Below are 54,740 nucleotides of genomic sequence, written 5' to 3'. Positions count from 1 at the left end.
GGCGGCTTGGGCGGGTGGGGTGCGTGGGGGTGTGGGGTGCGTCGTCGGGTGCGGGTCCGGTGGGGCTTCTCGCGCAGTTCCCCGCGCCCCTGAAAAGCAGGGGCTGCGCCCCGTGCTTTTCCCCACCCGCCCGCCGTCTTCCAGGCCCGCGGGGGCCTGGTCTTTTAGGGGCGCGGGGAACTGCGCGAGAAGCCCCACCGGGCCGGCAGCCGAGAGACGAACCCTCCGCGTCAGCGGGCCGCGGCGCGGCGCGCTCGGGTGTCGAGGGCCGTACGCCAACGCCGTACGGCCTCGGCGTCGACGCCCCCGGACCACCCGCCCGGCCGCGCCGCACCCCCGATGTGGAACGCGTCCACCCCGGCGGCCCGCAGCCCGGGCACATGGTCCAGGCGCAACCCCCCGCCGATCAGCAGCCGCTGCGTATAGCCCGGCTCCCCCCGCAGCCCGGCCTCCGCGAGCAGGACGGGCAGACCGTCGTCGACCCCCTTCGCCGACCCCGCCGTCAGATACGTGTCCAGCCCCGGCAGCTCCGCCAACTGCTTGCGCAGCGCGTCCCGGTCGGCGGCCCGGTCGATCGCCCGGTGAAACGTCCACGACCGCCCGTCCAGCTCGGCCACCACCCGCTCCACCGCGTCCAGATCCAGCCCCCCGCCCTCCCCGAGGAACCCGAGCACGAACTCCTCCGCCCCCGCCGACCGCATGTCGCACGCCACCCGCACGAGCGCGTCCACATCACCCGCCGCGAAGCCGTCCGCGAGCCGCAGCATCACCCGTACCGGGATGTCGACGGCCGCCTGCACCTCCACGAACGTCGCGACGCTCGGCGTGAGCCCGTCCGCCGCCATGTCCGCCACCAGCTCCAGCCGGTCGGCACCTCCGGCCTGGGCGGCGACGGCGTCCCCGGCGTCGAGGGCGATCACCTCCAGAAGCGCGCGCGTGGTCATGGGGCCCCTTCCGTCGGGCTTCGTCGGGCTACACGTGACGACAACAGGTCTAGTCCAATTTAACAACAACCGGGACTGTTGGACGCGATCGTCACGTTCAGCACGCGGACGACCACCGTCCGCATCTACCCTCATTTGGGCGCCGTTCAACAAGACCGGCTGTGCGAGAGGGAGTTGTCCCATGCCTAAGCCGAGGACTCTCGACCCGTCCGAGTCGACCCGGGCGATGTACGGCGCGGAGCTGCGCCACCGGCGGGAACGGGCAGGCATGTCCCAGGAGGAACTGGGCGCGGCGATGTTCGTCAGCGGGTCGTTCGTCGGTCAGCTGGAGGCGGGCGTCCGACGGATGCGGCTGGAGTTCGCGAAGTCCGTGGACGAGATCCTCAAGACGGACGGGTTCTTCGTGCGGAACCTGGAGGCGGCACGGCAGTCTCCCTACCGGGCACACTTCGCGGATGTGGTGGAGTTGGAAGGCGTGGCCTGCACGATCAAGGACTGGGCGCCGTCCTCCGTACCGGGCCTCATCCAGACCCCGTCGTACAACCGAGCCGTGATCCGCGCGTACGACCCGCTCGTCCCGGAAGACGTCGTCGAGGAGCGGATCGCGTTCCGAAAGGCCCGAGCCCACATCTTCGGCAAGCCGACACCGCCCATGTACTGGGCGATCCTTGACGAGATCATCGTGCGGCGCCGGGCGGGCAGCCCAGCAGTGATGGCTGAGCAGCTCCAGCACATCATCAGCCTGATCCGAGGCAACCGAGCCATCGTCCAGGTGCTGCCCATCAGCGCGGGGGTGCACGCAGGAAACGCGGGCATCTTCAAGCTGATGACCTTCAGCGACGCCCCACCGATGGTGTACTGCCAAGGGTCCGAATCTGGACGCTTGTTGGACGATCCAGCCGTATTCGCCCGCTCTGCTCTGACCTACGATTTGCTAGGGGCCGCGGCGCTGTCGCCTGACGCGTCCCTCGCGCTGATCGAGCAGGCGGCCAAGGAGTACAAGGATGCGGACCGCGCCCGATCTGAGGACCGCGACCTGGCGTAAGAGCAGCTACAGCGACGGCGCCGGCGACGAATGCGTCGAAGTCTCCGACACCCTCCCCGGCCTCGTCCCCGTCCGAGACAGCAAGAACCCCACCGGCGGCATCCTCGTCTTCCGGGCCGCCGCCTGGTCCCGCTTCGTGGGTGATGTGAGCCGAACACCCACGCGCGGCTAGGTAGGGATACTCAGGCGCCCCGCCCTCCACGACGACATCGTTGACCTCAACAGCCCGTCGTCGTAACGGAGTTCATCCATGCCTGCCTCGTCTCGTTCCCTGTCCCGGACTCTCCGCCGTCACCTGGTGAACCCCGCCGCCCTGGGCTATCTGGCCCTCGTGGTCGCCGTGGGCGTCTGGGTCGGGGTGGACGCGCTGTTCGTCGAGCACGCGGACGCCAGTCTCGCGGGGGTCTGGCTCTTCCTCGTCACCGCGCCGACCTCGCTGTTCTTCGTCGCGCTGCCCGGCGGGCTGTCCTTCGCCGGGATCGTCCTCGGTGCCGTGATCCAGGCCTTCGTGCTCGGTGCCGCGTACCGCTGGGTCGTCGAACGGCCCGCGAAGAACGTCAACTTGGGCAACGCCTGACGCTCCGGGACCGTCTTTCCTCAGCGATTCGTCGATGTTTCCAGGGGTGGGAGAACTGTGCTGCGGTACGGAAGAAGTACGTACGGAAGAAGTACGTACAGAAGAGGTATGGGTGCGGCCATGGTCGCCGCGCTGGTCACGACCTGTCTCACGGTGGCGGGTGGCACGGCGGGGGCCGCGTCGCCCGATGAGGCGGGAGTGCTCGGCGGGTCCGTCGTCACCTTGATATCCGGCGACCGGGTGCATGTCGACGCCAAGGGCCGGGTGACCCGCGTCCAGCCCGGCGAGGGGCGCGAGGACATCCCGATGTCCGTCCAGCGGACGGGAGAGAAGACGTACGTCGTGCCGGCCGACGCGCTTCCCCTGATCGGGCAGGGCACGGTGGACCGTCGGCTGTTCGATGTGACGGGGCTGCTCAAGGCCGAGTACGACGACGCGCACCGGGCAACGGTGCCGCTGATCGTGTCGTACTCGAAGAACACGAAGAAGCGGGCCACCGCGCGGGCGGCCATCGCGGAGGCGGATGCCCGCGTCGGCCGGAAGCTGCCCGCTCTGCGGGGTGAGTCGCTGACCGCGCCCAAGAGCGGTGCCTCCGAGGTCTGGGACGCGCTCACCGCGGCCGACCGCGAGGGCGGGCAGGCCCTGACGACGGCTCCGGGAGTCGCCCGCGTATGGCTGGACGGCCGCCGCAAGGCCGCGCTCGACAAGAGCACGGCGCAGATCGGCGCCCCGACCGCCTGGCAGGCCGGGTACGACGGCAAGGACGTGAAGGTCGCCGTACTGGACACCGGTGTGGACGAGACGCATCCGGACCTCAAGGGCGTCGAGATCGCCCAGAAGGACTTCTCGGGTTCGGGCAACCTGATCGACCACGTCGGTCACGGCACGCACGTCGCGTCGACCGTGGCGGGCTCGGGGGCCAGGTCCGGCGGTACGCACAAGGGGGTCGCGCCCGGTGCGCGCATCCTGGACGCCAAGGTGCTCACCGACGACGGGTTCGGCTCGGACTCCGGCATCGTCGCGGGCATGCAGTGGGCCGCCGACCAGGGCGCCAGGATCGCCAACCTCTCCCTCGGCGGCGAGGACACGGTGGCGAACGACCCGCTGGAGGCCGCCGTCGACCGTATCTCCGCCGAGAGCGGCACCCTCTTCGTCGTCGCGGCCGGCAACAGCGGCCCGGAGGCGACGACCATCGGCTCCCCCGGCAGCGCGGCCTCCGCGCTCACCGTCGGCGCGGTCGACCGCAAGGACGGCATCGCCGAGTTCTCCAGCGTCGGCCCCACGGCGGACGGCTCGCTGAAGCCGGACCTCACCGCTCCCGGCGTCGGCATCGTCGCGGCGAAGGCCGCCAAGGGCGTCGAGGGCACCCCGGCGATCCCCGGCTATGTGTCGATGTCCGGTACGTCGATGGCGACCCCGCACGTGGCGGGCGCGGCGGCGATCCTCGCGCAGCGGCACCCGGAGTGGACCGCGCAGCGGATCAAGCAGGCGCTGACCTCCGCCACCGAGCCGGGCGCCGGTCTGTCGCCGTTCCAGCAGGGCACCGGGCGGGCCGACCTGACCCGGGCGCTCAGCCAGACCGTGTTCGGCGAGCAGGCGTCCGTGAACCTCGGCACCGCGCTGTGGCCGCACGCCGACGACGAGCCGACGACCCGGCGGATCACCTACCGCAACGACGGCACGGAACCCGTCACCCTCGACCTGTCGACGGAGACGGCCGGACCGAAGGGCAAGCCCGCACCGGCCGGATTCTTCACCGTCGGCGCCGACCGGATCACCGTCCCGGCGGGCGGCACCGCGGGCGTCGACCTCACGGCGCACACCCGGATCGGCAGCCAGGACGGCGTGTTCGCCGGGGTGCTCGTCGCCCGCGCGGCCGAGGGCGGCCAGCGGGTCCGTACCTCCTTCGCCGTGCGACGCGAGTCGGAGGCCTACGACCTCACCCTCAAGTACGTCGACACCGAGGGCAGGCCCTCCCAGTCGGGGACGACGGTCCTCGGCCAGAACGTCGACCTCCAGCTGACCCCGTACGACACCGACGGCGACGGCGTCGTCAAGATGCGGGCGCCGAAGGGGACCTACCTCCTGGAGACGCTGGTCCGGACCCCCAAGGGGACCGGGACCGACCCGGACCTCGCGCTGATGGCACAGCCGAAGCTCACCGTCACCAAGAACACCACGGTGACCTTCGACGCCCGCAAGGCCAAGCCGGTGGACATCACCGTGCCGGGGTCCGCCAAGAGTGTGCAGACGCTCGCGAAGTACTCCGTGGAGACCGATTCCTTCGTCCACACCTCGGCCTGGGAGTCGAACTCCTTCAAGGGGTTCCGTATCGGTCATGTGGGCCCCGCGCTGCCGGCGAAGGAGCTCGGCTCGCAGATCGCGGGTACCTGGCAGAAGGGCAGCACGACGTACAACCTGCTCTACGGCCGCGGCGGTTCGCTGCACAACGGTTTCACCCGCAAGGTCGCCACGAGTGAACTCGCCCTGGTGAAGCTGGGGATCGGCGCCTCCGTGAAGAACGCCAAGGGCGCGATCAGCCCGGGCTGGGAGACGGCCTCGGGGGACGGGTACGAGTCGGTCAGCAAGCCGTTCGCCCTGCCGGCCACCGCGAAGACCTATGTCAGCGCGGCCAAGGGGCTCAAGTGGAGCTTCGGCGCCGGACAGTACCGTCCCGGAGCCAGTGGCGACCTCGACGTCTTCGTGGGGGACCCCTCCGCCAAGGCCTACCAGGCGGGGAAGACATACACGCGGACGTACAACGTCGGTGTGTTCAGCCCGAAGATCGACCAGTACAACGCCGCCCGGCGCTGGGGCAATGAACTCAGCGTCTGTATCGGGGAGTTCCCGGACGGCTCCGGGAACTTCGTCGAGTCGGCGACCGCCCGGCAGCGCTCCGTCGTCACCGCCGACGGCAAGAAGCTCATGGACGCGGCGGGGCCGCTCTGCCAGGACATCGACGGGCTGCCGTCCCGGTCCGCCAAGTACCGGATCAGCACGGACGTGACCCGCTCCACGAAGGTCGCCGGTGTCACCACCCGGCTCGTCGCGGCCTGGACCTTCGCCTCGAAGAGGACCGCGGGTGACGAGTACCGGACGCTGCCGCTCTCCTCGGTCCGCTTCGCCCCGAAACTGGACCTGTCCAGCGGCGCCCCCGCCGGCCGGCGGTTCACGGTCCCGCTCACCCTCCAGGGCCCCGCGGCCAAGAGCCTCAAGTCCCTCGCCGTCCAGGTCTCCTACGACGGCGGCAAGAAGTGGTCCAAGGCCCCGGTCACCACGAAGAAGGGCGAGCGGAGCCTCACGCTGAACCACCCGAAGAAGGCCGGGTCGGTCTCCTTCAAGGCGAAGCTCACGGACAAGGGCGGCAACACGTACGAGGTGACCGTGGTGAAGGCGTACCTGCTCAGGTAGCCGTCCAGCCGTCAGCGTTCCTCAAGGGTGTCAAGGGCCACGGCCTGCGCGATGGCGAGACGGCGGTCGATGTCGGCGGAAGCGATGTCGAGCACGTACCGGTCGCGCAGGCCGAACTTCCTGTCGAACGACATCAACCGCTTCGCTCCTCCGGTCGCGGTGGAGTCGAAGAAGTCGAAGTGGTAGGGCCAGAGGAACGGCACGAACTCCACATACGGCAGAAACTCCCAGACCCGGCGCAGCAGGGCCACCGCCCAGCTGCGCTCGCGGCCGGTCAGCTCCGGTGTCCCCGGCTGCTCCATGGTCCAGGCCGAGCGCACCAGGGAGACGACGGGCCGCTCGCGGAACGAGCCGATGACGGCACCGGCGCTGTCCCGTACGTCGTGGACGGCGCCGAAGTCGTCGACCTGACGGGCCTCGGAGGTGCACAGCACGCTGGTCCTCGACTCGTCGGTGTAGATGGTCATCTCCTCCTTGAGCGACATGACCTTCCGCCGCGCGAAGGCGACGACCTCCCCCTCGGCATCGCCCTTCCCGGCCACGGTCACCACGTACTGGCCGACCGTACGGGCCGTCCGCTGCCGGACGGTGAACCGCGCGTGCCCCTGGAGTCGTTCGTCGTTCCTCACGTGGAGTCCCCCTGCTCTGCTCTACGGCTGTTTCCCGGCACGTCATCGTCGCCGTCGGGGCAGGGGCGGATCTGCTCTCTTTCGTCGTTCGCCGGTACGACTCACGGGGGACGCGGGCGCTCGCGGGCGCGGCCTATCGTCGGCCCGGGATCAGGAGGTGAACGAGGGCATGGACGAGGACGTGGACAAGAGCGTGGGCAAGGGCGTGGGCGTGAGCGAGGACGTGGGCGAGGCGAAGGCCGCACACGTCTCGCACTGGAGCGGTCGGCGCGTCGCCGGGGAGATCGTGCTCGGGGCCGTTCTCGCGGGGCTCGCGGGGCTGTCGGACGCCGTGGCCGCCGGGTTCGGCCTACGCACCTTCGCCGTCTGCGCGGGGGTCGCCGTGCTGGGGGCGGCCCGGCGCTCGCTTCCGGCGACGGTCCTGGTCGTCTCCGCCGCCACGGCCGGCGAACTGCTCGCCGCGGCACCGCTGTTGATGTGTGTGAGCTGGTCGGCGGGACACCGTGTCGTCGATCCCCGGCGCGCGGTCGCCGCGTTCGGCGCCGCGTTCGTGTTCCATGCCGCGCTGTCCGTCCGCGGCGAGATCACCGCCGCCGATTCCTTGTCGTTGCCCGTCGCGGGCGGGCTGGCCACGGGAGTGTTCCTCGTCCTGTCGGTCGGGCCGGCGCTGGTCGCGCGCTACCGGGCACAGCGCCGGGAGCTGCTGGCCGTGTTGCGGCGGCACAACGAGCAACTCGTGCGCGAGCAGGCGATGGTGGCCCGGCAGGCCCGTCTTCTGGAGCGCAATCGGGTGGCCCGGGACATGCACGACAGCCTGGGCCACCAGCTCGTCCTGATCAGCGTCCACGCGGGCGCCCTCCAGGTCGGCCCCGACCTCGACGAACGCCGACGGGAGTGCGTACGGATCCTGCGGGATGCCTCCGTCACCGCGATGGAGGAACTGCGCGAGGCGGTGGGCGTCCTCCACGAGGACCGGCCCGAGGACCGGCACGAAGACCGGCGCGTGGACCGGCGCGTGGACCGGCACGAGAACCCGAGCTCCCGGACGATCGCCTCCCTCGACGACCTGGTCCGGTCCTCCCGCGCGGCGGGCGCCACCGTGGAGGTCCACCGGTCCGGCACGGCCCGGCCGCTCGCGCCGGCCGCCGACCACACGGCGTACCGCATCGCGCAGGAGGGCCTGACCAACGCCCACAAGCACGCGCCGGGCGCCCCGATCACCGTCTCCCTGCGCTACGAGCCGGACGCCTTGGTCGTGGAGGTCGCCAACGGGCCCGTACCGGCCGGGGTTCCGGACGTCCCGGGCCCGGCGGCGATCGGCGGCGGCCGGGGGCTCGGCGGCCTGCGGGAGCGGGCCCGGCTCGTCGGTGGCATGGTGCACACGGGTCCCGGTGCCGACGGCGGCTTCCGCGTCGCGGGCATGCTGCCGTACGGCACCGCGACTTCCGTCGGTCCCGACGACGACTTTGTGGGGCAGCGGGGGGCGGGTGCGGTGGACGACGGTGGACCGGCCATCAACCGTGCTGATCCACAAGGGGAGTTCGCCGCCACCATGAGCAGACGGAAGAACATCGCCATCGGCTGTGCCGCCACCGCCGTCGTCCTGGTCGTGGGCGTGCTCGCCCTCGGCGCGTGGGGAATGAACGCGCTCATGGAGGAGGGGAGAAAGGTGTCGATCTCGCCGCGCCTGTACGAGTCGGCGCGGATCGGCGACAGCGAGGCCGCCCTGCGGGAGGAACTGCCGGAAGGGGACTCGGTGCTGACCGAGGGTCTGGAGGAGCAGGGGCCGCCGACGCCCGAGGGCGCGACCTGCCGCCACTTCATGTCCGACGATCCCGACGGTGTCATGAGCATCTACTTCCGGTTCTGCTTCCGTGACGGGAGACTGGTGGACAAGCAGACGTTCACGGACTGAGCACGACAGCACGGCGTGGGCGCACCGACACCGCGCAGGAGGCCGTGTGATCCGGGTCCTCGTCGCCGACGACGAGCCACTCATCCGGGCCGGCATCAGGATGATCCTCACGTCCGCCGCCGACATCGACGTGGTCGCGGAGGCGGGTGACGGTCGCGAGGCGGTGGAGATCGCCAGGAGCACCGCCGTCGACGTCGCCCTGCTGGACATCCGGATGCCGGTGCTGGACGGACTGACGGCCCTGGCCGAGCTGGGCCGGGTCGCGCCGGACGTACGGGCCCTGATCCTCACCACGTTCGGGGAGCGGGACAACGTACTGCGCGCGCTCGGCCACGGCGGCGCGGGCTTCCTGCTCAAGGACTCCGCGCCCGACGAACTGATCAACGCGGTACGGGCGGCGGCGGCCGGGAACGCGTATCTCTCCCCGGCCGCCACCCGGCATGTCGCGGACGCCCTCTCCGCCCCCGGGCGCACCACCCGCGCGGAGGCGGCCAGGCGCCGTGTCGACGGTCTGAGCGCGCGGGAGCGCGATGTGCTCGCCCTGCTCGGGGAGGGCCTGTCCAACGCGGACGCGGGCAGACGGCTGCACATGAGCGAGGCCACGGTGAAGACCTATGTCAGCCGCATCCTGAGCAAACTGGGCTGCGACAACCGGGTCCAGGCGGCGCTCCTCGCCCACGACGCCGGGCTACGCACGACGGAGATCTGACCTTCCCGAAGAAGTCCGCACCGCGCCGGAACCTCTCGCGCCGCCTCGCCCTCTCTTCCACCGGTCGGTTCCGTCACAACGGTGAAGAGGAAGAAAGAACATGCGCAGATTAACGTCGGCCGTCACCGCCGCCCTGATGACGTTCGCAGGGCTGGCCGCTGCGGGCGCCGCCCCGGCCCAGGCGGCGACGCCGACCGTGGAGTACGTCGCGCTCGGCGACTCGTACGCCTCCGGTGTCGGCGCCGGGTCGTACGACCCGGCGAGCGGTGACTGCAAGCGGAGCACGAAGAACTACCCGCACCTGTGGGCGGCGGCCAACCCCGAGTACGCGCTGGAGGACGCCACATGCAGCGGCGCGACCGTCGCGGACGTGCGGGCCGAGCAACTGTCGTCGCTGAGCGCGAACACGAACCTCGTCACCCTCACCGTGGGCGGGAACGACGCCCAGTTCTCGACGGTGGTGCAGACGTGCCTCACCGACACCGAGAACGCCTGCACGCTCGCCACCGGATGGATGTCGATCTACGCGAGGAACCAGCTGGTGGCTGAACTCACCGGCCTGTACAAGGACATCAAGGCCCGTTCACCGAAGGCCCTGGTGCTCGTCTTCGGTTATCCGCAGGCCCTGTCCACCACCGGGGTGTGCAGCCCGATCGAGCTGAGCGCCAAGAAGCGCGCCGGGATGAACGGGCTGGCCGACGCGCTCGCGGAGGGCGGCCGGAAGGCCGCGATCAACGCGGGCGTCCACTTCGTCGACATGCGTACGCAGTTCACCGGCCACGGCGCCTGCGGCACCGACCCGTGGGTGCACGGCCTCAACCTGGGCGAGTCCGCCGCGACCTTCCACCCGAACGCGGCGGGCCAGGAGAAGGGCTACGCGGCGAAGTTCCTCTCCCTCTGGGGCTGATCGTCCGACGGCCGTGCGGCGGCCGGGCTCAGCCGTAGAGGTTGAGGTCGGCCTCGGTCGCCCCGGCCAGCTCGTACGACGTCCCGGCCGGTGGGCGGCGCCCCGTGTAGAGGCGTACGAGGGTGGTGGCGTCGCCCAGATAGCGCGCGGGCGGCGCCTCCCCGCTCGGGGCGCCGAGCAGCAGGGGCGCGTCGGTGTCGTCGAGGTCGGCGTGCAGGGGGCGGGTGGCGCGGGCCCGGGTGATGTGGGCCAACAGCTCCACCGCCGGGCCGAGTTGCGCGCCGCCGTACGCTCCGGGCAGGCCCCACGCCTCGCGTACGTCACCGGCGTGCACCCACTCCCCGAGCGCGATGCCGTCCAGCCTCCCGCCGGCCTTCGCGATCACGGGCCCGGCCTCGGTCATCCCGCGCTCCAGCTCGTCCACGATCCGGGCGAGCGGCCACTCGCCCCGCTCGGCGATGTCCCGGTCGTTCGCCTCCGGAGTGAACACGCCCTCCTCGAAGCGGTCCTCCACCACCCGCGACAGCGCGGCCGAGCAGTGCGCCAGCACATCCCGCACACTCCACCCCGGACAACAGGTCCCCGCCCCGAAGTCCCCCTCCGGCCGCCCCCGCAACAGCGGCACCAGCACGTCCCGCTCACCGGCCAGCAGCCGGGCGGGGAGTTCGGGGTCACGGTCGTCGTGTGTGTCAGCCACAGTGGTCATGGGACCCACGCTAGGCCCTGTCGTCGAATTCCCGTCGTCGCCCGAAGGGCGGCCCCGCGGCGTCAGGTGCGTGCTCTCGGCGTGCCGGGCCCTGATCCGCGTACTGGACGTACTCGGGTCAGGGCCCGGTGCGGTGAGAGTGCGTGCATGGCGTCGCGGGGCAGGCGGGCATTCGACGACAGGGCCTAGGGGAGCGCACCGCCCTACGCACGGCCACGGCACAATGCGTACATGTCCGACGACCCTGACGCCCCCGGCAGCCCTGGCGCCCCCGGCCCGCTCCCGCTCGACGAGTCCCGCAGGCGGGCCCTGCACTACCGCTGGCTGCCCGCGCTGCTCTCCGCGCGGGACGGGGCCTGTGAGCCCGCGGCGGGGCCGTACGCCGACGCGCTGATCGCGCGGTGGGCCGAGCCGCAGCGGAAGTACCACACCCTCGACCACCTCACGGCGGTGCTGGACCGTATCGAGGTGCTGGAGGAGTACGCGGCGGACGCGGACCTCGTGCGGCTGGCGGCCTGGTTCCACGACGCGGTGTATCTGCCGGACCGGTCGGAGAACGAGGAGCGCTCGGCCCGGCTCGCCGAGCGGGCGCTGTCCGAGGCCGGGGTTCCGGCGGAGCGGACGGCGGAGGTGGCCCGGCTGGTGCGGCTCACCGTGACGCACGCCCCCGCCGACGACGACCCGAACGGGCAGGTGCTGTGCGACGCGGACCTCGCGATCCTCGCCTCGGCGCCGGACGCGTACGCCGCCTACGCCGCCGCCGTGCGGGAGGAGTACGGGTTCGTGCCCGACGACGCGTTCCGGGCGGGCCGCGCGGACGTGCTCCGCCGACTCCTCGCCCTGCCGAGGCTGTTCAGGACCGCCCACGGTGAGCGGGAGTGGGAGGCACGGGCCCGCGAGAACCTGCGGGCGGAGCTGGCGGAACTGACGGGACCGCCGGCGGGGAATGCGATCCCGTGACCGTCTGTTGCCCATGAATATGTCCTCATCCGCCGCCGCCGCGCCCGACGACGCCCGCTTCCGCATACCCCTCTCCGTCTACGTCCTCGGTCTCGCCGTCTTCGCGCTGGGGACCAGTGAGTTCATGCTCTCGGGGCTGCTGCCGCCGATCGCCGAGGACATGGACGTGTCCATTCCCCGGGCGGGGCTGCTGATCTCCGCGTTCGCGATCGGGATGGTCGTGGGCGCGCCCCTGCTGGCGGTGGCGACGCTGCGGCTGCCCCGGCGTACGACCCTCGTCACGCTCATCCTGGTCTTCGGGCTCGGACAGGTCGCCGGTGCCCTCGCACCCAACTACGCCGTGCTCTTCGCCTCCCGGATCGTGAGCGCGCTCGCCTGTGCCGGGTTCTGGGCGGTCGGAGCGGCCGTGGCCGTGGCGATGGTGCCGGTGAACGCCCGAGCCCGCGCGCTGGCCATCATGATCGGCGGATTGTCGATCGCGAATGTGCTGGGCGTACCGGCGGGCGCGTTCCTCGGGGAGCACCTCGGCTGGCGGTCGGCGTTCTGGGCGGTGGCGGTGGCCTCGGCGGTCGCGCTGGCCGGTGTCGTCACGCTGGTCCCGGCCATCCCGCTGCCCGAGGAGCGGCCCCGGCTCGGCCGGGAGGCCCGGATCTACCGCGACCGGCAGGTCTGGCTCTCCATCGCGGTGGTGGCGCTGGCCGCCGGCGGTGTCTTCTGCGCGTTCAGCTATCTCGCGCCGCTGCTCACGGACGTGGCCGGGCTCGACGACGGCTGGGTGCCGACGGTGCTCGCGCTCTTCGGGATCGGGGCGCTGGTCGGCACGGCGGTCGGGGGCCGCGTCGCGGACGCGCACCTCTTCGGGGTGCTGCTCAGCGGGATCACCGCGTCCACGGTCTTCCTGGTCGCCCTGGCGCTGCTCGCCCAGTACGCGGTCGCCGCCGTCCTCCTCTCCTTCCTCCTCGGGGTGTCCGCGTTCTACACCGCCCCGGCCCTCAACGCCCGCCTCTTCAACGTCGCGGGCGCCGCCCCGACCCTCGCCGGAGCCACCACCACGGCCGCGTTCAACCTCGGCAACACGGGTGGACCCTGGATCGGCGGGGTCGTCATCGACGCGGGCCAGGGCTTCGCCGCCACGGCGTGGGCGGGCGGCGCCCTCACCGCCGCCGCCCTCGGCACGACCGCCGTCTCGCTCCGTCTGCACCGCCGCACCCGGGCCTCCCGCCTGGTGGCCAAGGCCGCCACCACAGCCACCACCACCGACTCGGGCACGGACGGCGTCGTAAATCCGGTACGTACGGACGTCTGACCCCGCCTATCCTCGCGGCCATGCGACCAATGGGCGGGGAACAGGTACGGGAAGCCGTCGAGCACTGTCTCGCGGTACTGGGGACGGCGCTGGACCAGGACTGGCAGGGAGCCAAGGCGGGCCGGCTGGACTGGAACTGCCGGGAGACCGCCGAGCACATCGCGTCGGACCTGATCGCGTACGCCGGGCAGCTGGCGGGGCGACCCACGGCCCGTTACGTGCCGTTCGAGATCGACATGGCGGAGTGCGAGACGAACGCCGACCTCCTGGAGGTGATCCGGACGACGGGCGTCCTGCTCTCCGCCACGGTCACCGCCACCCCGCGCGAGGTCCGCGCCTACCACCCGTATCCGTTCCGCGCCGCCGACCGCGAGGGCTTCGCGGCGATGGGTGTCGCCGAGGTGCTGCTGCACACGTACGACATCACCGAGGGCCTCGGCCTCCCGGCGTCCGCGTCCGTCCCGTCCGTCGACCTGTGCGAGACCGTCCTCGCACGGCTCTTCCCGTACGTCATGCCCGGTGACGACCCCTGGGCGACACTGCTGTGGGCCACCGGCCGGGGCGACCTGCCGGGGCGCGCGCCCGTCACCGGATGGCAGTGGAACAACCCGCTGCACATCGACGCCGAGCGGCTCGTCCTCCAGGGCGTCCATCCGGCCGCCGCCGCCGATCTCGCCGAGGGCGGCACCGGCGGCTTCGACTGGATCGTGGGCGGCCCGGTGGACGGCACCCGGGTCGGCGCGGGCCTGGTGTTCCAGGCGTACGAGGCGGGGGTGCACCGGCCGGAGTGGGGCATGTTCGTGCTCGTGCGCAAGGAGGACGGGCTGGCCGTCGGCGCCATCGGCTACCACGGCGTCCCGGACGAGGAGGGCCGTGTCGAGGTCGGCTACGACCTGGTCGAGGGGGCGCGCGGGCGCGGCTACATGACCGAGGCGCTGGGCGCGCTGGTCGGCTGGGCGCGGCGGCGGGCCGAGGAGCGGGGCGACGTACGGTCGCTGTTCGCGGTCGTCGACAAGGCCAACTCCCCTTCGCAGGGCGTCGTCTCACGGGCCGGATTCGACCAGGTGAGCGAGGACTGGGGCGACGGGGAGCACGGGGAGCAGTTCGCGTACGAACTCCGTCTGCGCGCCTGACGTACGCCGGGCCCAACCCTTCCGGATTCTTGCCGTTTTCCCTGTCCGGGGGTCTCTCGCGGTCCCGATAATTCGGTCAGAGCGGCGCGAATGCCGTCAGTGCGGCGCGAAAGCGTCGCGCGCGCTCGCGCACATCGGGGGATCGGGGGATCACGATGAGTCAGCCCACGCCGCCGTCACCGCCGCCGTCACCGGGACCGCCCCTGCCCGATCCGGACGCCGATCACGGGCGCCGGACCGCCCGCATCGCCGTGATCAGCCTGGTCGTCAGCAGCCTGCTGACGGTGATCGGCTTCGTGGTGACGGCGGCGACCTCCGGCAAGAGCGGTTCGGACGGCGGCACGACCGTCGGCAGCACCACGAGCGGCGGCACCGGCGGCGAGGACGTGGACGCCGACACGGGCGGCACGGCGGGCGGATCGACGGACGGCGCCTCCGACGCGGGCGGCACGAGCGGTGACACGGCCGGAGAGACCGGCGGGGAGACGGGCGGGGACACCGGTGGCACGGACGGCGGGGAAACGGATTCCGGCGGGACCGGCTCGGCCGGGACGGACTCGGGCGGCGCGGACGGCGGTTCCGGAGGCGGCGGTGACGGTCTCACCTCCGCCGAGCGCGAACTGCGCGACTCGCTCAACGACGGCCAGTGGACGCGCGAGAGCTGTGTGAGCCAGCCGGCGCCGGGCTCGGACGCCGCCCTGACCTGCACGGTGACCACGGAGACCGTCACCATGGGCCCGGTCACGACGAAGGCGAGCGTCGCCGTGTACCCGTCCCGCAGCAAGCAGCAGGAGGTCTACCGGGCCTACGGCGGCACCCTCCAGGAGGGCGACTGCTCGCTGACGTGGAACGTCCGGGGCTCCTGGTACGAGTCGGACTCCGGCGACCCCACCGGCGACATGTCCTGCTACACGCCCGACGGCACCCAGTACGTCATCGTCTGCACCTACTACGACCGGGACGCGATCTTCCAGGTGACGGGCAGCAACCCGGCGGCGCTGATCACCTGGTGGAAGGGGCTGGAGCCGGTGTTCACCGACTGATGCCGCGCCGCTTCGGCCGGCGCAGCCCCGCCCCCGTCAGCCGCCGCAGCAGTTCCTTCGAGCCGACCTCCACGGCGCCCGCCCGGACGACCTCCACGTAGCGGTGGGACGGGATGTCGTAGTGGTCGCGTTCGAAGGCGCGCTCGGGTATGCCCAACTCCCGGGCGAAGGCGTGCAGTTCGTCGAAGGACGCGTCGCTGACGAGGTGCGACCACATCCGGCCGTGGCCCGGCCAGGTGGGCGGGTCGATGTAGAGGGTCACGGGGCCGCCGCCCCGCCCAGCGCGCCCAGCGCCGCGACCCGTACGCCCGCCTTGTGGCACACCCACCGCGGATCGGGGCCCAGCTCCGGTTCCACGTCGAGCGCGTGCGGGTCGCCGTCGCCGCAGACGGGGCAGAGGGGCCAGCGGCCGTACCGTTCGAGCAGGGCGTCCTGGACGTCCTGGGCGACGAGCCCGGCGACGTACGCCACCCCGTCCGGCCACTGCTCGACCCACCACCGGCGCTGCACGACGGAGTCCTCGACCATGGAGACGACGTCCGCCTCGGCGACCTCGCCGGACACCAGATCGGCGAGCACGAGGGCGCGGGCGGCGTGCAGCGCCTGCTCAAGGGGGCTCACGGGGTCACTGCCGGTACTCATGGGTCCATTGTGCGGCCCTTGACCTCACCCCCGGACAGAAAATATCTTTCAAGATGTGAGCGATGACGTGAAGGAAATTTTCGCACCGGCGTCGACGCCACCCGCGTCCCCGGCTCCGGCACCCCCCGCCCCCGCCGCCCTCGCGGCGAAGGTACGGACCCTGGCACCCTCCATGACCCGCTCGATGCAGCGCGTCGCGGAGGCCGTGGCCGGCGACCCGGCGGGCTGCGCGGCGCTCACCGTCACCGGCCTCGCCGAGCTGACCGGCACCAGCGAGGCGACGGTCGTCCGCACCGCCCGCCTCCTCGGTTACCCCGGGTATCGCGATCTCCGCCTGGCCCTCGCCGGTCTCGCCGCCCACCAGCAGTCGGGCCGCGCCCCCTCGGTCACGGCCGACATCGCCGTCGACGACCCGCTGCCCGACGTGGTCGCCAAGCTCGCGTACGACGAGCAGCAGACCCTCGCGGACACGGCGGCCGGACTGGACATGGCCCAGCTCGGCTCGGCGGTCGCGGCGCTCGCCGGGGCCCGCCGCATAGACATCTACGGCGTCGGGGCGTCCGGGCTGGTCGCCCAGGACCTCACGCAGAAGCTGCTGCGCATAGGGCTCATAGCCCACGCGCACAGCGACCCGCACCTCGCCGTCACCAACGCGGTGCAGCTGCGCGCGAAGGACGTGGCGATAGCGATCACCCACTCCGGCTCGACGGGCGACGTCATCGAGCCGCTGCGGGTCGCCTTCGACCACGGGGCCACGACGATCGCGATCACCGGACGGCCGGACGGACCGGTGGCCCAGTACGCCGACCATGTCCTGACGACGTCCACGGCCCGGGAGAGCGAGCTGCGGCCGGCCGCGATGTCGTCCCGGACGAGTCAGCTGCTGGTGGTGGACTGCCTGTTCATCGGCGTGGCCCAGCGTACGTACGAGTCGGCGGCCCCCGCGCTGTCCGCGTCGTACGAGGCGCTGGCGCACCGGCACCGGGTCGGCGGACCGTCGAGGTAGCCGGCGCCCGCCTCGTCCGGCCTCCGTCGCACTCCAGGGCACCACACCGCACCGCACCGCACGGAATGAGTCACCATGGCCACCTCCCACGACGCCGCCCCCTTCCCGCTCTCCAACCACCTCGCCGTGCGGGCCGAGCTGGAGTCCCTGACGACGGAGGCGTTCCGGCCGGACCTGGCGGACATCGACCGGTTGCCGACGCTGGACATCGCGAAGCTGATGAACGCGGAGGACGCGACCGTGCCGACGGCCGTGGCCGTGCAGCTGCCGCTGATCGCGGCGGCGATCGACGCGATCGCGGAGCGGATGGGCCGGGGCGGCCGGCTGATCTACGCGGGCGCGGGCACGGCCGGGCGGCTCGGGGTGCTGGACGCGTCCGAGTGCCCGCCGACGTTCAACACGGCGCCGTCGCAGGTCGTGGGCCTGATCGCGGGCGGGATCGAGGCCATGGTCACCTCGGTCGAGGGGGCGGAGGACTCGGCGGAGCTGGCGCGGGCGGATCTGGACGCGCTGGGGCTGACGCCGGAGGACACGGTGGTGGGAGTCTCGGCGTCGGGGCGCACACCGTACGCGGTGGGCGCGGTGGAGCACGCGCGGGCGGCCGGGGCGCTGACGGTGGGCCTGTCCTGCAACGCGTCCAGCGCGCTCGCGGCGGCGGCGGACCACGGCATCGAGATCGTCGCCGGGCCGGAGCTGGTCACCGGCTCGACCCGGCTCAAGGCGGGCACGGCCCAGAAGCTGGTCCTCAACATGCTGTCGACGATCACGATGATCCGGCTGGGCAAGACGTACGGGAACCTGATGGTCGACGTCCGCGCCACCAACGACAAGCTCCGGGCCCGCTCCCACCGCATCGTCGCCCTCGCCACGGGCGCGACGGACACCGAGATCGAGACGGCCCTCACCGCCACGAACGGCCAGGTCAAGAACGCCATCCTCACCATCCTGAGCGGCGTGGACGCACCCACGGCGGCCCGGCTGCTGACGGAGAACGCGGGGCATCTGCGGGCGGCGCTGGCGGCGGCGCTGACGGGTCCGACGGGCTGAGGCGACGCGCGGCCCCGGCGTTCCGGCCGACTTCCGGCGGGCTTCCGGCGGGCTTCCGGCGGGCCGAGGCGCGCGGGCGCGCGGTCCGGGGCGCGCGGTGGCGATGACGTAGCTCGGGTACGGGAAATCGCGGACGCCACCAGCCCTGATCTCTGCCAGCCTCGATCTGCCGCCACCTTGGCGCGGCCCGACCGAGGGAGTCCGAGGATGTTGGCCCTGCTGGGCGTCCTGCTGTTCTTCGCCGCCTTCTTCCTGCTGGTCATAGGTCTGCCGACCATGCGCGGGCCCGAGCGCCCCGCGCTGCCCTGGCGGATCCTCTACGCGAGCGCCCTGACCGCACTCCTCGTCTCGGCGGGCCTGGCCTTCCGCGCGGACCTGACCCGCTGCCGGGCCGAGCCGGAGGCGAACGACTGCGGGACGTCGGACATGAACCACCCGTGAGCGTCCCCGGATGCCCCCGACGCGGCCCTACAGCGGCCCCTGATGCACATTGAGCTGCCGCAGTTCGACCGCCAGGCGAGCAGCGGTCACGAAATCCCTGTCGTCGTGCAGGACGACAAGACCGTGGTGCGCGGCGGCGGCACAGATCTGCAGATCGACGGCGGACAGCGCTTGATGCTCACCCCGCTCGGCGGCCCGCAGCTGCAGGCCGCCGATCCAGTGGGGCGCCCCCTTCGGGACGGAGATGTCGTCGTAGAGTTCCGCGAACATAGCGCTGTACGCCTCGTACTCCTTGAGGCCGCGTGCCGACCTCAAGAACTCCGCCCGCTGCGGATAGCACGAGCGGATGTCGCCGTCTATGACGACCGGCCGCCACATGTCGTGGAGATGCCGGTCCCGGAGCAGGCGCCACAGGGCCGACGAGTCCAGCAGATAGCCGCTCACGCGCGGTGGGCCTCCTTGTCCGCGCGGTGCGCGGCCTCGGCCCCTTCGATGTCCCACTCCTGGGCGAGCTCGAAGTACTTGTCATGGGCAGTGGCGCGCTGGAGCCTCAGGTTGTACTCCTCCAGGGCCTTCGCCACCGCGGCGGTCTTCGTGCGGTGCCCACCCAGGCGCTTGGCGGTCTCCAGGGCCTCGTCGTCGATGTCGATATGCGTCAGAGACATGCGACCCCTCCGTGATGTACAGAATCATCGGCGATATCTCCAGCCACTGTACATGGCAGCCTCGGTCGGCCCCGGCCTCATCGGGACCGTCGGTGGTGTCATCGGTGGTGTCAGTGGGGTGTGGCACGGTGGTGGGAACAGTTGATGTCATCCCCGCCCCCAGAACCCCAGGGAAGGTCCGAGCCCGTGAACCACGCCCAGCTCACCGCCCTCGGCCGTGCCCTGCGTCTCCTCGGGGAGCACGGCGACTCGCTGAACGCCGACACCCCGGACGCCCGGCTGCACGAGGTGAAGGCGGACATCGCCCGAGCGCTGGAGCTGCTGGACGAGACGGTCACGACGGCCGCCCCGACCACCCGCTGCGCCGAGCACCCGAACGGCCCGGTGGACAAGGAGGCCCCCGACCTCTGCCTCCTCTGCGAGACCCGCCGCCGCACCGCCCGCCGCACCCAGCTCAACGACAGCTACGGCCCTCCCCGCCCCACCGGCCCGGCCGCCCAGGCCCCCTCCCGTTACGGCGTCCGGGACGACCGCCCGCAGCCCCAGCAGCGCTGGCTCCCCGAGTCGTGGAACGGCCAGGTCTGGCAGCTCTGCGGCACCCCCCGCCGCGACCGCCGCGAGGCCGAGCTGTATCTCGCCGCCCAGCGCAGGGGCCCGCGCCCGGCGATCGCCTACCGCCTGGTCCAGGAGTTCACGGACTACGACGTCACCCGTATCTGGGGCGAGCCGGTCCGGATGGACATCGAGCCGATGGGGGGCGTGTGAGCGGGCGGGGTCCGGGGCGGCAGGGCCTACCCGGGCAGCGTCGTCACCGATGACACCGTCAGGCGTACGGGCAGCGCGCCCGTGTCCAGGTTGGCCGCGAGCTCCTCGGCCTCGCTACGGGTGAAGCTGCCGGAGATCTGGGCCTCGCCGCCGGTGATCGCGGAGGCGACATAGGGCGCGGAGATCACGGTGCCGTCGAGGACGATGGCGAACTGGTTCTGCGGCGAAGCCTGCTGGGCCAGCCGCCCGGTGACCTCGGTGAACTTCGCCGCGCCCGCCGAGGTGAAGTCCAGCGTGACGAACCAGCCCGACCCCTGCTGCTCGTCGAAGTCCGCCTCCGCGTCCGACACGTCCGTGCCGGACAGGGCGACGGCGTCCAGCCGGTAGCTCTGGAGCACGTCCTGCGCCTCGCCGCACGCGGTGACCGGCTGCGACGCGGACGCGTCCGCGACCGCGTCCGCCGCGCACGCCTCCTCGTTCTCCGTGGGTTCCTGGCTCAGCACCGGCCGGAACGCCAGCTCGGCGGGGGCGCCGAGGGACTTCAGCGACCCCACCCGGTCGGCCGGTCCGGCCACCGTGATCCGCCGCCGCCCCTCGACCTTCACCTCGACCCCGGTCAGCCCCGCGTCCTCCGCCCGGTCCCGCATCAGCCCGGCGGCCCGGTCCAGTGCGGCCGACCCGACGGGCTCGGCCACCGAGAACGTCACGAAGGACCGACGCCCCCGGCCGGCGTCCGAGGCGGAGGAGCCGGCGGAAGGAGCGGAGGAGGCGGAGGCGGAGGCCGTCGCGCCGCCGCTCGCGTCACCGTCCGAGCCGCCGCACCCGCACATCAACCCGACCAGACACACCAGCCCGAGCACTCTGCGCATGACCGTCCCCCGCCCTTCGATCCGTGACCGTCCAGCCTGGCACGGCCACCCCGCGAAGCGGACCTCAACACGGCAGCCGGCCCTGCGCGTTGACCCCGCGCACCCGGGCCCGCAACACCTCCGCCGGGGCGGCCTCGCGCAGCGCGCCCGGTGGGCAGTCCCACTCCCGGCCGCCGCCGACCGGCCTCAGCTGCACGTAACCGCCCTCGCGGCCCATCACCTCGCCGAGCCGCCCGTCGCGTACGTCCACGGCGTACGACCGTCGCGTCACGTCTCCGCCGCCTTGCGCAGGACGGCGGCGAGGTTGGCGGCGACCTGGAGGTTGCAGCAGCCCAACTCGACCAGGGGGTAAGGGAGTTCGCTGGCTCCGGTGATCGGGTCGACGCGGAGGGAGGGCAGCACGATCCCGACACCGCGCAACGCGTGATCGAGCTGCGCGACGGCCTCCTCGGTCGACCGCGCGGTGGTCCGCATCTTCGCCGCGGCTCTGTTCTTCACGTCCATGTCCTCCATGCCCTCCACGCTGGGTTTCCGATTCGGCACACAGCGTGGCGGATTCGTCTCTAGCCTGGCCAGATACGACGCCCCAACACGGAATCTGCTGGACAGGGAGCTGTGGCCATGCCCGGACCGAAGGATCTGGACCCGTCGTCATCACCTCGGGCGCTCTTGGGAGCCGAACTACGCCACGCACGGGAGAAGGCTGGGCTCAGCCAGGAGGAGTTGGGCCAGCAATTGTTCGTGAGCGGCACGTTCGTGGGGCAACTGGAAGCAGCAACGCGGCGCCTGAAGCCAGACATCGCCCGCCTCATCGATGTCGCCCTCGACACAGGCGACTTCTTCAGCCGGAACTGCATGGCAGTGGCCAAGTCCCACTATCCGGAGCACTTCACCGAAGCAAGCGAAGCGGAAGCCGCAGCTACGGAGATCCGGCAGTACGAGCCGACAGTGATCCCCGGGCTTCTGCAAACTCCCGCGTACGCACAGGCCGTGTTCCGCGCGTACGCCCCCACAGCTTCGGAGGAGGTGATCGAAGCCAAGGTGAAACGCCGGATCAGGCGGGCCCGCATCCTCGAAGGTGAAACAAGTCCGCTGTTTTGGGCCGTGCTGGACGAGGCGATCATCCGTCGCGTGACAGGCGGACCAGCAGTGATGGCGGAAGCCCTGCGCCACATCGCCGCCCTGGCCCGCTGCAACCGGATCATCTTGCAGGTACTGCCGTTCGACGCGGGAGCCCACGCCGCGATGGAAGGCTCTATCAAGCTGATGGACTTCGCGGACGCCCCGACGCTGCTGTACTTCGAGGGCGTCGGGTCTGGACGCCTGGAGGACGATCCCGCCACCGTCCGGTATCAGCGTCGCACCCACGAGTTCCTCACAGCAGTCTCGCTCTCGCCGGAGAAGTCCCTAGCCATGCTGGAAACCGTGGCCCAGGATTACACGCATGAAGAACTTCCATGAGCGCGACCTGAGCGGCGCCGCATGGCACAAGTCGAGCTACAGCGGCAGCGCGAATGACGACTGTCTGGAAGTCGCCCGCTGGCGCAAGTCGACGCACAGCGGTGGCGACGGCGGCAACTGCCTCGAAGCCACCGTCGCCCACCCCCACCGCCCCCACATCCCCGTGCGGGACTCCAAAAACCCCGGCCCGGCGCTCGTGTTCCGGCCGGAGGCCTGGGTCTCGTTCGTCGAAGACCTGAAGCGCGACTGACTCGCCCAAGAGGCCCGGCGGTCTGATCAGGCACGTCACGGCGGTGGAGCGGGGCTGGGCCGCGTTCATCGTGGACGGGCCCTCGACGATGCCCGACTTCACCGAGCTGACCGAGGCGGACTGGGCGAAGCGCGCCGACGAGTTCCGGATGCTGCCCGGCGAGACGCTGACCGGCGTACTCGCGGAGTACGCCGAGGTGAGCGACCGCACCGACGCACTCGTCGCCACGCTGCCCGACCTGAACGCGTCGCGGGCGAGACCGCCCAGCACGCCGGTCACGCGGACATCATCCGCGAAGCCCTGGACGGTGCGAAGAGCATGGGCTGAGCCCCCTGGCCGCTAGGCGAACGGGTTGCCGTGCCCCGGCAGCTGTCTCCCCGGTGGCAGGTACCGCAGCCGCCCGCCCTGGTCGGTCGTCGGCGTGAAACCGGCGGCCTCCAGGCGGGCGGTGTACTCGACGTTGCGACGACGGTTCGCGCCGAGCCCGAACCACGTGAACGCCATGAACACGGCCCAGCTGCCGCCCCCGACGGCGAACCCGAGGCCGCTGTCCGCGAACGCGAGCCCGAGGCCGACGGACAGCCCGGTGAAGCCGAACCCCGCGAGGGCCGCCCGCTGCTTGTCCGTGTACTGATGGCCCAGGTCGAACACCATGCGGGCCCTGAGGAGTTCGGCCTCCTCGGGCACGACGGGCGGCAACGCGCCCCCGTCCCGCGCGTCGGGATAACGCGCCCGGTTCCGCGCGGCACGCTCCCGACCCTCGGGGCTCGGGTCGGGCACGATGCTCAACGACATCTTGTTGTCGGCCGCGATGTTGAGGTCCGCGTACTCGTACCCGAACTGCCCGGCGACGAAGGCGAGCCGGCTGAGCCCCTTCATCGTCGACATGCCGTACACCAGCCGTACGGGCTCCCCGCTCTCCATCTTCCGCAACATCTTCCGCACACGTCTGTCGCCCATCAGCACCCCCGAATGCATCCCCGAAGCTCAAGTCTCCAGCATCGAGCCCTCTTTTCAAGGAATGGGAGATGGGCCTCAACCCACCCTCCCACCCGGCGAGTTGACTTGCCGCGTTCGACTTGCCACGCACGGTGACGATGCTGATACGGTGCCCGCAGACAAAACAGCCCCCGCCCGGTGCTACCAACACCTGCGGGGGCTTGACCTACAAGATCGAAAGACGAGTTCGATCCCATGGCTGATGCCAACCTTAGTGGCGCCGCTCTGCCCGCGCACGCGGACCCGCACCCTCCGCACCCCCACCCCCTCGCCGCCCCCGGCTACGGCAAACGCACCGCCCCCGGACAACTCCCCCGGACGGCCCATGACTTCGCCGACCTCCCGCCCCGCGAAGCAGCCATCGCCGCATACCTCGACCGCCTCCCCGACGGCGCCGACATCAGCGTAAAGACACTGGCCAAGGAGCTGCCGTACGGCCAGTGCGCGCTGCGGACCGCCCTCAACAGGCTCCAGGACGCGGGGCACTTGAGGAGAGGACGCGAACACCTGACCGCCAAGTCGGGCACCTCGCACTGGATCACCCGAACGTGGTTCACCCGGACCGCGCGGGACGACACCTGGTGGGCGAGCTTCACGCGGGGTGACGTACCCGAGGAGTCGTACAAACCGCCGCCCACCCGCTCCCGCGCCGTGATCCTCCTCGCGGCCCTCGGCCGTACGACCCCGGCCCTGTCGCTCTCCCAGGCCGACTGCGTGGCCCTGGCACCGCTGCTGACCCCGTGGTTCGAGCGCGGCGCCACCGAGGAGCACATCCGACGGGCCCTGACCGCCGGCCTGCCCACCCCCGTCCACAGCCCGGCGGCCCTCATCCGCACCCGCCTGCGCGACAAACTCCCGCCGGAACCAGAACCGGTACAGGTACGGAACCCCGAACCGGAACCGACCCCACCCCCACCCCTCCGCATGCTCGAATGCGCCCACTGCCGCGCCCCGGGCCGCCCGGAAGCCCTCCCGGGCGGCGTCTGCGGCGCGTGCCGGGGCGAGCGCGCCCCCACCCGCCCCAACGCGCCCCTCCCAGCCACGGCGGTCCACACCCACGCGGCCCAGATCCGTGCGGCGATGTCACAACAACCGTCCCCACGCCCCCACGCCCACGCCGGCTGACCCGGCCGTCCCGCTCAGCGCAGCGGCAGCGCCGCGAACTCGTGCCCCTCCCACAGCCGCCGCGAGACCTCGTCCGGATACGGCCTCACCTCGGGCTCCACATCCAGCACCCGCGTCAGCCGGACCCCGTCCCCACTGTCGCCCCCGCCGTCACCTGCCGTCTCGTACGCCGGCCACCCCGGCTCCCCCGTCCGCGCGAACGCCGTCCACGCCGTCTGGAACTGGTCCGTGAGCGCCTTGGCCTCCGGCGGGACCCCGCTGCCCGCGAACAGCAGATTGCCGAGGTCCGCCTCGTACGTACCGAACAGCAGCGGGATGTCCAGGCCGTGGCACGCGCCGAGCACACCTCCGTAGCCCGGGGCCGGCCAGGTCAGTTCGTAGACGTGCGCCCGGCCGCCACCCGCGAGCTGCGCCTCGGCCAGATGCAGGGTGGGCATGTTGAACAGCCAGTCCGTCTGCACGCGGGCGTAGAGCGCGCTCGGCGTGGCGTCCGGGTAGGCCGCGCGATAGGCGCGCGCGCCGTCCGGGCCCGGCGCGAACATCCGCAGCGCCCAGTCAGCCCGGTCCTCGCCGATCCTGTCGAGCTGCCCGCCGAGGACCAGGAACAGCTGGAACTCGTCACGGTTGTGACCGACCATCAGCTCCACGTCCCGGGCCTCGCCCGCCGCGAGCGCCTCCCAGGGCGTGCGGGGCAGTATCTCCCCGTCGACGACCGGCGAGAACGGCGTGACCGTGGGCGCCGCCTGGCCCCAGCGGTCCTCGTACCGCGCCATCCTCGCGCCCAGCGCCTCGCCCGCCGAGGTGAGCCGGCGCGGGTCGACGGCGGACAGCGCGGCGGCCGTCGGGGGCAGCCCGGCCTCCTTGGCGATCTCGGCCGCGATGTCCCGGGCGAGCGCGTCGGAGAAGAACGTGCCGGGCACGCTCTGCGCGATGGCCCGCCGGAACAGGCCCCGGGCGCGCGGCATGGCCAGCAGCGAGGCGACCGACCCCGCGCCCGCCGACTCCCCGAAGACCGTGACCTGCCCGGGGTCCCCGCCGAACGCGGTGATGTTGTCCCGCACCCACTCCAGCGCGGCGACCTGGTCCAGCAGCCCCCGGTTCGCGGGCGCCCCGTCGAGGCTCGCGAACCCCTCGATGCCGACGCGGTGGTTGAAGGTGACGACGACCAGGTCACCGGCGCGCGCGAGATGCCGCGCGTCGTAGCCGGGGCTGCCGGAGTGGCCGAGCTTGTAGGCGCCGCCGTAGATCCACACCATCACCGGGCGGCGGGCGGCCGGGTCCGCGTCGGGCGTCCAGACGTTGACGGTCAGCCAGTCGTCGCCGGTGGGCGCGTCCAGTGTGCCCGTACGACCCTGGATGCCCAGGTCCTGCGGGGGCGGCGGCCCGAAGGCGTACGCCTCCCGGGTCCCCTCCCACGCGGACACCGGCCGGGGCGCCGCGAACCGGGCCTCCCCCACCGGGGGTTCGGCGAACGGGATGCCCCGGAAGACGGTGAGCCCGTCCTCCGCCCGGCCCCGCACGGCACCGGCCGCGGTGCGTACGACAAGACTGTCAACTGCCGCCATCGTCGACTCCTCACTGCCGGGCGCACGGGCGCCCGGCTGATTCAGGCCCATCCATAAGCTTGCCTGAATCAATCAACTGAGGTCGACCCCCGCGGGGTTCCCGGCCTCAGCTGAGCGACCCCAGCGCCGCCGGCTCGAACGCCTTCAGCTCGCCGAAGCGGCCGTCGAGCACCTTCGCCGCCCACTCGGGGTCCTGGAGCAGCGCGCGGCCCACGGCGACGAGGTCGTACTCCTCGGCCTCCAGACCGTTCAGCAGGTCGTCGATCCCCTTCAGCGTCGCGCCCTCACCGGCGAACGCGGCGAGGAACTCCCCGTCCAGACCGACCGAGCCGACCGTGATGGTGGGCTTGCCGGTGAGCTTCTTCGTCCAGCCCGCGAGGTTCAGCTCGGACCCCTCGAACTCCGCCTGCCAGTAGCGGCGCGTGGATGCGTGGAACGCGTCGACACCGGCCGCCACCAGCGGGTTCAGCAGCGCCTCCAGCTCCTCGGGCGTCTCGGCGAGGCGCGCGTCGTACGCCTCCTGCTTCCACTGCGAGTAGCGGAAGATCACGGGGAAGTCGGCCGACACCGAGTCCCGTACGGCCGCCACGACCTCCGCCGCGAACTTCGTACGGGCGACGAGGTCACCGCCGTAGGCGTCGGTGCGGCGGTTGGTGCCCGCCCAGAGGAACTGGTCGATGAGGTAGCCGTGGGCGCCGTGGATCTCGACGCCGTCCATGCCGATGCGCTCGGCCTCGGCGGCGGACTTGGCGAAGGCCTCGACGACCTCGTCGATGTCGGCCTGGGTCATGGCCCGGCCGCCGGCCGCCTCGGTGCCGTCGGGCCGCAGCCCGGACGGGCCGAGGACGGGGGCCTCGGGGAAGAGCTTGCCCTGCTGCCGGACGGTCCCGATGTGCCACAGCTGCGGGACGATCGTGCCGCCCCCGGCGTGCACGGCCTCCGCGACCTTCGCCCACCCGGCGAGCTGCTCCTCCCCGGCGAACCGGGGCACCCCGTCGAGGTCACCGGCCGTCTCGTGCCCGACGTACGTCCCCTCGGTCACGATCAGCCCGACGCCCGCGGCGGCCCGCCGCCCGTAGTACGAGGCCACGTCCGCGCCGGGCACGCCCCCGGGCGAGAACACACGCGTCATCGGCGCCATGGCGATCCGGTTCGGCACGGTCAGCCCGTTGATCGTCACGGGGCGGGCCAGAATCTCGGCGGCCCGGGAGGAGGCGGTGGAGGCGGTGGAGGCGGTGGTCACGTGGGGACTCCTTGAAGGGGGGAGACGGGAGCGGGGGATGCTTTCCATGCGCACGCATATAGCGTCCCTCCGCACAACCGCCCCTCGGGTCCCGGAAATTCCGCCCCGCACCCCCGCGCACTGTGACCCCGGACACGCCCGAGGGCGGCACCCCCTGCGTCCAGGGAGTGCCGCCCTCGGTACTGAAGGACGATGATCGACCGGGCCCTCACGGGCCGGGGGCGATCAGAAGTCCATGTCACCGCCCGGCATACCGCCACCGGCGGGCGCGGCGGACTTCTCCGGCTTGTCGGCGATGACGGCCTCGGTGGTGAGGAAGAGCGCGGCGATGGAGGCGGCGTTCTGCAGGGCGGAACGCGTGACCTTCGCCGGGTCGATGATGCCGGAGGCGATCATGTCGACGTACTCACCGGTCGCGGCGTTGAGGCCGTGGCCGACCGCGAGGTTGCGGACCTTCTCCACGACGACGCCGCCCTCAAGGCCGCCGTTGACGGCGATCTGCTTGAGCGGGGCCTCCAGCGCGAGCTTCACGGCGTTGGCGCCGGTCGCCTCGTCACCCTCCAGCTCCAGCTTCTCGAAGACCGAGGAGGCCTGCAGCAGGGCCACGCCACCACCGGCGACGATGCCCTCCTCGACGGCCGCCTTCGCGTTGCGAACGGCGTCCTCGATGCGGTGCTTGCGCTCCTTGAGCTCGACCTCGGTCGCGGCACCGGCCTTGATGACGGCCACGCCGCCCGCGAGCTTCGCCAGGCGCTCCTGGAGCTTCTCGCGGTCGTAGTCCGAGTCGCTGTTCTCGATCTCGGCACGGATCTGGTTGACCCGGCCCTGGACCTGGTCGGTGTCACCGGCGCCGTCGACGATCGTCGTCTCGTCCTTGGTGATGACGACCTTGCGAGCGCGGCCCAGGAGGTCCAGGGTCGCGTTCTCCAGCTTGAGGCCGACCTCCTCGGAGATGACCTCGCCGCCCGTGAGGATGGCGATGTCGCCGAGCATGGCCTTGCGGCGGTCACCGAAGCCCGGGGCCTTGACGGCGACGGACTTGAAGGTGCCACGGATCTTGTTGACGACCAGAGTCGACAGGGCCTCGCCCTCGACGTCCTCGGCGATGATCAGCAGCGGCTTGCCGCCCTGCATGACCTTCTCCAGGAGCGGGAGCAGGTCCTTGACGTTGGTGACCTTGGAGTTGGCGATGAGGATGTAGGGGTCCTCCAGCACCGCCTCCATGCGCTCCATGTCGGTCGCGAAGTACGCCGAGATGTAGCCCTTGTCGAAGCGCATGCCCTCGGTGAGCTCAAGCTCCAGACCGAAGGTCTGCGACTCCTCGACGGTGATGACGCCTTCCTTGCCGACCTTGTCCATCGCCTCGGCGATCAGCTCGCCGATCTGGGTGTCGGCGGCGGAGATGGAGGCCGTGGAGGCGATCTGCTCCTTGGTCTCGACCTCCTTGGCCTGGTCGAGCAGCGCACCGGAGACGGCCTCGACGGCCTTCTCGATGCCGCGCTTCAGGGCCATCGGGTTGGCGCCGGCGGCGACGTTGCGCAGGCCTTCCTTGACCAGGGCCTGGGCGAGAACGGTCGCCGTGGTCGTGCCGTCGCCCGCGACGTCGTCCGTCTTCTTGGCGACTTCCTTGACCAGCTCGGCGCCGATCTTCTCGTACGGGTCCTCGAGCTCGATCTCCTTGGCGATGGAGACACCATCGTTGGTGATCGTGGGGGCGCCCCACTTCTTCTCGAGGACGACGTTGCGGCCCTTGGGGCCGAGCGTCACCTTGACGGCGTCCGCGAGCTGGTTCATGCCGCGCTCGAGGCCGCGCCGCGCCTCCTCGTCGAACGCGATGATCTTGGCCATGTGAAGTGGTCCTCCCGGACTGGGGTGGATTGCTCCGGACCGCGCTGGCGCCCGCGACGGACGGCTCGCATGCCTCGTGGTTCCTTGCCCCACCCGGCCTGCGGGCCTCACCGACCCGATCCTCGTTGTCACTCTCACCTTCAGAGTGCTAACGCCAATGATTAGCACTCGGCATGGTCGAGTGCAAGCGGCTCTCGATGATCCGCAGGTGAACACGCCCCTGCCCACCCCTGCCCACCCCCCGCGCACCCGGCCGCCGCCCGCGCACACGAGAGGGCTCGCACCCCGAAACGGGATGCGAGCCCTCCGATGAAGAACGAAGAACGTCGCTGCGTTGAACCCGGCGCGTTACTTCAGCCGGCCGCGAGCCGGACCATGTCCGCCTGCGGCCCCTTCTGACCCTGCGAGATCTCGAACTCGACCCGCTGGCCCTCTTCCAGGGTGCGGTAACCGTCCATCTGGATCGCGCTGTAGTGGACGAATACATCCGCACCACCGTCGACCGCGATGAAGCCGTACCCCTTCTCCGCGTTGAACCACTTGACGGTGCCCTGAGCCATGCCTAACTCCCCTATTACTGGCCCTTGCACAGATCCACACTTCGCGGATCCGGGTCAGACCTCACCCCCCAACGGTTGGGGGTGTGCGCCGGAACGCGTCGACCGCGGCCGAATGTATCTGTCCAACTGCCCTCTGCAACAGGTCAATCGGACGAGAATTCTGGACACGACCGGTCGGGAATGTACGAACAATTCGTCCGAATTCAGGGCAAGTCGGGCCCCACAAAAGGGAAGAAATGCGCAAATGGCCTGCACACTTTGGCTACTTCATATAGGGCGTGCGGCGCGATCACATATGCGCCCGGCATGCAATCACTACGGTGATCCGACCGGGTTCCCCAACTCTACAGTGCTCAACCATAGAGAATTGCCCCCTCCGCTTCTCTCACGGAGGGGGCAATTCGATGAACACTCGGTAATCAATATTACCGACGGTTACTACCGGCCGGTACTGACCGGCGGTCAGCCACCGGCGACCGCGGGAATGATCGACACACCGGCACCGTCCGGCGTGGCCGTCTCCAGCCCCTGCTCGAATCGGACATCGTCGTCATTGACGTACACATTCACGAACCGCCGCAGTTTGCCCTGATCGTCCAGAACCCGGGCGGCGATCCCGTTGTGGTTCTTCTCCAGATCGGCGATGACCTCGGCGAGGGTGGCCCCCTCGGCACTCACCTCGGCCTGACCGCCGGTGTAGGTGCGAAGGATGGTGGGGATACGGACGGAAACGCTCACGATGGGACCTCCGGTCAGGATGTGCTTGTCAGGGGCGCGGGGAACTCTTACGCGAGCCCGGCCTCACGGAACGAATCCAGGCTGGGCCGAATGGTCGCGGTCAGCCCGGTACCGGCCACCGCGTCCAGCGTCTTCAGACCGTCGCCCGTGTTGAGCACCACGGTCGTCAGCGTGGGGTCGAGAAGCCCGTCCTCGATCAGCTTCTTCGTCACCCCCACGGTCACCCCACCCGCGGTCTCCGCGAAGATCCCCTCCGTCCGCGCCAGCAGCTTGATCGCCTCGACGACCTGCTCGTCCGTCACGTCCTCCACGGCACCGCCGGTCCGCCGCGCGATGTCCAGCACATACGGCCCGTCCGCCGGGTTGCCGATCGCGAGCGACTTGGCGATGGTGTTCGGCTTCTGCGGCCGTACGACGTCGTGGCCCGCCTTGAAGGCCACCGACACCGGCGAGCACCCCTCGGCCTGCGCACCGAAGATCTTGTACGGCTTGTCCTCGACGAGCCCGAGCCTGATCAGCTCCTGCAGCCCCTTGTCGATCTTCGTGAGCTGCGACCCGGAGGCGATGGGCACCACCAGCTGGTCGGGGAGCCGCCAGCCGAGCTGCTCGCAGATCTCGTACGCGAGGGTCTTGGAGCCCTCCGCGTAGTACGGCCGCAGGTTGACGTTGACGAAGCCCCAGCCCTCGCCGGCCGGGTCGCCGATCAGCTCGGAGCAGAAGCGGTTCACATCGTCGTAGTTGCCCTCGATGCCGACCAGCTCGCCGCCGTAGACCGCGGCCATGACGACCTTGCCCTGCTCCAGGTCGTGCGGGATGAACACACAGGACCGGAAACCGGCGCGGGCTGCGGCGGCGCCGACGGCACCGGCCAGGTTGCCCGTGGAGGAGCAGGAGAGGGTGGTGAAGCCGAAGGCGCGGGCCGCCTCCAGGGCCTGGGCGACGACACGGTCCTTGAAGGAGTGCGTCGGGTTGCCGGAGTCGTCCTTGACGAAGAGCTTGCCGGTGTCGACACCGAGCGCGGCGGCCAGGTTGTCGGCCTTCACGAGCTGGGTCCAGCCGGGGTTGATGTTCGGCTTGGTCGCCACGTCCGCCGGGACGGGCAGCAGGGGCGCGTACCGCCAGATGTTCGCCGGGCCGGACTCGATCGTCTTCCGCAGCGCTTCCGTCTCGTACGCGGAGTAGTCGTACGCGATCTCCAGCGGCCCGAAACACTCCTCGCAGGCGAAGACCGGGCCGAGGGGGACGCGGTGCCCGCACTCACGACAGCTCAGCGCGGCGGCGGGGCCGAGGTCTACCGTGGAACCGGTGGAGACGGGGGAACCGGTGGATTCGGTGGTGTTTGCGGCAGTCTGCGCAGCCATGGAGGGGAGGCCCTTTCTCCTCATCTTCCTCACGACGCACTTCGCCGTGAGACGGATTTGGCACCTTCCCGAGCCGGGAGCCTCACCACGACAACGTGGTCAGACCGGCTGGAGGGTTGCCGGGGCTTCATCGGGCCGTATCCCTCTGCCCCTCTGGATGAGCGGTATTTGGTTGTATACGCCGACGAACACCGACATGCGATGGTCACCAGCGTTGTCCAAGACTGTAACCGAAGGCCAGGACAGTTGAGAGAGCCGTCCGAACCGCGAGATGAACGCAGAGGAGCCGCGCACTGTGCTGAAGGAAGTCGAGCGCTGGCTGAGCACCCGCTCCTGGTCCATGTCCGACCGCCCGCTCCACCAGATCATGGCCGCGAAACGGGCCACGGGACAGACGGTCAGCGTCGTGCTGCCCGCGCTGAACGAGGAGGAGACGGTCGGCGACATCGTCGCGATCATCCGTCATGACCTCATGCGGCAGGTGCCGCTCGTCGACGAGATCGTGGTCGTCGACTCCGGCTCGACCGACCGGACCTCCCAGGTCGCGGCCGCCGCCGGGGCGACGGTCGTGCACCGCGACGCGATCCTGCCCCGGCTGCCGGCCGTGCCCGGCAAGGGCGAGGTGCTGTGGCGGTCGCTGCTCGTCACCTCCGGCGACATCGTCTGCTTCATCGACGCCGACCTCAAGGAGTTCTCCTCCGACTTCGTCTCCGGGATCGTCGGACCGCTGCTCACCGACCCCGGCGTCGACCTCGTCAAGGCGATGTACGACCGCCCCCTCGGCTCCGCCGCCGGCCAGGGCGGGCGGGTGACCGAGCTCATGGCCCGCCCCCTGCTCAACATGCACTGGCCGCAGCTGGCCGGCTTCGTCCAGCCCCTCGGCGGCGAGTACGCGGCGCGGCGCTCCCTCCTGGAGCGGCTCCCCTTCCCCGTCGGCTACGGCATCGAGCTGGGCATGCTCGTCGACGCGCTCCACCTCGTCGGCCTCGACGCGCTCTCCCAGGTCGACGTCGGCGTCCGCAAGCACCGGCACCAGGACGGGGCGGCGCTGGGCCGTATGTCCGCGGCGATCTACCGCACCGCCCAGCTGCGGCTGGCCCGCGGCCACCTGATCCGTCCCGTCCTGACGCAGTTCGAGCGCGGGCGGGAGGGGTTCGAGCCGCGCACGTACTCGGTGGACCTGGAGGAGAGGCCCCCCATGGCCCAGATCGAGGAGTACGTGGAGCGCCGGGCGGCGTGAGGGGGTGGGGGGTGCGGGTTCGTCGGCGGCCGCGGCCCGGTGGGGCTTCTCGCGCAGTTCCCCGCGCCCCTGAAAAGCAGGGGCTGCGCCCCACGCTTTTCAGGCCCGCAGGGGCCTGGTCTTTTAGGGGCGCGGGGAACTGCGCGACCAGCCCCCACCGGGCCGCACTCGCCACTCAACAGGCACCCCACCCCCATCAGGCGCTCCTGTATACGGCCGCATCAAACGTTTGACCGGCGGAGCCCCTGGCTAGGGTGAGCCGTATGGCATCAACACGCGGTGCACAGATCCTCGTCGCCTCCAACCGCGGCCCCGTCACCTACGCACAGGACGACACGGGCGCCCTCACGGCGAAACGCGGCGGCGGCGGCCTCGTCTCCGGCCTCTCCGCGATCGACCCGGAGTCGGGCGCGGTCTGGGTGTGCTCGGCACTCGGCGACGGCGACCGCGAGGCCGTACGACGCGGCGTCGCCGAGCCGGGCGTACGGATGCTGGACATCCCCGCCGACGTGCACCACGACGCGTACAACGGCGTCGCCAACTCCACGCTCTGGTTCGTGCACCACATGCTCTACCAGACCCCGCTGGAGCCCGCCTTCGACGCGGAGTTCCGGCGGCAGTGGGCGTCGTACGAGACGTACAACCGCGCCTTCGCCGAGGCCCTCGCCCAGGAGGCGGCGGACGGCGCGGCCGTCCTCGTCCAGGACTACCATCTGACCCTGGTCCCGCGGATGCTCCGCGACCTCCGCCCCGACCTGCGGATCGGCCACTTCTCGCACACCCCGTGGGCGCCCGTCGACTACTTCCGGATGCTCCCCGACGACATCGCCGCGCGGGTGCTCGACGGCATCCTCGGCGCCGACCGGGCCGCGTTCCTCACCCGGCGGTGGGCGGACGCGTTCACCGAGTGCGCCCGCGCCGTCCTCGGCCCCGACGCCCCGTCCGGCACCCGGATCGGCGTGCACGGTCTGGGCGCCGACGCGGACTTCCTGCGGACCCGCGCCCACCGGCCGGACGTCGGCGACCGCATGGCCGCGCTGCGCGAGCAGATCGGTACGGCCCCGGACGGCACCCCGCGCCGCACGATCGTCCGCGTCGACCGCACGGAACTGTCGAAGAACATCGTGCGCGGACTGCACGCCTACCGTCAGCTCCTCGACGACCACCCCTCCTGGCGCGAACGCGTCGTGCACGTGGCGCTCGCGTACCCGTCGCGGCAGGACCTCGCGGTGTACCGGGACTACATGACCGAGGTCCAGCGCGTCGCGGACGACATCAACTCCCGCTACGGGACACCGGGGTGGACCCCGGTCCTGCTCCATCTGAAGGACGACTTCGCCCGCTCCCTGGCGGCGTACCGCCTCGCGGACGTCGCCCTCGTCAACCCCATCCGCGACGGTATGAACCTCGTCGCCAAGGAGATGCCCGTCGTCTCCGACGAGGGGTGCGCGCTGGTCCTCTCGCGGGAGGCCGGGGCGTACGAGGAGCTGGCGGACGACTCGGTGGTGGTGAACCCGTACGACGTGGTGGGGACGGCGGCGGCGCTCCACGAGGCGTTGTCCCTGCCGACGGCCGAGCGGGCGGAGCGGACGAAGCGGCTCGCCGCTGCGGCGACCGCGCTGCCGCCGACCCAGTGGTTCCTGGATCAGCTGAGGGCGCTGGAGGGCTGACGGGTGAGGGGGGCGCCCTCTCCTCACACGTGCCCGGCGATCGCCGCCAGCAGGCGGACCACGCCCTCCGGGCCGTCCACCACCACGTCCGCCCGCTCCGACAGCTCGCTCACCTCCGTGCTGCCGCTGCAGACCAGCAGGCCCGGGGTTCCCTCGGTGCGGAGTTTCTCGACGGTGGCGAAGGCGGGGAGGTCGCCGAGGTCGTCGCCGGCGTAGAGGACGGATTCGGCGGTGGTCTCGGTGAGGTACTCGCGGAGGGCCACGCCCTTGTCCATGCCCGGGGGCCGGAGTTCGAGGACGAGACGGCCGGGTTCGACGATGAGGCCGTGGCGGGCGGCGAGGTCGGTGAGGGGCGCGCGCAGGGCGTCGAAGGCGGCCTGGGGGTCGGTGGCGCGGCGGGTGTGGACGGCGAGCGCCCGGCCCTTCTCCTCGATCCAGGTGCCCTGCCCGGTGCCGACGCCGACACCGTCCAGGACGCCGGGCAGCTCCGCGCGGACCGCCGCGACGCCGGGGTGCGGGGCGGGGGCGGTGACCTCGCCGGTGACCGCGTCCCAGCGTTCGGCGCCGTAGTGGCCGAGGACGACCAGGCGCTCCAGACCGGGGACACCGGCGAAGCCGCCGTGGCGGACGGCGACGGAGGCGGGGCGGCCGGTCACCACGGCGACGGAGGCGACCTTCGGGGCGAGGGCGGCGAGGGCGGCGAGAGCCTCGGGGTGGGCGCGGGCCTGCTCGGGGTCGGGGACGATCGGGGCGAGGGTGCCGTCGAAGTCGAGTGCGATCACCGAACGGCCGGGGCGGGCGAGGATCGCGTCCAGCGCGTCCCGTCCTGCCGGGGTCACCGGTGTCGGCAAGGTGGCCCCGGGGGTCTGTGCGTCCTTGTGGCTGCCCATGTCCGCGACCCTATCCGCCCCCGCCGCGCCCGCGCCTCGTCATCGCTCGTCCCGGCGGGCGTCCCGTACGCGTCTCAGCCGGTTGACGGTGACCGGGTCGTGGGCGAGTGCGCGGGGGTCGTCCAGCAGGGCGTTCAGCAGCTGGTAGTACCGCACGGGCGCGATCCCCAGCCGCTCCCGGATGGCCCGCTCCTTGGCCCCGGGCCCCGGCCACCCCTGCCGCTCCACGGCGAGGATGGCTTGTTCACGGGGGGCCAGATCGTCCATGCGACGACGGTAACGGAGGGGTGTGACATTCGGCGGCGGGAGAAGCACGGGGCGCAGCCCCTGCTTTTCAGGCCCGCAGGGGCCTGGTCTTTTAGGGGCGCGGGGAACTGCGCGAGAAGCCCCACCGGGCCGCACCCGCCACACCACAGGCACCCCCGCCCCCTGACGCGCCCTCAGCCCCGATCCGCCACCGCCGCCGTCTGCTGCAACTGCCCCAGCACAACCCCCGGCTTCACCCCGGGCCGCACCGCCCGCCCGATCTGCTCCTTGACCGCCGCGCTGACATCCGCCCAGGACGTCTTCCCGACGGGATACAGCGTCGCGTCGGGCAACGCGTCGAGGAACGGCGCGAGCCCCGCGTCGCCCGCGGACGCCGCCATCTCCTCCGACGCGGACGCGGTGACCGGCAGCAGGTCGTACTCACGGGAGAAGTCGAGGACGTTCGCGTCGCTGTAGACGAAGTCGAGGAAGTCCCCGATCTCCTCCCCGTGGCCGTTCTGCTTGAAGGCCATCATCCAGTCGGCCACCCCCATCGTCGCGTGCTCCCGCCCGTCGTACCCGGGCATCGCGACAGTCCCGTACTCCACCCCCTGGTCGGCCGCGAGACGCATCAGGCTGGGGTGCCCGTTGAGCATGCCGACCTCGCCGCGCGCGAACGCCGAGAACGCCTCGGCGCGGTTCAGCTCGGCGGGGGCCGTGGGCCCGGTGAGGCCCTTGTCGACGAGCTTGTCCTTCAGCCAGGTGAAGGTCCGTACGTTCTCGTCGGAGTCGATCCGGTAGGTGCCGACGTCGTCGGTGTAGCCCGCGCCGCCGCTGAGCAGCCACTGCATGGTCTCGGCCTGGGCCTCCTCGGGCCCGAGCGGCAGCGCGTACGGGGTCTCGACACCGGCCTCGCCGAGGGCCTCGGCGTCGGCCGCCAGCTCGCTCCAGCTGCGCGGGGCGCCGTCGACGCCCGCCTCGGCGAAGAGCTTCTTGTTGTAGAAGAGGACGCGCGTGGACGCCGCGAACGGCATCCCGTACGCGACCCGCCGTACCTTGCCGGCGTCGGCGAGCCGGGGCAGGAACCCGGCCTGGACCGGGATGGAGAGCAGGTCGTCGACCTCGTAGAGCCGGTCGGCCGAGGCGTAGTCGGCGTAGGTGCCGGCCTGCGCGATGTCGGGCGCGTCACCGGCGGCGACCATCTCCTTGATCTTGCGGTCGACGTCGTTCCAGGAGTAGACGGTGACGTCGACATCGACACCCGGGGTCTTCTTCTCGTAGGCCTTCACGACCGCGTCCCAGTACTTCCGGGAGCTGTTCGCCCGGGAGTCTCCGTAGTCGGCGGCGACCAGTTTGAGGGTGACGCCGGGGCCCTTCGCCTCCGAGGCGCCGCAGCCCGCAAGCGTCGCCATCAGTCCCAGCGCGGACAGGGCGGCCAGTGCCGCCGTTCCGCCGTTGCCGACGCCGGTCTTCGTCCGCCGCTGCCGCTGTCCCACTCGTACTGCCCCAACCTGTCGTACCGGCCCCGCGCACAACAGCCTGGATCACCGGACCCAGGCGCGAGGTAGTTGTTCGATCAACTTCTCGAACCCTCCATAAGCTCTACACCATAAGGTCTAGACCATGTAAGTGGACTAGACCTCTCATGGGTCGAAGGGCCACACTGTTCCCCGTGAGACATGTCATCGCCCTCGATGTGGGCGGCACCGGGATGAAGGCCGCACTGGTCGGGGCCGAAGGCGAGCTGCTGCACCAGGCGCGCCGGGCGACCGGCCGCGAGCGCGGGCCGGACGCCGTCGTCGCGTCGATCCTCGACTTCGCCGCCGAGCTGCGCGCGTACGGCGAGCGGCACCTCGGCGAGCCCGCGGTCGCCGCCGGGGTCGCCGTGCCCGGCATCGTCGACTCCGGCCGGGGCATCGCCGTCTACGCCGCCAACCTCGGCTGGCGCGACGTCCCGCTGCGCGCGCTCCTCACCGAGCGTCTGGCCGGGGTCCCGGTCGCCCTCGGCCACGATGTGCGCACCGGGGGGCTCGCGGAGGGGCGCGTGGGCGCGGGCCAGGGCGCGGACCGCTTTCTCTTCGTGGCGCTCGGCACCGGGATCGCCGGCGCGATCGGCGTCGACGGCCGGGTGGAGGCGGGCGCCCACGGCTTCGCGGGCGAGATCGGCCATATCGTCGTACGGCCCGGGGGCACCCCGTGTCCGTGCGGGCAGCACGGCTGTCTGGAGCGGTTCGCCTCCGCGGCGGCCGTCAGCCAGGCCTGGGCGGAGGCCTCCGGCGACCCGGAGGCCGACGCGGCGGACTGCGCCAAGGCCGTCGAATCGGGCGACCCGCGGGCGCGGAGCGTCTGGCAGGACGCCGTCGACGCCCTCGCCGACGGCCTGGTCACCGCCCTCACGCTCCTCGACCCCCGCACGCTCATCCTCGGCGGCGGCCTGGCGGAGGCCGGTGAAACCCTGTTCACCCCCCTGCGCGCCGCCGTCGCACACCGGGTCACCTTCCAGAAGGTCCCCACCATCGTCCCGGCCGCCCTCGGAGACACCGCGGGCTGCCGGGGCGCGGGCCTCATGGCCTGGGACCTCCTCACCCCCACGCAGGCCCCTTCGGAGGTAGCCAACTGATGCCCCCCGCACTGTCCGACACCGGCGCCCTGGAAGGGGCGCGGGGAACCGCGCGACCAGCCCCCACGCACTCTCAGCCGCCGAACGCGTCGCAGCCGTACGTCCTGGACGGCGCCAACGTCGTCCTTCCCACCGGCACGGTGAAGAACGGCCGTCTCGTCATCGCCGGCGACAGGATCGCCGCCGCCGCTCCCGAGAACGCCCCCACCATCGACATCGGCGGCTACTGGGCGCTCCCCGGATTCGTCGACCTCCACAACCACGGCGGCGGCGGAGCCTCCTTCACCTCCGGCACCGTGGACGACGTGCTCCACGGCATCCGCACCCACCGCCTCCACGGCACCACCACCCTCGTCGCCTCCACCGTCACCGGCGACATGGACGGCCTCGCCCGGCGCGCGGGCCTCCTCTCCGAACTCGCCGAGCAGGGCGACATCGCGGGCATCCACTTCGAGGGCCCGTTCATCTCCCCCTGCCGCAAGGGCGCGCATGCGGAGGAGCTGCTCCGCGACCCCGACCCGGCGGAGGTCCGCAAACTGATCGACGCGGCGCGCGGCCGGGCGAGCATGGTCACCCTCGCGACCGAACTCCCGGGCGGCCTCGACTCCGTACGCCTCCTCGCCGAGCACGGCGTCATCGCGGCGATCGGGCACACGGACGCGACGTACGAGCAGACGGTGCGGGCCATCGACGCGGGCGCGACCGTGGCGACCCATCTCTTCAACGCGATGCCGCCGCTGGGCCACCGTGAGCCCGGCCCGATCGCGGCGTTGCTGGAGGACGAGCGGATCACCGTCGAGCTGATCAACGACGGAACCCATCTCCACCCCGCCTCCCTCCAGCTGGCGTTCCGTCACGCGGGCGCCGCCCGGGTCGCGTTCATCACCGACGCCATGGACGCGGCCGGCTTCGGCGACGGCCTCTACGCGCTCGGCCCGCTGGCGGTGGAGGTCGTGGACGGGGTGGCCCGGCTGGTGGAGGGCGGCTCGATCGCGGGCTCGACCCTGACCCAGGACCGCGCCCTCAAGCGCGCCGTCACCGTCGACCGCATCCCCGTCGAGGACGCCGTCGCCGCGCTCTCCGCCAACCCGGCCAGGCTCCTCGGCCTCCACGACCGCGTCGGCTCCCTGGAGCCCGGCAAGGACGCCGACCTCGTCCTCCTCGACGCGGACTTCGACCTCAAGGGTGTGCTGCGCAAGGGCGAGTGGGTGGTCGACCCCTTCGGCGGTCCCAACTGACCTGATCGGTCTCTTTGTTGCCATGCACCCGAAGTGCGGCGGTCGGTCCCGGGGGTCTGGGCCGACCGCCGCTCGTTTGGCATGATCGAGCCTCCGCGCAGCCGAGACTCAAGGGGGTAGGCGCAGGTGATCCTCACGGTCACGCTGAACACCGCTCTCGACATCACCTATCGCGTACGCGAGTTGCGACCGCACGCCACGCACCGGGTGACCGAGGTGATCGAACGGCCCGGCGGCAAGGGCCTGAACGTGGCCCGGGTGCTCGCGGCGCTCGGCCACGAGGTGACGGTCACCGGCTTCACCGGCGGCGCGACGGGCCGCGCCGTGCAGGACCGGCTCACGCACACACCGGGTGTGGTGGACGCGCTGATGCCGGTACGGGGCACCACACGGCGGACGGTCGCCGTGGCCGACGCGAGCGGTGACACGACTCAGCTCAACGAACCCGGCCCGCTCATCACCCCCGCCGAGTGGTCGGCGTTCCAGGAGGCGTACGCCGAACTGCTGCGCTCCGCCTCGGTGGTGGCCCTGTGCGGCAGCCTGCCGCCGGGGGTGCCGGTGGGCGCGTACGCGACCCTGATCCGCACCGCCCGCACACTCTCCGTCCCCGTCCTGCTGGACACCAGCGGTGAACCACTGCGGCGCGGGGTGGCCGCCCGGCCCGACCTCGTGAAACCGAACGCCGACGAACTGGCCGAACTCACCGGCTCCCACGAGCCGTCCCGCGCGACCCAGGACGCCCGCCGCCGCGGCGCACGGGCGGTCGTCGCCTCCCTCGGCCCGGACGGCCTCCTCGCCCACACCCCCGAGGGCCAGTGGCGCGCCACCCCACCCCGCCGCTTCCACGGCAACCCCACCGGCGCGGGCGACTCAGCGGTGGCCGGCCTCCTGTCATCCCTGGCCGACCACCTCCCCTGGCCCGCCCGCCTCGCCCGAGCCGTGGCCCTGTCAGCGGCGACGGTACTCACCCCGGTGGCGGGCGAGTTCGACCGCCAGGCGTACGAGGAGTTGGTGGGGCAGGTGAGGGTGACGGGGGAGGTCACGGCGGCGTGAGCGGGCTCAGCGGGTGAGGGCGGGCCTCACTTCCAGCCCTTCTCCAGGTACAGCTGGTCGAAGTTGACGTCGCAGGAGTTGCCGTCCTCGCACGAGATCTTGACCTCGTTGCTGCCCTTGTTGAGCTGGATGGACGCGTAGGTGTTCGTCCAGCCCTTCTCGTAGTCGCCCTCGGGCGCCTTCGCGAAGTTGTCCAGGTTGAGCGGGCGTGTCTGGGCCGTGCCGTTGATCGAGAGGGTGGCGTCGGCCTTCTTGCCCGGGACGCCGTAGATGACGTACAGCGTGTACTTGCCGCCCGCCGGGACGTCCTCCATCTTCCAGGTGATGGACGAACCGACCGAGTTGAAGTTGGTGACGTAGAAGCCGCCGTCCGACTTGGCGCCCGCGATGTCGGACGCGGTGACCGCCGAGCCGCCGAGCAGGAGGGTCTTCGCCTCTGCCTTGGGGAGTTCGGTGGATTTCGGGTCCTTGGACTTTTCGGCGGTCGGGCTGGGGTCGGTGCTCTCCTGGGCGGAGGGGGCCGTGGAGGAACCGGTGTCGTCGCCGGAGGCGCTGTCGGAGTCGTCGCCGCCGAGCATGGCGACGCCGATGCCGATCACCACGGCGGCGACCACGGCGATCGCGCCGATGAGGAGGCCCTTGGTGTTGGGGCCCCGGCCGCGGCCGCCGCCCCCGCCGTGGCCGTTGCCGTAGCCCTGCTGACGGGTCGTCGGCGCACCGCCGCCGCCGAAGCTCTCGGGGGCCTGGTAGTGCGCGTTCGGCTGACCGGGGGCGCCCTGCGGCTGGCCGTACCCCTGCTGCGGGACCTGCCCGTACTGCGCGGTGGCTGCCTGCGGAGCCTGCTGGGTCTGCTGCCCGTACTGGCGTTCGCCGACCGGCCGGACCCGGTTGACCGCGTTGGGGTAGCCGTAGCTCCCGCTGGGCGGCTGGGCTCCTCGGGCCTGCCCGTCCTCGTAGAGGTAGCCGAACGGGTCGTCGTCCTCGGGCGTGCTCGCGCCGTTGTTGCCGGGCGTCATCCCTAGGTCTCCTCAGCGGTGCGGTACTTACACGTACGGGTGGCGGGTTGTTGCACGGGGGTGTAGAAGAGCGAGCCTACCCGCTCGCCGTGCCCCAAACGGGTGACTCGGACCTCATCGCCGGGCCGGGCCACCGTCCACCAGGTGAAATCCCGCCAAGATACGTCGCTGACCTGGGCTTTTCCCGGCATGTAGCAGGCGTCACTCCGGGCGTCATCCGGCCCGTCGGTGCTGCCTGGGACGAGATCGTTTCTCGACGTACATCCGCTCGTCAGCTGATTTCAACACCTCGTCCGCCGTCATTCCGCAGTGCGCCCATCCGATGCCGAAACTGGCCCCGACGCGCATCGCGCGACCGTCGACCCGGATCGGCTGGATGATCTCGTTGCGCAGGCGTACGGCGAGGTCCTGGGCGTCCGCGCGGCCGAGGCCGTCGGCGAGGACGACGAACTCGTCACCGCCGAGCCGGGCCACCGTGTCGCCGTCGCGCACGCCCCGGCTGAGCCGGCGGGCCACCTCGATGAGGACGGCGTCGCCCGCGTTGTGCCCGAACCGGTCGTTGATCGACTTGAACCCGTCGAGGTCGCAGAAGAGCACCGCGAGCCCCTTGGTCCCGTCGTCCCGCTCGTCCTCCGGCGCGACGGTGTGCACATGGTGGTCGAAGGCGTCGAACGGCCCGCCCGCCGCGTGGAAGTCGAAGGCGTGCCCGCCGTGCCCCGCGGCCTCGTACTCGTCGAACGACGGGTGCGGCAGCCGCGGCGGCGGCTCGGCGCCGCCGAACTCCCCGTGCTCCCCGAACTGCCCGAAGGCCGCGTTCATGGAGTCGGCCACATGCATGGAGTCGGCCGCCCCCGCGGCCGGGAGGGAGTGGGGGCGCTGGCAGAGCCGGGCCGACAGACGCGAGCGCAGCTCCGCGGAGTTCGGCAGCCCGGTGAGGGCGTCGTGCGAGGCGCGGTGCGCGAGCTGCAGTTCGCGCCGCTTGCGCTCCTCGATGTCCTCGACGTGGGTGAGCAGGAAGCGGGGCCCGTCGGCGGCGTCCGCGACCACGCTGTTGCGCAGCGACACCCAGACGTACGTCCCGTCGCGCCGCCCGAGCCGCAGCTCGGCGCGCCCGCCCTCGGCGGAGGTGCGCAGCAGGGTGCCTATGTCCTCGGGGTGGACGAGATCGGAGAAGGCGTAGCGGCGCATCGCGGAGGCGGGGCGGCCGAGCAGCCGGCACAGCGCGTCGTTGGTGCGCAGGATCCGGCCGTGCTGGTCGCCGCCCATCTCGGCGATGGCCATGCCGGAGGGGGCGTACTCGAAGGCCTGCCGGAAGGATTCCTCGCTGGCGCGCAGCGCCTGCTGCTCCCTTTCGAGCCTGACCAGTGCACGCTGCATGTTGGCGCGCAGCCGAGCGTTGCTGATCGCGATCGCGGCCTGGAAGGCGTACATCGTGAGCGCCTCGCGTCCCCACGCGCCGGGTCGCCGACCGTTTCGCGGCCGGTCCACCGAGACGACGCCGAGCAGCTCACCGCAGGAGGTGCCGCCGGCGCCCGGGGTGTACATCGGCGCGAAGAGCCGGTCGGAGGGGTGCCACTCGTCCTCGAAGCGGGGCGCGGGGCCGTCGGTGTACCACTGGGGGACGTCGTCCTCGTCGAGCACCCAGCCCTCGGTGTGGGGTATGAACCGCAGGTCGCCCCAGGCCTCGCCCATGCTCAGCCGGCGGTCCCAGGAGGCGCGGGAGCCGACGCGGCCGGAGATGAGGGCCTCGGCGGCGCTGTTCCCCGCGAGGGCGGCGACGACCAGGTCGCCGTCGGGGCGGACGAGGTTCACACAGGCCAGTTCGTAGCCCAGGCCGTTGACCACACCGTCGGCGACGGTCTGCAACGTGTCGGCCAGGCTGCGCGCGGTGTTCATGTCGGCCATGACCTGGTGCAGCTGCTTCAGCGTCCCCAGACGGACGTAGGGCTCCGACTCGGTCTCCATTGGCCCTCCCCCCGAGATCTCATGGCAGCTGTGGCAGCTCCAGGCTCCAGGTAACCTGCGTAACCTGCTCGACTCTCTCGACTCGCTTAACTCGCGGGCTTACTACCGCTTACAGTTCCCGCTTACAGGTTCCAGCTTCCCCGCCACTGAATCACAGCGCGAAGCCCACTCGGTACACAGGGTCAACAAAATATGGCTCCTGTGACTCAAGTCACAACAGAAGATGAGCAATTGAGTGGAGTTTATGCGTTTCCCTCGTGCGCTTCCTGAACAGAATTCAGAACTCTGTGTAGGCACTGTGAGCAGGGTTGAGCGGGCTTGAGCGAGTGCCCGACAGTGTCGGGTGCCGGCCGCGTGGCCCTAGGGCCCTTCTGGTGGATCTCCGTGGGAGAAGGAGCGGCGTTCGGTGCGTGCGCTCGGCGTGCGGCGTGGAGGGTCTTGTGGCGGAGCCACCTGGCCCTTCGCGCCGTGCGGCTGGGGGTCCCCCCACGCCCTTGAGGCAGTGGGGGAGTGCGTGCCGGGCGTCGCGACGCCGCGGAGATCCATCAGAAGGGCCCTAGGTCGTAGGTCCTGGTGGAGGGTCGGGCCAGGGGCCGATGCGGTGTCCCGGCGCCGAGGCCTAGCGTGCGGGGGTGACCGTTCCCTCCCCCTCTCTCGCTCCCGTCCCTCTCGCAAATCCGGCGGAGGCCGCGGAGGAGACCCCGGCCGTCTCCCTCCCCCTCCCCGGCGGGCATGCTGAGGGGGTGAGTGAAGACGAGTTCCGTGCCGCGATGGCCCGGCTGGCGGCCGGTGTGGTCCTGGTGACCGCGCACGAGGCGGCGCTGGATCCGGAGGGGCCGCGCGGCGAGGACGTCGGTATGACCGCGACGTCCTTCATGTCCGTGTCCCTCGACCCGCCCCTCGTCATGGTCGGCCTCCGCGAGGGCTCCCGCATGGACGACCTGCTCGCCGAGCAGCCCCTGTGGGCCGTCTCGGTGCTCGGCGAACAGCAGCGCACGGTGGCGTCCCGCTTCGCCATGAAGAACCGCGTGAGCGACCGTCTCCTCTTCGCCGACCTCCCCCACACGCGCGGCGAAGCCAGCGGCGCCCTCCTGATCACCGGCGCCCTGGCCACCCTCGAATGCCGCACCGAGCAACGCGTCACCGCGGGCGACCACACCCTGGTCATCGGCCGGGTCCTGACATCGACGTCCCCGGGCACGGACGGATCCCCGCTGACCTACTTCCGGGGCCGCTACCGGCAGTTGGCCCCGTAAGGCGCGCCCCGTAAGGGGCGCGGGGAACTGCGCGAGAACCCCCACAGACGCGCGGCCGAAACTCCGCCCCTCGGGAGTGACCACGGGGGGCGAAGGGGCGCAGCCCCTGGAGGACGGGACGTGGATGGGACGGGCAGGGGCGGCGGGGGCGCTACTCACCCGGACGCACCGAGGCTCACCCCCAGTCCCGCCCCGACCTCCCCCGCTTCGTGTCGGACCGCTGCTTCTTCTCCCGCAGCCGCCGCTCGTTGATCCCCCGGGGAATCCGCGTCGCCCGCCGCGGCTTCGGCGGCGGCGCCGTCGCCTCCGCCAGCAGCGCGGCCAGCCGCACCGCCGCGGTCTCGCGGTTGCGCCACTGCGACCGGTGCTCGGAGGCCCGCACCGTCACGACCCCGTCCACGAGCCGCCCCGCGAGCCGCTCCAGCGCCCGCGCCTTCCACACCTCGGGCAGCGCCTCGGTGTTCGCGAGGTCGAACCGCAGCTCGACCTGGGAGTCACTGGTGTTGACGTGCTGTCCGCCGGGACCGGAGGACCGGGAGAAACGCCACATCAGCTCGGCCTCGGGAAGCGAGACGGAGCCACGGATGACGTGAGGACCGGACATGCCCCCATCGTCACCCGGATGTCCGGTCCACGTCACGCGTTTTTCGGCGCGAGGGGGCGCGAGGGAGCCCGAGTAAAGAAAGTAAAAAGCGCTGGAACCTCTGGCGCCCCTCCCTACGTTCATAGGGGTACAGGTAGCTTCGTCCCCGGTACGAAGCCCGTAGAGGCACGCAAGTGCCCGCACGCAACGAGGGAAGGACTCCCAACCATGGCTGTAAGCCTGTCCAAGGGTGGCAACGTCTCGCTCACCAAGGAGGCTCCGGGCCTGACCGCCGTCACCGTGGGCCTCGGCTGGGACGTCCGCACCACCACCGGCACGGACTTCGACCTCGACGCCTCGGCGATCGCGGTCAACCCGCAGGGCAAGGTCTACTCGGACGGCCACTTCGTCTTCTTCAACAACAAGCAGACCCCGGACCAGACGATCGTCCACACGGGCGACAACCGCACGGGCGAGGGCGCGGGCGACGACGAGGCGATCAACGTCAACCTCGCGGGCCTCCCCGCCGACGTCGACAAGATCGTCTTCCCGGTCTCCATCTACGACGCGGAGAACCGCTCGCAGAACTTCGGCCAGGTCCGCAACGCCTACATCCGCATCGTCAACCAGGCCGGCGGCGCCGAGATCGCCCGCTACGACCTCTCCGAGGACGCCGCCACCGAGACCGCCATGGTCTTCGGCGAGCTGTACCGCAACGGCGCCGAGTGGAAGTTCCGCGCGGTCGGCCAGGGCTACGCCTCGGGCCTCGTCGGCATCGCCCAGGACTTCGGCGTCAGCGTCTGAGTCCGGACGGCGACCGGGGCCCGCGCCCCGGACCGCACCACCGAAGGCCCCGCCGACGTACGGCGGGGCCTTCGGCCGTCATACGCGCCAGTCGGCGCAGTACTGGATGTGCAGCGAGGCGGGGACATGCCGCCGGGTGCGCCGCTGGAACCACGGCCCGGGACCGAGTTCGACGCAGCAGTGCCCGGAGTCCGGGTGGCGGTGCGCGAAGGAGGGGGCCTCGTCGACGAGGTCGCGCAGGGAGGTGCCGTGCTCGCGGAACGCGGTGGGGCTCCCCACGACGAAGAGCGTGTGCGCGGCGATGTCGAAGGCGAGATGGTCCCGGTACGAGGGGTACGCGCGCCGCTGGTGGTCGAGGGCGTCCTCGTCCGGGAAGTCCCGCTCCGGTGTCGCCGTCGCCGTCTGGAGCCGGCCGGCGTCGAGCCGGGACCGCAGCTCCTTCCACGAGGCGGTCCGGAACCGCAGGCTGTGGTGGACCAGGACCAGGTCCAGCGCGACGGGTTCGGTGTCGCCGCCGCCGACGCCGTCGGGAGCGGGCCCGGCCCGCAGCGGCAGATGGACCAGCGACCGGGCGGACCGGGCGGCGAGCGCCCACAGCGCGACGAGCTGCTCCGCGCCGGCCCGGTCGGCGTACATCGACAGCCAGTAGTGGTCGTCGCGCAGCGCCAGCCGTGCCGCCGACGGGGCGGGCCGGATCACCCGGAACTCGTCACCGCCCAGCCGCGCCCTGTGCACCCGTACCCGCTGTTCCACCCCGCCCCGACCCCTCTCACGCATCCGGAGGAACCAGGAACTGTACGGCCCGCTGATCGATAACGTGCGGGCATGCTGCAGCTCGAACCTCTCCGTACGGCCGCGGACGGAACCGTTCCCGGGCCCCTTCTCGCCGAACTCACCGCCCTGCACGCCTCGAACCGCGACTTCTACACCCTGAGCGGTGACTTCCCGGACGCGAACGACATCCGTCCCGAACAGGTCGCCGCGGCCCTGTCGGTCGAGCTGGCCACCCCGGACGTGGAGGTCCTGCTCGCGAGGGAGGGCACGGAGAGCGGTGAGGGAGGGAAGGGCGAGGCAGGCGGGGAGAGCGGGCCGCGCGGGGAAGGCGGGGACGGCCCGGGCGCCGGGCGGCTCGTCGGGATCGCCATCACTCTCGCGCGCCACCCCGATCCGGCCGACCCCGACCCGTGGATCGGGCTGCTGCTCGTCGACGCCGGGGCCCAGCGACGGGGGTACGGGCGGGAGTTGGCGGCCCTCGTGGAGGAGCGGTTCCGGCGGGCCGGACGCATCGCCGTACGGCTGGCGGCGCTCGACAACAACCCCGGCGCCCTGGCGTTCTGGGCCTCCCTCGGCTACGAGGTCGTCGAGCGTCGCCGGGACCGCCAACTGGGCCGCCCCTGCACGGTGTTGCGCAAGCCGCTGCGCAGGAAGCGCCGGGCCGCGCGGGTCGCCGTGCTCGACCCGGAGGGGGCCGTCTTCCTCTTCCGGTACCGCGATGCCGAGGCGGGCCCGCACTGGGCCCTGCCCGGCGGTGGGCTGGAGGACGGCGAGACTCCCCGCGAGGGTGCCCTGCGGGAGCTGCGCGAGGAGACGGGCTGGACGGATGTGCGGCCGGGCGCCTTCCTCTGTTCCTGGGAGCACGACTTCATCCGCGCCGACGGGCACGTCCGCCAGTACGACGACATCTATGTGGCCCGTGGCCCCCGCCGCGAGCCGGTCGGCGGCCTCCTCACCACCACCCGCGCGCAGGAGGGCATCCTGGACTGGCGCTGGTGGACCCCCGCGGACCTCGCCGACCCGACGGCCGAGCCCGTATGGCCGCCCGAACTGCCCCGGCTGCTGGCGGAGTTCGAGCGGGCGGAACGGGCCGGGGGCTGCGTGGGCCGGGGACTGAGCGGTTCCGCTCACGGCCGCGGCGGCTTCCCCTTCCCGTACAGCCAGTCCTCCCAGACCGGCGTCAGGTCCGCCTCCCGGGCCGCCTTCCGCGCGGACCCCGCCGCGAACTTCTCCACGTACGCCGTGAAGTCGGCCGTGTCCGCGTTGCCGTGGCGGTGTGCGGTCGCCCAGCCCCGGATCAGCTCGAAGAAGGTGTCGTCGCCGACGGCCTCCCGGACCTTGTGCAGGACCATCGCACCGCGTTCGTACACCGGGCTGTCGGAGATCCGCGCCGCGCTCGGAGGCCGCGCGGGCGGGAAGTCCCAGACGGCCTTGTTCGAAGCGGCGTCCGGGAAGTAGTCGCCCTCGTACAGCGCGTCGAAGGTCTCCTGGGCGCTGTCACCGCCGTGGTCCTCCTCCCACAGCCACTCGGCGTACGTCGCGAACCCCTCGTTGAGCCACATGTCCCGCCAGCTCCTCGGGGTGACGGAGTCGCCGTACCACTGGTGGGCCAGTTCATGGACGAGCAGCGAGAGGCCGGGGGCACCGGGGAAGACGGGGCGGTTCTGCGTCTCCAGGGCGTATGCGACGTCCTCCGGGCGGTCGACGATCGCGCCGGTGGAGGAGAAGGGGTACGGACCGAAGCGCCCCTCCGCCCACCGGACGACCTCGGGGATGCGCCCCAGCACGGCCCGGCTCTCCTCGGCCTGGGAGGGATCGACCGCGACGTACACGGGAAGCCGCCCCCGGCCGCCGACCGTCGAGCGGCGGATCTCGAACTCGCCGATCGCGAGCGTGGCCGCATAGCTCGCCATGGGTTCGGCGGTGTGCCAGGAGAAGGTCGTACGGCCGTCGCGGGTGTGCTCGCTCCTCAACTCGCCGTTGGAGACCACTCGCAGGCCCTCGGGGACGGTGACCGTGATGTCGTACGCCGCCTTGTCGGAGGGGTGGTGGTTGCCGGGGAACCAGGCCATCGAGCCCGTGGGTTCGCCGAGCGCGAGGACACCGTCGGCGGTCGGCAGCCAGCCCTCCCGGGAGCCGTCCGGGTCGGTGATCGTCACGGGGGTGCCCGAGTAGCGCACGGTCGTCCGGAACATCTCGCCGTCGTCGAGCCCCTGTTCGGGCGTGACGGTCAGCTCCTGTCCGGCCCGCTTCCAGCGCGCCGCGACGCCGTCGACGGCGACCGAGTCGACGCGCATGCCCCGGAAGTCGAGGTTGAAGGAGCCGAGGTCCCGGGTCGCCCGCGCGGTGACGACGGCGGTGGCCCGCACGGGGGTGTGCGCGCCGGGGTCATGGCCGAGGGTGAGGGCGTAGTGGGTGACGTCGTACCCGCCGTTGCCGAGGCGGGGGAAGTACGGGTCGCGGAGACCGGCGGAGCCCTTGGTCCTCCCGGCCTCGCCGCCGCCGTCGGTGCACGACGTGAGCGTGAGGGCCAGCGCGACGGTGAGGAGGGCGGCCGGTACGGCCCGTGCGGATCGGGACACGTCGGCGATCCTATGAGGACATGACACCATCGCCTACGTGCTCGACATCGGCTACGCCCTCTCCAACCGCTTCCCGGACCCGCCGCAGACGGACTACCGCCGGGCCGACGTGTACGCGCTGCGGCACGACCTGTTCTGCGGTGATGTGTACCTCGCCGACACCAAGGCGGACCGGGAGCTGTCCACAGCCTGGGGATGGGTGCCGGTGCTGGACTTCGCGTGGGCGCTGTGCGACATCGTGGAGCGGATCGACCAGGACCCGGCGGGGTCCCGCGCCTCCCGGCCCCAGCACGCGGAACTCGACTTCACCGAGTCCACGGACCGCATGCTCTTCGAGCGCCGCTTCGGATGGGTGGACATCGAGGCGGACTGGATGCCGGCGGAGGAGGCCCCGCTCACCTTTCCCCACGCCGAACTCCGCCGCGAGGCCCGCGACTTCCTCCAGGACGTGATCGCCGACCTGTGCGACCTGCACGACGCGCTGGCCGAGAACCCGGCGATCTGGACGCTGCAGGCGCGGTTTCCCCGGGTGCGGTGAGTTTTGGGCCGCGTGTGTCGTCCGCGGGTGCGTGGGGCTTCTCGCGCAGTCCCCGCGCCCCTGAAAGAGGCCTGCGGCCCTTTCAGGGACGAAAAGCACGGGGCGCAGCCCCGGCTTTTCAGGGGCGCGGGGAACCGCGCGACCAGCCCCCACCGGACCGGCACCCGCAAACGCACCCGAACCCCCGAGCTACCAGGCGCCCATCACCCCTCCACCCGAATCCCCATCGCCCCCGCCAGCACCGGCGCCAGATCCATCAGCTGAGCCGCACTGATCACGGCCCCCGACAGCCGCTCCACCCCCCGGGCGACCTCCACCACCGCGGCCCTCCGCAGATCCACATCCACCAAGGTCACCCCCGTCAGGTCGACCCCCCGCAGCGCACACCCCACGAACTCGACCCGCTCCAGCCGCGCACCCCCGAAATCCGGCTCGACCAGTACACAGTCCTCGAAGACCACGTCCTTGAGCCGGGCCCCCCGCAGGTTGAGGTAGTCGATCTTGCCTCCGCGCACGAGCACCCGTTCCCACACGGCCCCGTGCGCCCGCACCCCGCCGAGCCGCGCGTCCACCAGCTCCACATCGCGCAAGGTCGCCTCGGCCAGATCCGTACCGACGCCCCGTATCCCGGTGAGGACGCAATCGAGCACCCGGGCCCGGTGCAGCCGTGTCTCGTCCAGCGCGCACCCGGTCAGCGCGCAGTCCATGAACCGCGCGCCCCCGCCGTCCTGCCCGACGAAGTCCTCCTCCCGGAACTCCAGCCCGTCGTAGTCCCCGTCGGGCTCCAGCTCCCCGCCCGCGTACGCCTCCAGCACCGGCAACCGCACCTCCGGCCGCCGCGCCGCCTTCACCACCGACCTCGCCCGCACCATGCCCCCATCCTGCACCCGGCCACTGACAATCCGCCCGACCTGCGCGAACGCACCCCGGGCTCCCACCCCACGAACCACCACGGGCCCCATGTCACATTCCGGCGCCCCCGGCCCGTCGTACCCACGACAGCCGCGAGCACGGCCGCAAACACGGCCGCAAGGACGGCCCGGCACCGACCGAGGGAGCCCCAGCCATGCACCGCGCTCCAGCCACGCACCGCACCGCCGCCCCCATCCCCCTCACCGTCGTCGGCGGCGGTTTCGCCGGGCTGACCGCGGCGATCACCGCCGCCGAGGCGGGCGCGCGGGTCACCGTGTACGAGGCGCACCACACCCTCGGCGGCCGGGCCCGGACCGCGGAGGGCCCGTACCGGACGAACGAGGGACCGCACGCCCTGTACAGCGGCGGCCCGCACTGGACCTGGCTCGCCCAGCGGGACCTGATCGGCCCGCTCGCGCCCCTCCCGCCCCTGGAGGCCGCCCGGTTGCGCCTGCACCACCGGGGCGCGCTGCGCCGCACCCCGCCGTTCGCGATGCTCAGGCTGCTCCGCCCGCGCCGTGGCCGTACGGGCGGGCACGCGCCCGTGGACGTCGACTTCCTCACCTGGGCCGCCGGACAGGCGGGCGAGGAGGCCGCGCGCGCCGCCGCCAACTACGCGGCGGTGGCGGTGTTCCACCACGACCCGGGCTCCTTGTCCGCCGCGTTCGTGCAGGAACGGCTGCGCCGGGCCACCAAGCTGCCCCCGGAGGCGCACTACCCGCGCGGCGGCTGGGGATGCGTCATCGACCGGATGGCGGCCCGCGCCTGGAACCTCGGCGTCCGGATGGAGACCCTCAGCCGCGTCGACTCCCTCGACGCCCTCACCGGCACCGGCGCGGCCACCGCCAGGGACACCGGCCCGATCATCGTCGCCACCTCCCTCGACGCCGCCCGCCGGCTGCTCGGGGACGACTCGCTGACCTGGCCGAGCGGCCGTACGGCGCTGCTCGATCTCGCCCTGCGCACCCGCCGCGGTGACGCGTTCGCGGTCTCCGACCTGGACGCGCCCGGCTGGCTCGAACGGTTCACCGCGCAGGACCGGAGCCTGGCCCCGGCGGGCGAGCAGCTGCTCCAGGGGCAGTTCCCGATCGGTCCGCACCAGTCCCGGGCGGACGGTGTCGCCCGCGCCGAGCACATCCTCGACCTGGGCTTCCCCGGCTGGCGGGACCGGGTCACCTGGCGGCGCGAGGCGACCGCGAACGGCCGTACGGGCGCGGTCGACCTCCCCGGCACCAGCTGGCGCGACCGCCCGGCCGTGGACCGGGGCGACGACGTGTACCTGGCGGGCGACCGGGTCGCGGCGCCCGGGGTGCTCTCGGAGGTGTCGTTCAACAGCGCCCTCACGGCCGTCTCGCTGGCGCTGGGCAGGAGGTCGGGGAACACGCTTGACCTCAAGCATGCTTGAGGTCGGAGGCTGGGGCACGCCGGGAGAAACCCGGCGACCGCACGCCGTCCGCCCAGGGGGCTCCCATGCACGCCATCCGTCTGCACACCTTCGGTCCGGCCGAGAACCTGACGTACGAGAAGGTCGCGGACCCCGCGCCCGGCCCCGGGCAGGTGCGGATCGCCGTCGCCGCCGCGGGCGTACACCTGCTGGACGCGGCCCTGCGCGAAGGTCTCCCGGGCCCGGGGCCCACGCCCGAGCTGCCCACGATCCCCGGCCGCGAGGTCGCCGGAGTCGTCGAGGCGCTCGGGGAGGGCGTCCCGGACCGCTGGCTGGGCAGGCGGGTCACCGCCCACCTCGGCTTCGTACCCGGCGGCTACGCCGAACTTGCCGTCACCGAGGTCGAACGGCTGCACGAGATCCCGGAGAACCTCGACTTCGCCGAAGCGGTCGCGATGATCGGCACGGGCCGTACGGCGATGGGGATCCTGCTCTTCGCCGAACTCGGCCCGGGCGACGTGGTCGTGGTCCCGGCGGCGGCCGGCGGCCTCGGCACCCTCCTCACGCAGTACGCCAGGAACGCGGGCGCCACCGTCGTCGGCCTCGCCGGCGGGCCCGCGAAGACGGCCCGGGTCGCGGCGAACGGCGCCGACCTCGCCGTCGACTACACCGACCCGGCCTGGCCGGAGAAGGTCGCGGCGTACCGGGGGAAGGTCACGGTCGTCTTCGACGGCGTCGGCGGGGAGGTGGCCCGGGAGTCCGTCGCCCTCCTCGCCCCCGGCGGCAGGCACATCGTCTTCGGCTGGTCGGCGGAGGGGATCAAGGACGGCGGCCCCTATCTCGTCGAGGGTGTCTCGGAGACCGTCCTCGGCGAGGAGATGCGCCGCCGGGCGGGCGGCCCCGACCCCATCCGCACCCTGGAGCTCCGCGCCCTCGCCGAGGCCGGCGCGGGCCGGCTCATCCCGGCCGTCCACCGCTTCCCGCTCGCCGGGGCCGCCGACGCCCACCGCGCCCTGGAGAACCGGGGCACCACCGGCAAGGTGGTGCTGGAGCCGTGACCGCCCCCTCCACGCGCCCCGGAACCGCCCGGACGACGGAGACCGGGACACCGCCCGACCCCCGCCGCTGGTGGGCGCTCGTCGTCATCGCGCTCGCCCAGCTGATGGTGATCCTGGACGCGACGATCGTGAACATCGCCCTGCCGTCCGCGCAGCGCGACCTGGCGATGTCCGACGGCGACCGGCAGTGGGTCATCACCTCGTACACCCTCGCCTTCGGCGGCCTGCTGCTCCTCGGCGGCCGGATCTCGGACCTGCTCGGCCGCAGGCGCGCCTTCGTCATCGGCCTGGCCGGCTTCGCCGTGGCCTCCGCGCTGGGCGGCGCGGCCTCCTCGTCCGGCACGCTGTTCGCGGCCCGCGCCCTCCAGGGCGTCTTCGCCGCCGTCCTCGCCCCCTCCGCGCTCAGCCTCCTCACCACCACCTTCGCGGACCCGGCGGAACGCGGAAAGGCGTTCGGCGTCTACGGGGCGATCGCGGGCAGCGGTTCGGCGATCGGCCTGATCTCGGGCGGGCTGCTCACCGAGTACCTGGACTGGCGCTGGTGCCTGTACGTCAACGTCCCCATCGCCGTCGCCGCCCTCGTCGGCGCGGCCGTCCTCCTCCCCGACCACCCGGCCCGCACGGGCGCCCGCCTGGACATCCCCGGCGCCCTCCTCGGCTCCGCCGGCCTGACCGCCCTCGTGTACGGCTTCGCCGAGGCCGAGCCGCGCGGCTGGACGGACACCCGGGTCCTGGTCCTCCTCGCGGCGGGCACCGCGCTGCTCACCGGCTTCGTCCTCTGGCAGCGCAGAGCCCCGCACCCCCTGCTCCCCCTCCACATCGTCAAGGACCGCGACCGCGCGGGCTGCTTCCTGACGATCTCCCTGGCGACCGTGGGCATGTTCGGGATGTTCCTGTTCATGACCTACTACTTCCAGGTCGTCCTCGCCTACTCCCCCGTGCGCACGGGCCTGGCCTTCCTCCCCCTGACCGCCGCGATCATCACCGGCTCGACCCAGATCTCGGCCCGGCTGATGCAGCGGGTACCGCCCCGGCGCCTCA

At 72.0% G+C, this 54,740-nt stretch carries 55 protein-coding genes, 3 pseudogenes and 1 riboswitch (1 of these 59 cut by a window edge); of the genes and pseudogenes, 32 read left to right on the top strand and 26 right to left on the bottom strand.

Features of this window, described 5'->3' with window-relative positions:
- Positions 1-230 precede the first annotated feature (230 nt).
- A complete protein-coding gene (locus J8M51_RS41505) occupies positions 231-944 on the bottom strand; it encodes a copper homeostasis protein CutC (protein WP_267299981.1) in 714 nt (237 codons plus the stop codon).
- Between the two features lie 181 nt (positions 945-1,125).
- Between J8M51_RS41505 and J8M51_RS41500 the strand changes: the two genes are divergently transcribed.
- The 4 genes from J8M51_RS41500 to J8M51_RS41485 all read left to right on the top strand — a co-directional run bounded on the left by J8M51_RS41500 (position 1,126) and on the right by J8M51_RS41485 (position 5,977).
- A complete protein-coding gene (locus J8M51_RS41500; RefSeq protein WP_179203068.1) occupies positions 1,126-1,989 on the top strand; it encodes a helix-turn-helix domain-containing protein in 864 nt (287 codons plus the stop codon).
- Positions 1,949-2,161, top strand: coding sequence for a DUF397 domain-containing protein (locus J8M51_RS41495; protein ID WP_086755458.1), 213 nt, complete (start codon positions 1,949-1,951; stop codon positions 2,159-2,161). The genes J8M51_RS41500 and J8M51_RS41495 overlap by 41 nt, the downstream gene beginning before the upstream one ends.
- A 78-nt stretch (positions 2,162-2,239) precedes the next feature.
- On the top strand, positions 2,240-2,566 hold the full coding sequence (locus tag J8M51_RS41490; protein WP_086755459.1) for an SCO4225 family membrane protein: 327 nt from the start codon (positions 2,240-2,242) through the stop codon (positions 2,564-2,566).
- Positions 2,567-2,674: 108 nt separating this feature from the next.
- Positions 2,675-5,977, top strand: a complete 3,303-nt coding sequence (locus J8M51_RS41485; protein ID WP_256964500.1) for a S8 family peptidase — start codon at positions 2,675-2,677, stop codon at positions 5,975-5,977.
- An 11-nt stretch (positions 5,978-5,988) separates the two neighbouring features.
- Here the strand turns inward: J8M51_RS41485 and J8M51_RS41480 are convergent, their stop codons facing one another.
- On the bottom strand, positions 5,989-6,606 hold the full coding sequence (locus J8M51_RS41480; RefSeq protein WP_086755460.1) for an LURP-one-related/scramblase family protein: 618 nt from the start codon (positions 6,604-6,606) through the stop codon (positions 5,989-5,991).
- A 169-nt stretch (positions 6,607-6,775) separates the two neighbouring features.
- Here J8M51_RS41480 and J8M51_RS41475 point away from each other — a divergent pair, with 169 nt between their 5' ends.
- From J8M51_RS41475 to J8M51_RS41465, 3 genes are all read left to right on the top strand, one after another.
- Positions 6,776-8,521: a sensor histidine kinase gene (locus J8M51_RS41475; RefSeq protein WP_086755463.1), complete on the top strand. Its 1,746-nt coding sequence runs from the start codon at positions 6,776-6,778 to the stop codon at positions 8,519-8,521.
- Positions 8,522-8,567: 46 nt separating this feature from the next.
- Positions 8,568-9,230: a response regulator gene (locus tag J8M51_RS41470; protein ID WP_267299980.1), complete on the top strand. Its 663-nt coding sequence runs from the start codon at positions 8,568-8,570 to the stop codon at positions 9,228-9,230.
- 100 nt (positions 9,231-9,330) lie between these two features.
- Positions 9,331-10,137: an SGNH/GDSL hydrolase family protein gene (locus J8M51_RS41465; RefSeq protein ID WP_267299979.1), complete on the top strand. Its 807-nt coding sequence runs from the start codon at positions 9,331-9,333 to the stop codon at positions 10,135-10,137.
- A gap of 28 nt (positions 10,138-10,165) precedes the next feature.
- Here the strand turns inward: J8M51_RS41465 and J8M51_RS41460 are convergent, their stop codons facing one another.
- Positions 10,166-10,843 (bottom strand): maleylpyruvate isomerase family mycothiol-dependent enzyme, encoded by a 678-nt coding sequence (locus tag J8M51_RS41460; protein ID WP_267299978.1) that lies wholly within the window; start codon positions 10,841-10,843, stop codon positions 10,166-10,168.
- A 231-nt stretch (positions 10,844-11,074) separates the two neighbouring features.
- Between J8M51_RS41460 and J8M51_RS41455 the strand changes: the two genes are divergently transcribed.
- From J8M51_RS41455 to J8M51_RS41440, 4 genes are all read left to right on the top strand, one after another.
- Positions 11,075-11,803, top strand: a complete 729-nt coding sequence (locus tag J8M51_RS41455) for an HD domain-containing protein (RefSeq protein ID WP_236067862.1) — start codon at positions 11,075-11,077, stop codon at positions 11,801-11,803.
- A gap of 64 nt (positions 11,804-11,867) precedes the next feature.
- Positions 11,868-13,109 (top strand): Cmx/CmrA family chloramphenicol efflux MFS transporter, encoded by a 1,242-nt coding sequence (locus tag J8M51_RS41450; protein WP_179203252.1) that lies wholly within the window; start codon positions 11,868-11,870, stop codon positions 13,107-13,109.
- A gap of 29 nt (positions 13,110-13,138) precedes the next feature.
- Positions 13,139-14,242, top strand: a complete 1,104-nt coding sequence (locus J8M51_RS41445; protein ID WP_086758877.1) for a GNAT family N-acetyltransferase — start codon at positions 13,139-13,141, stop codon at positions 14,240-14,242.
- A 155-nt stretch (positions 14,243-14,397) separates the two neighbouring features.
- The gene (locus tag J8M51_RS41440; protein WP_143673285.1) at positions 14,398-15,285 is read left to right on the top strand and encodes a hypothetical protein; all 888 of its coding nucleotides are present in this window, start codon (positions 14,398-14,400) and stop codon (positions 15,283-15,285) included.
- Here the strand turns inward: J8M51_RS41440 and J8M51_RS41435 are convergent.
- Together J8M51_RS41435 and J8M51_RS41430 are read right to left on the bottom strand one after the other, a co-directional pair.
- Complete coding sequence (locus tag J8M51_RS41435; protein ID WP_086758881.1) at positions 15,275-15,547, bottom strand: DUF4031 domain-containing protein; 273 nt, start codon at positions 15,545-15,547, stop codon at positions 15,275-15,277. The two genes, J8M51_RS41440 and J8M51_RS41435, sit on opposite strands and share 11 nt — an antisense overlap.
- On the bottom strand, positions 15,544-15,927 hold the full coding sequence (locus J8M51_RS41430; protein ID WP_086758882.1) for a hypothetical protein: 384 nt from the start codon (positions 15,925-15,927) through the stop codon (positions 15,544-15,546). The genes J8M51_RS41435 and J8M51_RS41430 overlap by 4 nt, the downstream gene beginning before the upstream one ends.
- A 55-nt stretch (positions 15,928-15,982) precedes the next feature.
- Between J8M51_RS41430 and J8M51_RS41425 the strand changes: the two genes are divergently transcribed.
- From J8M51_RS41425 to J8M51_RS41415, 3 genes are all read left to right on the top strand, one after another.
- Entirely contained in the window at positions 15,983-16,933 is a 951-nt protein-coding gene (locus tag J8M51_RS41425; RefSeq protein WP_086758884.1) for a MurR/RpiR family transcriptional regulator, read from the top strand.
- A 75-nt stretch (positions 16,934-17,008) separates the two neighbouring features.
- The gene (murQ, locus tag J8M51_RS41420; RefSeq protein WP_086758886.1) at positions 17,009-17,980 is read left to right on the top strand and encodes an N-acetylmuramic acid 6-phosphate etherase; all 972 of its coding nucleotides are present in this window, start codon (positions 17,009-17,011) and stop codon (positions 17,978-17,980) included.
- A gap of 207 nt (positions 17,981-18,187) precedes the next feature.
- Positions 18,188-18,421, top strand: a complete 234-nt coding sequence (locus tag J8M51_RS41415) for a hypothetical protein (RefSeq protein WP_086758888.1) — start codon at positions 18,188-18,190, stop codon at positions 18,419-18,421.
- 27 nt (positions 18,422-18,448) lie between these two features.
- Here J8M51_RS41415 and J8M51_RS41410 read toward each other — a convergent pair whose 3' ends face one another.
- Both J8M51_RS41410 and J8M51_RS41405 read right to left on the bottom strand, forming a co-directional pair.
- Positions 18,449-18,865, bottom strand: a complete 417-nt coding sequence (locus tag J8M51_RS41410; RefSeq protein WP_267299977.1) for a PIN domain-containing protein — start codon at positions 18,863-18,865, stop codon at positions 18,449-18,451.
- On the bottom strand, positions 18,862-19,086 hold the full coding sequence (locus tag J8M51_RS41405; protein ID WP_267299976.1) for a type II toxin-antitoxin system VapB family antitoxin: 225 nt from the start codon (positions 19,084-19,086) through the stop codon (positions 18,862-18,864). Before J8M51_RS41405 ends, J8M51_RS41410 begins: the two co-directional genes overlap by 4 nt.
- A 186-nt stretch (positions 19,087-19,272) precedes the next feature.
- Here J8M51_RS41405 and J8M51_RS41400 point away from each other — a divergent pair, with 186 nt between their 5' ends.
- The gene (locus J8M51_RS41400; RefSeq protein WP_216590388.1) at positions 19,273-19,851 is read left to right on the top strand and encodes a hypothetical protein; all 579 of its coding nucleotides are present in this window, start codon (positions 19,273-19,275) and stop codon (positions 19,849-19,851) included.
- Positions 19,852-19,877: 26 nt separating this feature from the next.
- On the opposite strand, the gene J8M51_RS41395 is transcribed toward J8M51_RS41400, so the two are convergent.
- From J8M51_RS41395 to J8M51_RS41385, 3 genes are all read right to left on the bottom strand, one after another.
- Positions 19,878-20,720, bottom strand: coding sequence for a SecDF P1 head subdomain-containing protein (locus J8M51_RS41395; RefSeq protein WP_267299975.1), 843 nt, complete (start codon positions 20,718-20,720; stop codon positions 19,878-19,880).
- A gap of 64 nt (positions 20,721-20,784) precedes the next feature.
- Positions 20,785-20,991: a hypothetical protein gene (locus J8M51_RS41390; RefSeq protein WP_086764826.1), complete on the bottom strand. Its 207-nt coding sequence runs from the start codon at positions 20,989-20,991 to the stop codon at positions 20,785-20,787.
- On the bottom strand, positions 20,988-21,233 hold the full coding sequence (locus J8M51_RS41385) for a hypothetical protein (RefSeq protein WP_086764823.1): 246 nt from the start codon (positions 21,231-21,233) through the stop codon (positions 20,988-20,990). The genes J8M51_RS41390 and J8M51_RS41385 overlap by 4 nt, the downstream gene beginning before the upstream one ends.
- A 108-nt stretch (positions 21,234-21,341) precedes the next feature.
- On the opposite strand from J8M51_RS41385, the gene J8M51_RS41380 reads away from it, so the two are divergent.
- From J8M51_RS41380 to J8M51_RS46395, 4 genes and pseudogenes are all read left to right on the top strand, one after another.
- Entirely contained in the window at positions 21,342-22,181 is an 840-nt protein-coding gene (locus J8M51_RS41380; RefSeq protein WP_086764828.1) for a helix-turn-helix domain-containing protein, read from the top strand.
- A complete protein-coding gene (locus tag J8M51_RS41375) occupies positions 22,165-22,431 on the top strand; it encodes a DUF397 domain-containing protein (RefSeq protein WP_267299974.1) in 267 nt (88 codons plus the stop codon). Before J8M51_RS41380 ends, J8M51_RS41375 begins: the two co-directional genes overlap by 17 nt.
- 43 nt (positions 22,432-22,474) lie before the next feature.
- Positions 22,475-22,693, top strand: a pseudogene (locus J8M51_RS41370) (mycothiol transferase); the annotation flags it as partial.
- A pseudogene (locus tag J8M51_RS46395) lies at positions 22,645-22,758 on the top strand (mycothiol transferase); the annotation flags it as partial. The pseudogenes J8M51_RS41370 and J8M51_RS46395, both read left to right, overlap by 49 nt.
- 12 nt (positions 22,759-22,770) lie before the next feature.
- Here the strand turns inward: J8M51_RS46395 and J8M51_RS41365 are convergent.
- Positions 22,771-23,391 (bottom strand): hypothetical protein, encoded by a 621-nt coding sequence (locus J8M51_RS41365; protein WP_143673529.1) that lies wholly within the window; start codon positions 23,389-23,391, stop codon positions 22,771-22,773.
- Between the two features lie 234 nt (positions 23,392-23,625).
- Here J8M51_RS41365 and J8M51_RS41360 point away from each other — a divergent pair, with 234 nt between their 5' ends.
- Positions 23,626-24,555, top strand: a complete 930-nt coding sequence (locus tag J8M51_RS41360; RefSeq protein WP_267299973.1) for a hypothetical protein — start codon at positions 23,626-23,628, stop codon at positions 24,553-24,555.
- Positions 24,556-24,569: 14 nt separating this feature from the next.
- On the opposite strand, the gene J8M51_RS41355 is transcribed toward J8M51_RS41360, so the two are convergent.
- The 6 genes from J8M51_RS41355 to thrC form a co-directional block, all read right to left on the bottom strand.
- Positions 24,570-26,120: a carboxylesterase/lipase family protein gene (locus tag J8M51_RS41355; RefSeq protein ID WP_086764126.1), complete on the bottom strand. Its 1,551-nt coding sequence runs from the start codon at positions 26,118-26,120 to the stop codon at positions 24,570-24,572.
- A 106-nt stretch (positions 26,121-26,226) separates the two neighbouring features.
- Positions 26,227-27,363 (bottom strand): NADH:flavin oxidoreductase, encoded by a 1,137-nt coding sequence (locus J8M51_RS41350; protein WP_086764128.1) that lies wholly within the window; start codon positions 27,361-27,363, stop codon positions 26,227-26,229.
- 225 nt (positions 27,364-27,588) lie between these two features.
- Positions 27,589-29,211, bottom strand: coding sequence for a chaperonin GroEL (gene groL, locus J8M51_RS41345; RefSeq protein WP_216590692.1), 1,623 nt, complete (start codon positions 29,209-29,211; stop codon positions 27,589-27,591).
- Between the two features lie 353 nt (positions 29,212-29,564).
- Positions 29,565-29,771 carry a cold-shock protein gene (locus J8M51_RS41340; protein ID WP_005486335.1) on the bottom strand — a complete coding sequence of 69 codons (207 nt, stop codon included), beginning with the start codon at positions 29,769-29,771 and terminating at the stop codon, positions 29,565-29,567.
- A 462-nt stretch (positions 29,772-30,233) separates the two neighbouring features.
- Positions 30,234-30,509 carry a MoaD/ThiS family protein gene (locus J8M51_RS41335; protein ID WP_059080349.1) on the bottom strand — a complete coding sequence of 92 codons (276 nt, stop codon included), beginning with the start codon at positions 30,507-30,509 and terminating at the stop codon, positions 30,234-30,236.
- Positions 30,510-30,556: 47 nt separating this feature from the next.
- A complete protein-coding gene (gene thrC, locus J8M51_RS41330; RefSeq protein WP_086761665.1) occupies positions 30,557-31,870 on the bottom strand; it encodes a threonine synthase in 1,314 nt (437 codons plus the stop codon).
- A 17-nt stretch (positions 31,871-31,887) separates the two neighbouring features.
- Positions 31,888-32,034, bottom strand: a riboswitch (SAM riboswitch).
- 131 nt (positions 32,035-32,165) lie between these two features.
- Here thrC and J8M51_RS41325 point away from each other — a divergent pair.
- Positions 32,166-33,110 (top strand): glucosyl-3-phosphoglycerate synthase, encoded by a 945-nt coding sequence (locus tag J8M51_RS41325; RefSeq protein WP_086761666.1) that lies wholly within the window; start codon positions 32,166-32,168, stop codon positions 33,108-33,110.
- 263 nt (positions 33,111-33,373) lie between these two features.
- Positions 33,374-34,780 (top strand): alpha,alpha-trehalose-phosphate synthase (UDP-forming), encoded by a 1,407-nt coding sequence (locus J8M51_RS41320; RefSeq protein ID WP_216590691.1) that lies wholly within the window; start codon positions 33,374-33,376, stop codon positions 34,778-34,780.
- Positions 34,781-34,803: 23 nt separating this feature from the next.
- Here the strand turns inward: J8M51_RS41320 and otsB are convergent, their stop codons facing one another.
- The 3 genes from otsB to J8M51_RS41305 all read right to left on the bottom strand — a co-directional run bounded on the left by otsB (position 34,804) and on the right by J8M51_RS41305 (position 37,328).
- Positions 34,804-35,670: a trehalose-phosphatase gene (gene otsB / locus J8M51_RS41315; RefSeq protein WP_267299972.1), complete on the bottom strand. Its 867-nt coding sequence runs from the start codon at positions 35,668-35,670 to the stop codon at positions 34,804-34,806.
- Between the two features lie 39 nt (positions 35,671-35,709).
- Entirely contained in the window at positions 35,710-35,937 is a 228-nt protein-coding gene (locus J8M51_RS41310; RefSeq protein ID WP_216590689.1) for a DUF3263 domain-containing protein, read from the bottom strand.
- A gap of 173 nt (positions 35,938-36,110) precedes the next feature.
- Positions 36,111-37,328: an ABC transporter substrate-binding protein gene (locus J8M51_RS41305; RefSeq protein ID WP_086760289.1), complete on the bottom strand. Its 1,218-nt coding sequence runs from the start codon at positions 37,326-37,328 to the stop codon at positions 36,111-36,113.
- Positions 37,329-37,561: 233 nt separating this feature from the next.
- On the opposite strand from J8M51_RS41305, the gene J8M51_RS41300 reads away from it, so the two are divergent.
- The 3 genes from J8M51_RS41300 (at position 37,562) to J8M51_RS41290 (ending at position 40,827) form a co-directional block, all read left to right on the top strand.
- Positions 37,562-38,536 carry an ROK family protein gene (locus J8M51_RS41300; RefSeq protein WP_086760287.1) on the top strand — a complete coding sequence of 325 codons (975 nt, stop codon included), beginning with the start codon at positions 37,562-37,564 and terminating at the stop codon, positions 38,534-38,536.
- Positions 38,536-39,774: an N-acetylglucosamine-6-phosphate deacetylase gene (gene nagA / locus J8M51_RS41295; RefSeq protein WP_179203316.1), complete on the top strand. Its 1,239-nt coding sequence runs from the start codon at positions 38,536-38,538 to the stop codon at positions 39,772-39,774. The genes J8M51_RS41300 and nagA overlap by 1 nt, the downstream gene beginning before the upstream one ends.
- Before the next feature lie 126 nt (positions 39,775-39,900).
- Complete coding sequence (locus J8M51_RS41290) at positions 39,901-40,827, top strand: 1-phosphofructokinase (RefSeq protein WP_267299971.1); 927 nt, start codon at positions 39,901-39,903, stop codon at positions 40,825-40,827.
- 26 nt (positions 40,828-40,853) lie between these two features.
- On the opposite strand, the gene J8M51_RS41285 is transcribed toward J8M51_RS41290, so the two are convergent.
- Complete coding sequence (locus J8M51_RS41285; protein WP_267299970.1) at positions 40,854-41,843, bottom strand: CBM35 domain-containing protein; 990 nt, start codon at positions 41,841-41,843, stop codon at positions 40,854-40,856.
- Positions 41,844-42,056: 213 nt separating this feature from the next.
- Positions 42,057-43,808 (bottom strand): diguanylate cyclase CdgB, encoded by a 1,752-nt coding sequence (gene cdgB / locus J8M51_RS41280; RefSeq protein WP_086762895.1) that lies wholly within the window; start codon positions 43,806-43,808, stop codon positions 42,057-42,059.
- Positions 43,809-44,551: 743 nt separating this feature from the next.
- Here cdgB and J8M51_RS41275 point away from each other — a divergent pair.
- Positions 44,552-45,064 (top strand): flavin reductase family protein, encoded by a 513-nt coding sequence (locus tag J8M51_RS41275; protein WP_086762893.1) that lies wholly within the window; start codon positions 44,552-44,554, stop codon positions 45,062-45,064.
- Between the two features lie 175 nt (positions 45,065-45,239).
- On the opposite strand, the gene arfB is transcribed toward J8M51_RS41275, so the two are convergent.
- Positions 45,240-45,668, bottom strand: a complete 429-nt coding sequence (gene arfB / locus J8M51_RS41270) for an alternative ribosome rescue aminoacyl-tRNA hydrolase ArfB (RefSeq protein WP_086762891.1) — start codon at positions 45,666-45,668, stop codon at positions 45,240-45,242.
- Between the two features lie 207 nt (positions 45,669-45,875).
- On the opposite strand from arfB, the gene J8M51_RS41265 reads away from it, so the two are divergent.
- Positions 45,876-46,451 (top strand): TerD family protein, encoded by a 576-nt coding sequence (locus tag J8M51_RS41265; protein WP_086762889.1) that lies wholly within the window; start codon positions 45,876-45,878, stop codon positions 46,449-46,451.
- A gap of 78 nt (positions 46,452-46,529) precedes the next feature.
- On the opposite strand, the gene J8M51_RS41260 is transcribed toward J8M51_RS41265, so the two are convergent.
- Positions 46,530-47,228: a hypothetical protein gene (locus tag J8M51_RS41260; RefSeq protein ID WP_216870236.1), complete on the bottom strand. Its 699-nt coding sequence runs from the start codon at positions 47,226-47,228 to the stop codon at positions 46,530-46,532.
- A gap of 51 nt (positions 47,229-47,279) precedes the next feature.
- On the opposite strand from J8M51_RS41260, the pseudogene J8M51_RS41255 reads away from it, so the two are divergent.
- Positions 47,280-48,314, top strand: a pseudogene (locus J8M51_RS41255) (GNAT family N-acetyltransferase); the annotation flags it as partial.
- Positions 48,315-48,352: 38 nt separating this feature from the next.
- Here the strand turns inward: J8M51_RS41255 and J8M51_RS41250 are convergent.
- Positions 48,353-49,837: a M1 family metallopeptidase gene (locus J8M51_RS41250; protein ID WP_086764705.1), complete on the bottom strand. Its 1,485-nt coding sequence runs from the start codon at positions 49,835-49,837 to the stop codon at positions 48,353-48,355.
- A gap of 7 nt (positions 49,838-49,844) precedes the next feature.
- Between J8M51_RS41250 and J8M51_RS41245 the strand changes: the two genes are divergently transcribed.
- Entirely contained in the window at positions 49,845-50,345 is a 501-nt protein-coding gene (locus J8M51_RS41245; RefSeq protein WP_086764708.1) for a hypothetical protein, read from the top strand.
- 203 nt (positions 50,346-50,548) lie between these two features.
- Here J8M51_RS41245 and J8M51_RS41240 read toward each other — a convergent pair whose 3' ends face one another.
- Complete coding sequence (locus tag J8M51_RS41240; protein ID WP_267299969.1) at positions 50,549-51,217, bottom strand: pentapeptide repeat-containing protein; 669 nt, start codon at positions 51,215-51,217, stop codon at positions 50,549-50,551.
- Positions 51,218-51,411: 194 nt separating this feature from the next.
- Here J8M51_RS41240 and J8M51_RS41235 point away from each other — a divergent pair, with 194 nt between their 5' ends.
- The 3 genes from J8M51_RS41235 to J8M51_RS41225 form a co-directional block, all read left to right on the top strand.
- Positions 51,412-52,662 (top strand): FAD-dependent oxidoreductase, encoded by a 1,251-nt coding sequence (locus tag J8M51_RS41235; protein WP_267299968.1) that lies wholly within the window; start codon positions 51,412-51,414, stop codon positions 52,660-52,662.
- Between the two features lie 65 nt (positions 52,663-52,727).
- Positions 52,728-53,699, top strand: a complete 972-nt coding sequence (locus J8M51_RS41230; RefSeq protein WP_086760411.1) for a zinc-binding dehydrogenase — start codon at positions 52,728-52,730, stop codon at positions 53,697-53,699.
- A protein-coding gene (locus J8M51_RS41225) for an MFS transporter (protein ID WP_086760412.1) crosses the window boundary here: on the top strand, positions 53,696-54,740 show its 5' portion. The gene runs 416 nt beyond the window's last position; the window shows 1,045 of its 1,461 coding nt (coding positions 1-1,045); it begins with the start codon at positions 53,696-53,698; its stop codon lies beyond the right edge, outside the window. The genes J8M51_RS41230 and J8M51_RS41225 overlap by 4 nt, the downstream gene beginning before the upstream one ends.

The organism is Streptomyces griseiscabiei (assembly GCF_020010925.1).
In the GTDB taxonomy this organism is placed as follows: domain Bacteria; phylum Actinomycetota; class Actinomycetes; order Streptomycetales; family Streptomycetaceae; genus Streptomyces; species Streptomyces griseiscabiei.
This window is presented reverse-complemented; position numbering and strand designations above follow the sequence as displayed.

What these genes read in the sequence shown, in the direction of transcription:
- J8M51_RS41490 (WP_086755459.1), top strand. Translation starts at nt 2,240, where the DNA reads ATGCCTGCCTCGTCTCGTTCCCTGTCCCGGACTCTCCGCCGTCACCTG.
- J8M51_RS41265 (WP_086762889.1), top strand. Translation starts at nt 45,876, where the DNA reads ATGGCTGTAAGCCTGTCCAAGGGTGGCAACGTCTCGCTCACCAAGGAG.
- J8M51_RS41235 (WP_267299968.1), top strand. Translation starts at nt 51,412, where the DNA reads ATGCACCGCGCTCCAGCCACGCACCGCACCGCCGCCCCCATCCCCCTC.
- J8M51_RS41300 (WP_086760287.1), top strand. Translation starts at nt 37,562, where the DNA reads ATGGGTCGAAGGGCCACACTGTTCCCCGTGAGACATGTCATCGCCCTC.
- J8M51_RS41430 (WP_086758882.1), bottom strand. Translation starts at nt 15,927, where the DNA reads ATGAGTACCGGCAGTGACCCCGTGAGCCCCCTTGAGCAGGCGCTGCAC.
- J8M51_RS41460 (WP_267299978.1), bottom strand. Translation starts at nt 10,843, where the DNA reads ATGACCACTGTGGCTGACACACACGACGACCGTGACCCCGAACTCCCC.
- otsB (WP_267299972.1), bottom strand. Translation starts at nt 35,670, where the DNA reads ATGGGCAGCCACAAGGACGCACAGACCCCCGGGGCCACCTTGCCGACA.
- J8M51_RS41505 (WP_267299981.1), bottom strand. Translation starts at nt 944, where the DNA reads ATGACCACGCGCGCGCTTCTGGAGGTGATCGCCCTCGACGCCGGGGAC.
- groL (WP_216590692.1), bottom strand. Translation starts at nt 29,211, where the DNA reads ATGGCCAAGATCATCGCGTTCGACGAGGAGGCGCGGCGCGGCCTCGAG.
- J8M51_RS41355 (WP_086764126.1), bottom strand. Translation starts at nt 26,120, where the DNA reads ATGGCGGCAGTTGACAGTCTTGTCGTACGCACCGCGGCCGGTGCCGTG.
- J8M51_RS41415 (WP_086758888.1), top strand. Translation starts at nt 18,188, where the DNA reads ATGTTGGCCCTGCTGGGCGTCCTGCTGTTCTTCGCCGCCTTCTTCCTG.
- J8M51_RS41340 (WP_005486335.1), bottom strand. Translation starts at nt 29,771, where the DNA reads ATGGCTCAGGGCACCGTCAAGTGGTTCAACGCGGAGAAGGGGTACGGC.
- J8M51_RS41465 (WP_267299979.1), top strand. Translation starts at nt 9,331, where the DNA reads ATGCGCAGATTAACGTCGGCCGTCACCGCCGCCCTGATGACGTTCGCA.
- J8M51_RS41230 (WP_086760411.1), top strand. Translation starts at nt 52,728, where the DNA reads ATGCACGCCATCCGTCTGCACACCTTCGGTCCGGCCGAGAACCTGACG.
- murQ (WP_086758886.1), top strand. Translation starts at nt 17,009, where the DNA reads ATGGCCACCTCCCACGACGCCGCCCCCTTCCCGCTCTCCAACCACCTC.
- thrC (WP_086761665.1), bottom strand. Translation starts at nt 31,870, where the DNA reads ATGGCTGCGCAGACTGCCGCAAACACCACCGAATCCACCGGTTCCCCC.
- J8M51_RS41305 (WP_086760289.1), bottom strand. Translation starts at nt 37,328, where the DNA reads ATGGCGACGCTTGCGGGCTGCGGCGCCTCGGAGGCGAAGGGCCCCGGC.
- J8M51_RS41365 (WP_143673529.1), bottom strand. Translation starts at nt 23,391, where the DNA reads ATGGGCGACAGACGTGTGCGGAAGATGTTGCGGAAGATGGAGAGCGGG.
- J8M51_RS41500 (WP_179203068.1), top strand. Translation starts at nt 1,126, where the DNA reads ATGCCTAAGCCGAGGACTCTCGACCCGTCCGAGTCGACCCGGGCGATG.
- J8M51_RS41485 (WP_256964500.1), top strand. Translation starts at nt 2,675, where the DNA reads ATGGGTGCGGCCATGGTCGCCGCGCTGGTCACGACCTGTCTCACGGTG.
- J8M51_RS41395 (WP_267299975.1), bottom strand. Translation starts at nt 20,720, where the DNA reads ATGCGCAGAGTGCTCGGGCTGGTGTGTCTGGTCGGGTTGATGTGCGGG.
- J8M51_RS41385 (WP_086764823.1), bottom strand. Translation starts at nt 21,233, where the DNA reads ATGGAGGACATGGACGTGAAGAACAGAGCCGCGGCGAAGATGCGGACC.
- nagA (WP_179203316.1), top strand. Translation starts at nt 38,536, where the DNA reads ATGCCCCCCGCACTGTCCGACACCGGCGCCCTGGAAGGGGCGCGGGGA.
- J8M51_RS41375 (WP_267299974.1), top strand. Translation starts at nt 22,165, where the DNA reads ATGAAGAACTTCCATGAGCGCGACCTGAGCGGCGCCGCATGGCACAAG.
- J8M51_RS41445 (WP_086758877.1), top strand. Translation starts at nt 13,139, where the DNA reads ATGGGCGGGGAACAGGTACGGGAAGCCGTCGAGCACTGTCTCGCGGTA.
- J8M51_RS41285 (WP_267299970.1), bottom strand. Translation starts at nt 41,843, where the DNA reads ATGACGCCCGGCAACAACGGCGCGAGCACGCCCGAGGACGACGACCCG.
- J8M51_RS41380 (WP_086764828.1), top strand. Translation starts at nt 21,342, where the DNA reads ATGCCCGGACCGAAGGATCTGGACCCGTCGTCATCACCTCGGGCGCTC.
- J8M51_RS41240 (WP_267299969.1), bottom strand. Translation starts at nt 51,217, where the DNA reads ATGGTGCGGGCGAGGTCGGTGGTGAAGGCGGCGCGGCGGCCGGAGGTG.
- J8M51_RS41405 (WP_267299976.1), bottom strand. Translation starts at nt 19,086, where the DNA reads ATGTCTCTGACGCATATCGACATCGACGACGAGGCCCTGGAGACCGCC.
- J8M51_RS41260 (WP_216870236.1), bottom strand. Translation starts at nt 47,228, where the DNA reads ATGCGTGAGAGGGGTCGGGGCGGGGTGGAACAGCGGGTACGGGTGCAC.
- J8M51_RS41250 (WP_086764705.1), bottom strand. Translation starts at nt 49,837, where the DNA reads ATGGTGTCATGTCCTCATAGGATCGCCGACGTGTCCCGATCCGCACGG.
- J8M51_RS41495 (WP_086755458.1), top strand. Translation starts at nt 1,949, where the DNA reads ATGCGGACCGCGCCCGATCTGAGGACCGCGACCTGGCGTAAGAGCAGC.
- arfB (WP_086762891.1), bottom strand. Translation starts at nt 45,668, where the DNA reads ATGTCCGGTCCTCACGTCATCCGTGGCTCCGTCTCGCTTCCCGAGGCC.
- J8M51_RS41360 (WP_267299973.1), top strand. Translation starts at nt 23,626, where the DNA reads ATGGCTGATGCCAACCTTAGTGGCGCCGCTCTGCCCGCGCACGCGGAC.
- J8M51_RS41310 (WP_216590689.1), bottom strand. Translation starts at nt 35,937, where the DNA reads ATGGACGATCTGGCCCCCCGTGAACAAGCCATCCTCGCCGTGGAGCGG.
- J8M51_RS41475 (WP_086755463.1), top strand. Translation starts at nt 6,776, where the DNA reads ATGGACGAGGACGTGGACAAGAGCGTGGGCAAGGGCGTGGGCGTGAGC.
- J8M51_RS41320 (WP_216590691.1), top strand. Translation starts at nt 33,374, where the DNA reads ATGGCATCAACACGCGGTGCACAGATCCTCGTCGCCTCCAACCGCGGC.
- cdgB (WP_086762895.1), bottom strand. Translation starts at nt 43,808, where the DNA reads ATGGAGACCGAGTCGGAGCCCTACGTCCGTCTGGGGACGCTGAAGCAG.
- J8M51_RS41455 (WP_236067862.1), top strand. Translation starts at nt 11,075, where the DNA reads ATGTCCGACGACCCTGACGCCCCCGGCAGCCCTGGCGCCCCCGGCCCG.
- J8M51_RS41440 (WP_143673285.1), top strand. Translation starts at nt 14,398, where the DNA reads ATGAGTCAGCCCACGCCGCCGTCACCGCCGCCGTCACCGGGACCGCCC.